This window comes from Flavobacterium artemisiae, from assembly GCF_042678225.1.
GTDB lineage: Bacteria > Bacteroidota > Bacteroidia > Flavobacteriales > Flavobacteriaceae > Flavobacterium > Flavobacterium artemisiae.
In genome coordinates, this window is record NZ_JBHUDZ010000018.1 from 1043522 (window position 1) to 1101192 (window position 57671).

The window sequence follows — 57671 nt, forward strand, 5'->3', positions numbered from 1 at the left end:
AGTTTTTTCGCAAAGATTCACAGAGAATTGCGCAAAGATTCGCAAAGATATTTTAATCTCGCAAAGTTTTTATATTCTTGGCGTCTTAGCGACTTTGCGAGATTTATCAGTTTAGGCTTAAATTATCTTATATAACTTATATGGTTTAAAAACAATTACAATACAAGTTCCTCAAACAATCTCTGAATCGTTTTTTCTAAATCCTGACATAAACCCGGATGGGGCCTTGAAGTTTGTATACCAGAACTTCTAATTGCCGTTAACCATCTAAAACGTTCTGGAATTTCGAACGCAGCTATTGGACCGCCGTCTTTGGCTCCTTTGGCAATTTTTTCTAATGAAGTTAAGTTACATTCTAATTGTTCGATGTCAAAATCGGCAGAAAGTGCTTGGATTCTTTCTTTATTTAAATGAAAAAGAACCTTTATAAATTTGGCTTTTTTGCAAAACAAAATGATTCCGATATTCAGGAATTCTTCGCGCTCTACCCTTGGCACAACACGAATCACAGCATATTCGTATAAGTGATTATCTTGCATTTTGAGCCTGATTTACAAAAATTTCTGAATTGGCTAATCTCGTCTTTAAAAACTGCAAATAAACATTTCGCAAGCCTTCTGGTGTTTCGTCTGCATCTTCCCATTGCAACCAGTCCAACGGAATTGTATTTACAATTTCTTCTAAAATTTCTGGTGTTAGAATCGCTTTAAATTCGGCATCGACTTCTTGTAAAAGTGAAGCCTGAGGCAGTAAAACGTGATCTTTGATCAACGCAAACGGACTCTTCGCATGTTGCTCCCAATTGTTCCAGGAATGATGAAAATACAAACACGCTCCGTGATCGATCAGCCATAATTCTTTATGCCAAATAAGCATATTGGTATTCCTGAAAGTTCGGTCAACATTGGTAATATAAGCATCCAGCCAGACAATCTGAGAAGCTAATTTAGCATCAACAGTCGTCACAACTGGATCAAAAGTAATGGCACCCGATAAAAAGTGAAGCGCCAAATTTAATCCCTGACTTCCCTGCAATAAATCTTGAATTTCCTCATCGGCTTCGGTTCTTCCAAAAGCTTCGTCAAGGTTGGCGAAAACTAATTCTGGTAACTGTAGTTTTAAGGCTTTTGCAATTTGTCCGCCTACTAATTCGGCTATTAAGGCTTTTACGCCGTGTCCGGCACCTCTAAATTTTAAGACATATTTAAAATCGTCATCGGCTTCTGCTAAGGCTGGCAACGAACCGCCTTCGCGCAGTGGGGTTATATAACGGGTAACGTTTACCGTTCTGAGATCGAAGTTTTTCATACTACAAACTTAATGATTTTAACCGCAAAGTACGCTAAGGTTTGCGCTAGAGGCGCAATTTTTAAACCATATAAGTTATCTAAGAAAATTTAAGCCTAAACTGATAAATCTCGCAAAGTCGCTAAGACGCAAAGTTTAATATTCACATTTTTGTCATTTCGACGTAAGGAGAAATCTCCGCAAGTAGCTCCGCAAAGTGTATCGCCAATCTTTGTAGAGCTACTTGTGGAGATCCTTCATGTCCTGGGATGACAAACGATATGTAGAAATTATCTAATTGACAAATTTTCTAATTTTCTAATTTTCTAATTCAAGAAAAGCTTTACCAAGATATTTAATAATAGTCGAAGCCGTAAAAGATTCGTAGCCTGTTTTGGGTAAAGCTAAATCTGCGGTTAATCCGTGAAGATAAACTCCTAGTTTTGATGCATATTTGGGTTCGTAGCCTTGGGCTAAAAGACTTGTGAGGATTCCGGTTAAGACATCGCCGCTTCCTGCTGTGGCTAGCGCGGCGTTTCCGGTTGTGTTTTCGTAAACTGAAGTTCTGTTTATAATGAATGTCGGTGCGCCTTTCATGACGACAATGACTTTATATTTTTCTGAGAAAGCGATTGTTTTTTGAAATTTCTCGGATTCTGAATTCCATTTGCCAATTAAGCGTTCTAGTTCTTTTGGATGCGGTGTCAGGATTGTGTCTTCGGGAACTAATTCTAACCATGAAATGTTTTCTGAAATAATGTTTAACGCATCGGCATCTAAAACTAATGGCGCTTTGTTTACTCTCAGGAATTCAAATAAAGCTTTTTGTGTCGCCAGTTCCTTTCCTATTCCAGGACCAAATCCGATGGCTTGCGGTATTAAAGGCAGATGAACATTAGTAATAAAATTGGTGTTTTCATCAGTTACGGTCATTACTTCGGGAATGGAGATTTGAAGAATTTGATAACCACATTTTGGAATAAAAGTCGTTACAAGTCCGCATCCTGATTTTAGGCAGGATTTTGAAGCTAAAACCGCCGCTCCTATTTTGCCGTAACTTCCGGCAATAATTATGGCGTGGCCTTGCGTACCTTTGTGTGCTTTGGAGTCTACAGGTTGGTATAGTTTTAGAATTTCTTCTTTATTGATTAAATACGGTGATTTCATCTGGCTTCTTTAATTGCTGCGGTTAATTTTTAAACACATAGAATCATAGCTTTTCTTTGCGTGCAAAGGCGTTTCACTTGTTTAAATAAACATAGCTGTTTGTCGAAGAAATATGATTTTATATAAAATTACATAAAAATTTGAAATCACGATTCTTCTTTTGAAAGCGAATTTCCTAGCCCAGATTGAAGTGGAAAGCCCGGAGTAAAAAAAACAAAAGTTTCTTGTTCTAAAAAAGCGACCAACGGAAGCTCTTTTTGGAACATTAGAAACTTTGCTTTTTTTATGAGGACTTGCAACGAAAAGCTGGAATAGCTCCTAATTATTGCGAAATTTATAATTTAAGGCATTCTAATTAGATATTTTTTGAATAGATTTGCAAAACAATTTTATAAAACAACACAATGAAAAATACTGCGCTTACGCACATACATGAGGGTTTAGGAGCGAAAATGCTTCCTTTTGCTGGTTATAATATGCCTATTACATACGAGGGGGTTAATGCTGAACATGAAACGGTTCGTAATGGTGTGGGTGTTTTTGACGTTTCGCATATGGGTGAATTTTTGTTAACAGGTCCAAATGCTTTGGCTTTGATTCAAAAAGTGACTTCTAATGATGCTTCAACTTTGACAATTGGAAGAGCGCAATATTCTTGTCTTCCAAACAACGAAGGCGGAATCGTTGATGATTTGATTATTTATAAAATGAAAGAAGAGCAGTATTTACTAGTTGTAAATGCTTCTAATATTGAAAAAGACTGGAACTGGATTTCGTCTCACAATGATTTGGGTGTTGAAATGAAGAATATTTCTGAGGACTATTCTCTTTTGGCAATTCAGGGACCAAAAGCGGTTGAAGCGATGCAGTCTTTAACTTCTGTAGATTTGTCTGCGATTACTTATTATCATTTTGAGGTAGGTGATTTTGCCGGTATCGAGCATGTAATTATTTCTGCTACTGGTTATACTGGTTCTGGCGGATTTGAAATTTACTGTAAAAACAACGAATTAGAACAAATCTGGAATAAGGTTTTTGAAGCTGGAGCTTCTTACGGAATTAAGCCGATTGGTCTTGCTGCACGTGATACTTTACGTCTTGAAATGGGTTTCTGCCTTTACGGAAACGATATTAATGATACTACTTCTCCTCTTGAAGCTGGTTTAGGATGGATTACGAAATTTACTAAAGATTTTACTAATTCTGAAAGCTTGAAAAAGCAAAAAGAAGCAGGTGTAACTAGAAAACTGGTTGCTTTTGAAATGCAGGAACGTGCGGTGCCAAGACACGATTACGAAATTGTAGACGCTGACGGAAATGTTATCGGAATTGTAACTTCTGGAACCATGTCGCCTTCTATGAATAAAGGTATTGGTTTAGGATATGTTACAGTGGCGAACAGCGCTGTTGACAGTGATATCTTCATCAGAATTAGAAAAAATGATGTTCCTGCAAAAGTGGTTAAATTACCGTTTTACAAGAAATAATCATTTTTAAAATTATAATCGAAATGCGTTGCAGTTGCAACGCATTTTTTTTAGCCACTAATTTCACGAATTACACTAATTTTTTTGTCGCAGATTACAAAGATTAAAAATAAAATTCGCGCTAATTCGTGAAATTCGTGGCAAAAAGGAATATTAAAAAATGTTTACACTGTCGATATTTTGAAGGGATTCGTCTTTTTGTAAAAAAATTAGTGTAACTTTAGTCTGAACGTTGATTTTTCCACCTATGAAAAAGATTTCACTACTCCTATTTTTGCTTTGTTCTACTATTTCTTTTAGTCAAAGCAGTGCCGAAACTTGTGAGATTTTGAACAAAATTAATGCACTTATTCAAAGCGAACATCTTCGACCAAAACCTGTTGATGATAGCTTGTCTGTCTTTGTGTTTGATAATCTGATTAACGAATTAGATCCTTCTCGTAATATATTTTTTAAAACTGAATATAATGAAATGGCTCAAAAATACCGTTTCAAACTAGACGATTTGATCCTTAAAAATGATTGTAGTTTTTTAACTGATATTAAAGAAAAATATCGAAATGGTTTGATTAGAACTAAAGCTGTTTTAGAGAAAATTCAAACTCTTCCGTTTGATTATACTCAAAAAGATACGATTCGTTTTTACAAAAAATCTTTTGCTTTTTATCTTAAAAAAGAAGATCTGGAAAGAGTCTGGACCAAAAAACTTCGCTATCAGGTTTTAGATGAAGTTGCCGATACAAGTGACAATCTGGATTCTTTAAAAACCAATTTTAAATCAATCGAATTACCGGCTAAAAAAACTATTGTTTCTAATGAAATTTGCAGAATCAGTACACTTTTAGAAAGTAAAACGAAGCTTGAAGAAAAAGTTTACAATTTCTTTTGCACCTATTTTGATCCGCATACGGCTTATTTTAGTGATGATTCTAAAACAAGCTTTGTCGCTTCTTTGTCAAAAGAACATTTGTCTCTTGGAATGACTGTGAATCTAAATGATAAAAACGAAATCATTATTGATGAGGTTGATCCGAACGGGCCAGCGTATCAGACTGGTCAGATTAAAAAAGGCGACCAGATTCTTTCTATTTCCAATCAAAAAGAAACATTACAGGTTTCTTGTGCTTCATTAGAATCTATTTCGAGCATGATTTTGTCTGAAGCTAACAAACATATCACGCTTACGCTAAAGCGAAATACAGGCAAAAGCTTTGATGTTTTTATTGAAAAACAAGTAATGAAAGACGAAGAAAATTCGGTTTTTAGTTTCATTATCGGAAAAGACAGTAAAATAGGTTATATCAAGATTCCGAGTTTTTATGCCGATCTTGACGGAAACAGTCGCAAAGGATGCGCGGACGATGTAGCTCGCGAAGTAATAAAACTAGAACGCGACAACATAAAAGGTTTGGTTATTGACTTGATTGACAACGGCGGCGGATCGATGGAGGAAGCGATTAAAATGGCCGGAATGTTTGTAGATTACGGTCCGATTTCGATTGTGGTTGATAACAAACACGAAAAATCGGTGATTAATGATCCGTTTAGAGGCGTTATTTACCGTGGTCCGATTGTTGTTTTAGTGAATAGCAATACGGCTTCGGCAAGTGAATTTTTTGCTTCGATTATGCAGGATTATAACCGCGCTTTGTTATTAGGAAGCAATACGCTGGGCAAAGCAACCATGCAGACCATTCTTTCGCTTGACGAAGAAAAAAACACCGATTTCCTTAAAATTACAATCAACAAATTTTATCGTGTTACAGGCAAAAGCCACCAGTATATAGGCGTTAGACCAGATGTAGTACTACCAGAATTTTATGAAGATATTTACCAGAAAGAAAGTGATTTTCCGACTGCGATTAAAAATGACAGTCTTACTCCTTTCTTAAAATACAGAACGTATGTAAAGAGAAGTGTTATTGATAAAATTGCCAAAAACAGCTCGGCGCGACTTGCAGATAATTATTTCTTTAATAACATTAAAAAAATCAATCAAAAAATTGATCAAATTATCAATACTCCAAAAGCAGAGATTCCGATGACTTTGGATGCGGTTTTCAAACAAAAGAAATCGCTAAACTCACTTTGGACAGAAATTAATACTTTTAACGACGAAAATAATCCGCTTGATGTTTACAATTCTTCTGTAAATCAGTTTTTACTGGGAACTTATCCAACTGAAAAAACGATCAATCAAAGTCAAATGGACAATCTTAGGACAAATCCTTATCTGAATGAAGCGGTTAATATTATTAATGAATTTAATGGAGGGAGTAAGTAAGAGGGTTTGTTTCAGGTTTCAGGTTTCAGGTTTAACCGCAAAGTGCGCAAAGATTCACGCAAAGCACACAAAGAAATTCAACTTAAGTTTAAAAAATGTAAAAGTTCGCAAAGCTATAGAGATAAAGCTTTGCGAACTTTGCACTTATAAATTTAACCTTAGATAAAAAACTTTGCGGACTTTGCGGTTAAACTCACTATAAGCCAACTTGAAACTTGAAACCTGAAACAAAATAAACTAAAAAAACAATCTAATTTGTTTTTGTAAAAAAGAGGAATAACCGTATTTTTGCATCACAAAACTAAAAATTAGAAATGGGAAGAGCATTCGAATTTAGAAAAGGAAGAAAAATGAAACGCTGGTCAGCAATGGCCAAAACATTTACCAGAATTGGTAAAGATATCGTAATGGCTGTTAAAGAAGGCGGGCCAAACCCAGATGCCAATTCTAGATTGAGAGCTGTTATACAGAATGCGAAAGCGGCCAACATGCCTAAAGATAATGTGGAGCGCGCGATTAAAAATGCAAGTAATAAAGACACTGCTAACTATAAAGAAATTCTTTTTGAAGGATACGCTCCTCACGGAATTGCAATCTTGATTGAAACGGCTTCTGATAACAATAACAGAACGGTAGCAAATATTAGAAGTTATTTTAACAAATGTAACGGAACTATGGGAACGCAAGGTTCTGTAGAGTTTATGTTTGATCATACTTGCAACTTTAGAATTGCAAATAACGGACTTGACGCTGAGGAACTGGAATTAGAATTAATTGATTTTGGTGCTGAAGAGGTTTTTGAAGACGAAGACGGAATCTTAATCTACGCTCCTTTTGGAAGTTTTGGTGCTTTGCAAAAAGAACTTGAAAACAGAGGTCTTGAAATTTTATCTTCTGGTTTTGAACGTATTCCTCAAATCACAAAAGAATTGACTGAAGCTCAAATCGCTGATGTTGAAAAATTGATCGAAAAAATCGAAGAAGATGATGACGTAATGAACGTTTATCATACAATGAAAGAAGAATAGTCTTTCTTTAATAATATTTTAAAAGCTCTGGATTTTTCTGGAGCTTTTTTTATTTTAAAGAACTTTCGCTTAATTCAAATAAAAAATTATATTTGCCTCTATCAGAAATAAACTAATTTAAATCTTTCATTTATGCAATCGTCAAAATTTATGAAATTTGCTGTGATAGCACTTGTCATCTTATTTATTGTGATCAGTGTTATTAGCTAAAAAATACAGCCACAAGTCTCCTAATACTAGGAGGCTTTTTTGTTTTGGAAAGCTTTCCGTTCAATTCAATTAAAAATTAGATCTATTTATAAATAGAATGACAATTAAATCTTCTAAATGAAACTAATAGAAAACTTTTACTGCATACAATCGGTCAATTTTGAGAGCGATGTCGAGGGAATCAGTTCAATAAAAACAGAATTGATAAGGCCTTCGATAAAAATCTTAGATGTAGAATATTCCGAGAAAAAGATTTATTCGAAAAGATTAGTTTCCAAGTTATCCACAGCTTCTGATGAATATTTTACGCTAGATGAATTATTATTCTTATCTAAAACATACGGATTCGAAATTGAAGAGAATGTATACTCTAAAGGAGACTATCACAGCGTTTTAAAAATCCATAAACTGTATGATATTCCTGGTGATATCACTTTAATTGAGTTAGACGGAAATGAATATTTAATGATCGGATTTCGTCGATGGCAATTTGATTTTCAACCAAGAGGGGCTGGAGAAGATATGTTAGGAGAAGACATTACATACATTTTTGGCATTTGGGAGTGTCCACTATTAACAGATGAAATAGTGGCGAAAATAAAGAATGAAAGATGAGAACGGGCATCATAGTCATGAATCTATAATTCGCAGCTTTCAGAGTTGGTATAATGAAGACAAGGATAATATAAAATATTTGATGCAGGTATTTTATTCACTTCCTAAATTTTACAAATATGATGAAGACTTGCAATATCCTTTTGTCAGAAAAATTATCTATGCCATTGGCGCGCGCAGCCAGAGCCTTATAATTTTGATGCATTAGAAGTTATTTCACAATCAGAAGACGAGGAAATAAAAGCGTTAGCGTCGCATCAAATCGAAAAAAGAAAAAATCTTGGCAGATGGGAATCTGATAGCAAAAACCTCTTAATCCATAAAGTAAAACACATTTTAATTCTTCTTTCAAAGGCATTTGAAAAGATATGAGAAGCAACTTCATTTTCTCCTAAAAAGATAAATTATGAACTATAAGTTTGAAAAATATAATTATTTCGATGAAAGAGATAATACCAACAAATCAACATCTTTAATATTTATTGAAAATGAAGATAAGTATGGGGTGTACTTTTCTACGGAAATTAAAAATTTAAATATTAACTATTTAAACGATATAGTTAATTCTCTAGAACAAATCTTACAGGGAGAATTACAATACTATGAATTTGGATATGAAGCTTATAGTATTGAATGCAAAAATGATATTTCATCTATAATAGATATTTATAACAATTATGAATCTATTACAGAAATTTCAACACAAGAAATCTATGAATTTATTCGAGATTGGAGAAATCATTTAATTACTAATCCAGATACATAATTGATCTCAAAAAAAGTAATAAGCGTAATTAGCTAAAAAAGAAAAGCCTTCATAATGAAGGCTTTTCTTTTAATTTATGTCTAACTGAATTTACTTCTTTTTGTTTGTTACTTTCAATAAATAAGTTCCTTCTGGTAAATCCGCAATATCAGAAGCACTATTAATATTTACTTTTCGTCCCTGCGAAAAAACCTCAACCATTTTAGGATCATTGTTTTCTGATGCTGGAGCAGGACTTGGACTCGGAGCTTGAGTTTTGGCAGGAACAACTGCTTTTGAAGGTGCTGCTGCTGTTTTTGCTGTATTTGTAGTTTGAACTGACTGCGCTGGCGCCGAAGCTGGCTTAGAACTATTATAAGATTCTAAAACTTGTTCGTCTGTCATGGCAACAGTGTATAATTTTAAATCATCAATATCGGCATTAATAGACGTTGCAACATTCATTTTTCCGATCGTCAAAATATAACCTTTAGTAAGACGCGGAATTCCTTCTGCAGATTTCAATAATTCGCCGTTACGATATATTTTTGATATATTTCCATCATATGTAATGCTATAAAAATACCAAACTTCTTTAGCAAGAGGTACCGAAACCGTAGTATTATTTGCTGTTTCCCAACCAATAAGACTTAAATCTGACGCTCCGCCCGCTAAAGCTTGCTGTGATAATCCAAAGTATTGTGAACTTACCGCTGTACCATAACTCCAAATATGATGAGGTGCTGTAACAGCATTAAATTTTACCCAAATCGATATTGTTCTAGGTTTGTTTCCTTGCGGAAGATCGCCTACTACGGCTTGATAAGCTTTATTGGCAAGTCTAAGAGCTCCTTTGGGTGCTCCCGTTCTGTCATTTACATATGTTGGCGTTCCTAAAAATGAAATGGTATTATCGGCACTATTCAAGTTTCCGTTGAAATTAAATTCTTGAACGGGATTTTGAGCATAAATATTTAAAAAATTGATAAATAGTAAAGTGAGTAATACTTTCTTCATAGATAGAAACTTTAAATCGGCAAATATTATTGGTTATAATCGAAACAGCATTAAAAACTACTATGACTGATATGCTCTCTAATCATGAGTTATTTTTATTACTATTTTCTGAAATTTTGTTAAAACTATAATTTTAATTCAACACAACCAAACACTTCCTACAAGAAAATATATTATTCTCACATAAATTAATAATATTAACATCTCAAAAATATAAATATCAATTATTTATAGAAGACTTTTTAAAATTACCTATAAAACGATTGCTATCTTATTCTTCTCCTCTACTCTATTTTTGCTATTTTACAAAGATGTGTCATTGAAATATTATATTTTTAGAACTTTAAAACTGATTTTCAAAAAACAAATTCAATATGAAGATTAAAGGCAGCTGGTGTTTCGATTTAAATGACAATAGAGAAAATAATATTTTACTGTTAAAAGAAATACTGTCTATTTTATTTGAAGATGAAATTCTTATACCCGAATTTATTGTAAACGAAAAGTCTGCTGATATTAAATTAAGATCAAATAATTTTGAAGGCATCTTTGAGGAATTAATAGCAGCTTCAGATTATATAAGCGAGCGCATATACGGCCGCACGATTATTTACAATAACCTGAACAAAATGGAATATAACAGGATTATCGAAATTGAATATCGCCTATACGATGGTTTACTTTTCAGCATGTCAACATATAGCGATATATGGCTGCCAATGGTTTCTGATACAGAGAGTCACACCTTTAATTGGAATCTAGAAAATTACAATTGCAACTATTTCAGACTGAATGCTATTTTGCAAAAAATTGACAGAATCGTAAATTGGTCGTATACTACTAAATTTGAAAAAGATAATATGCCTTACGGACTACTTCAGGCTGGGTATCATTTATTTCTTTCTCCAGAAGTTATTACAAGAGAATTTCATAAAAATCCTAACCCTGATTTTGATTTGACGAAATATTTAGAAGAAATTAATTCTACTATTTCTCTAATAGATTCAGGCATTTAAAAGTAATTACAATATGAAAACTTTAAGATACAAAATCAAACCAACTATTTATTTTGAAGATCAAAAACTATGGATTTTTAATAATGAAATTCTTGATATGCCTTTTTCTATAATTGAGAATGGTATTTTAAGCTGTAAGCAAGTAATAAACGGCGAACACGAAAAGCTATCTTGGGGTTTAGAAACCGCCGAATTATTAGTACATAAAGAAACAAGCATTTTAGAATATCATGGTAAATTTGTCACAGAAATACCACCCAAAGAGTTTTGTGAGATACTTGAAATATATAGAGACAAATTAAAGGAATATGAAAATGAAAAAAGCTAAAAATTTGTCTTTCGATCATAAAAATAATAGAAAACCGAAAACCTTAAACCAAATTCAGCAAGTCAATCAATCCTAAATTGTATTAAAAAAATTGAGAAAACTAACCTTATATCCAAGAATGGGCGACTCAAACATGAGGCACATAGAAAATATTATTGGCACTAAATTACCAGAAGATTTTAAAGATTTTCTAAAAACTAATGGAGGATTAAGCCACTATGAAAGATATTTTATAGCTATTGATAAAACAATGTGGGAAGTTAATCGTTATTTAGCTTATCAAGATTTATTTAAACTTACTGAAGAGTTTCTTGAAAGTTACAAGCGTAAACTTGTTCCTTTCGCTTTTGATATGGGAGGATGGCATTTTTGTTTGTGCCTGGATGAAGGATCTGACTACGGCTCAATCGTCATAAACAGATGGAGCGATTATTTACCTGAAGAACAATTTATAAAAATAACAGAAAGCTTCGAAGATTTCATCAATGGATTAAAAACCGAAGAAGAATTAAATTAGATACACTAAAATCATAAAAAAACCTCCTGATCTCAGAAGGTTTTGTTCACTATTCCAAAAAAAATTAATTGCTGTTAAACAACTTAAAACTAAATAACATTTAAAGAAACCCAAATCTTTATTTTTATCTTACTTAGAAGTTATTTTTTTAGCGGGAGAATTGGTAATCTTCAAAAGATAAGTTCCTTCAGGAAGATCATTTATACTCATCGCATTATTTCCTACCACTTTTTGTCCCTGTGAATACACCTCAACGGTTTTTGTTCCATTTACATCACTAGTTGTAATTATAGAATTGGACGCTGGTTTTGAAACTGCTTTTCCTTTTACAACAGCCGTTTTCGACGTTTTGGCATCTGCAGCAGATGATGCGACAACAGAAACTATAGGTTTAGAACTTTCGTAAAGATCACTTACTTGCTCTGCTGTCAAGGCAACATCGTAGATTTTTAGATCGTCTACGTCGGCATTGATTCCAATTGTGGTATTAATTTCGCCCAGCCTAAAGATATTTCCTTTTGTGGCACGAGTCATTCCTTCGAGATATTTTAATAATTTACCGTCACGGTATATTTTAGAAGTTACGCCTTCATAAGTTATAGTGTAATTATACCAAACATATTTTTGCAACGGAACTGGCACAATAACGTCATTAGAAGCGCCCCAAGCAGCTAAACTTAAGTCTGAGTTAGAAGAAGACGTTCCTTGCTGTAATAAACCGCAATATTGTGCATTATAAGCATTTCCGTAACCCCAGATATAATTTGCGGCAGCGATATCATTAAATTTTACCCAGATACTAATAGTTCTTGCTCCTTTGCCTTGTGGCAGATTATCCACTACGGCTTCTAAAGCCTTATTATTTAATCTTTGGGCTCCTTTTACAGTTCCAGATCTGTCGGCAACAAAATTCTCTGTTCCCATAAACGAGATTGTGTTTGCTGTATTATTTAAAGTACCATCAAAATTAAATTCCTGAATCGGTATTTGCGCATTGACATTAAAATAACTTACAAACAACAAGGTTAGTAGTGATTTTTTCATAATAGTAGAATTTAGGAGATTAAAAAACATTGTGTCATTTTAACACTGCTACACTAGATTATTATGCATTTGAGCAAAAATATTTCCGACAACTTACCTAAATACTCGTTAAAATCATCATTTTTAATGATTTTAAATCCAAAACACTTTTGAATTAGTTTTACTTATTTTATTAAAATCATAAACTTAATTCAAACAAACTAATTATTTCTTACGTATAAATACGGGATAAGCAAGAATTTTAGATTTTAGATTTTAGATTTTAGATTTTAGATTTTAGATTTTAGATTTTAGATTTTAGATTTTAGATTTTAGATTTTAGATTTACCAAAAATCGCTTCGCTCTTTTTGGTTTATTTATTGCATAAAAAAAACTCCATTTACAAATTGCAAATGGAGTTGTTATTTTGAAAGTAATTTATATTACTTTACGAATTCAATTTTTTGAGCTTCTTCTTCGTTAACGCTGTCAAAGAAACCTTGTTCATTCATCCAGTCATCGCTGAATACTTTACTCATGTAACGTGAACCGTGGTCTGGGAAGATGGCAATGATGTTACTGTCTTTTGTAAACTCTCCTTCTTCTGCGTATTGTTTAATAGCCTGCATTACTGCTCCAGAAGTATATCCAACAAATAAACCTTCTTTACGAGTGATTTCTCTTGCTGAGTGCGCACTCTCTTCGTCGGTTACCTTCATGAATTTATCAATAATATCGAAATCGGTTGCCGATGGAATCAAGTTTTTACCTAAACCTTCTATACGGTATGGGTAAATTTCTTTGCTGTCAAACTCTTTTGTTTCGTGGTATTTTTTCAATACAGAACCAAAAGCATCAACTCCAAGAATTCTAATATTAGGATTTTTTTCTTTTAAGAATTTTGCAGTTCCAGAGATAGTTCCTCCTGTTCCGCTGCAAGCGATTAAGTGGGTAATTTGTCCTTTTGTTTGTTCCCAAATTTCTGGACCTGTAGTGTTGTAATGAGCATCAATATTTAATTGGTTGAAATATTGATTAATGTAAACTGATCCTTTTGTTTCTTCGTGTAAACGTTTTGCTACATTATAGTATGATCTTTCATCATCTGCAGAAACGTGAGCCGGACAGACATATACTTTAGCTCCTAAACTTCGCAGCATGTCAATTTTATCTTTCGATGATTTTGAACTTACTGCTAAAATACAATTGTAACCTTTAATAATGCTTACCATTGCTAAACTAAATCCTGTATTACCAGATGTTGTTTCGATAATGGTATCTCCCGGAGACAAAATTCCTCTTTTCTCGGCCTCTTCAATAATATACAATGCTATTCTATCTTTTGAGGAATGACCTGGGTTGAAAGCTTCTACCTTTGCGTAGAAATTTCCTTCTAACTCTTCGGTGATTTTATTTAGTTTAATAAGCGGGGTGTTACCTATTAACTCTAAAACATTATTATAAGCGGTTATTTCTTCTTTCATAAAAAAATAGTTAATCAAAGGTCTTTTCAAATTAACCTTGATAGGTTGCAAATTTAACAAAAAATTTCTAATTAGCTTTTAATTTTTTCTAAATCTAATAAAAAACTAAATTCTTTTGCTAAGTCTTTCAAAGCCTCAAAACGTCCTGAAGCCCCGCCGTGTCCAGCATCCATGTTAGTATCCAAAAACAAAAGTTTGTCATTTGTCTTTAAATCTCTCAATTTTGCTACCCACTTGGCTGGCTCCCAATATTGTACCTGCGAATCGTGCAATCCGGTAGATACATACATATTAGGATATTTTTGCGCTTTTACATTATCGTAAGGTGAATACGATAACATATAATCGTAATATTTTTTATTATTTGGGTTCCCCCACTCGTCGTACTCTCCAGTTGTAAGCGGAATACTGTCATCCAGCATCGTGGTAATTACGTCTACAAAAGGCACCTGAGCGATAACGCCATTATACAATTCAGGAGCTTCATTTACGATAACTCCCATTAAAAGACCTCCAGCTGATCCTCCTTCTGCATATAAATGTTCTGCAGAAGTATACTTTTGGTCTATTACAAATTTAGAGCAATCAATGAAATCTGTAAAGGTATTTTTCTTTTTTAACAGTTTTCCATCCTCATACCATTGTCTTCCCAAATCCTCTCCTCCTCTAATATGCGCAATAGCATAAACAAAACCGCGATCAAGAAGTGACAAACGTGTTGATGAAAAATAAGTATCCATCGTGATTCCGTAAGAACCGTATGCATAAAGCAACAACGGATTTTTACCGTTTTTCTCTAATCCCTTTTTGTAAATCAACGAAATCGGCACTTTTACACCATCTCTGGCAGTTGCCCAAACACGTTCTTCTACGTAATTTCCTTTATCAAATTTTCCGCCCAAAACCTCTTGTTCTTTTAAGATTTCTTTGGTTTTAGTCTTCATATTAAAATCAATTACAGACGAAGGTGTTGCAAGAGATTGATAACTGTAACGAAGAATATCAGTGTCAAAATCGACATTTGTTGTAGTGTATGCATTATACGTTTCACTGCCAAACGGTAGATAATAATCGGGCTCTCCGTTCCAAGGCATGATACGGATATGATTTAAGCCGTTTGAGCGTTCTTCAACAACTAAAAAGTTTTTAAAAATCTCTATATCTTCCAACAAAACATCTTCTCTGTGCGGAATAAGATCTACCCAGTTTTTCTTACCTGTTTTGTTCTCAGGCGTTTTCATTAATTTGAAATTGGTCGCTTTGTCTTTATTTGTCAAGATATAAAACGAATCTTCGTAATGCGAAATACTATATTCTAGTCCACGTACGCGCGGTTGAAAAACTTCAAATTCACCATCTGGATTATTAGAATTCAAAATTCTATATTCTGTTGTTAAGGTACTTCCAGAACCAATTACAATGTATTTTTTTGATTTTTCTTTACTGATCGAAACATTAAAAGTATCATCAGTTTCATTATAAATCAAAACATCTTTTTTAGAATCAGTATTCAATTTATGTTTGAAAACTTTGTCAGCTCTTAACGTTTTTTCATCTTGTCTAACATAAAAAATCGTGTTGTTATCATTTGCCCAAACTGAAGCGCCTGTTACATTTTCGATTTTATCTGCTAAGATTTCACCTGTTTCTAAATTTTTGATCTGAATGGTATAGATTCTTCTTCCCATTAGATCCAATCCGAAACTTGCAAATTTATTATCTGGGCTGATGCTTAAACCGCCTAATTTAAAATAAGCGTGTCCTTTTGCCATTTCGTTACAGTTGAACAAAATTTCTTCATCGGCTGCAAGACTTCCTTTTTTTCTAGCAAAAATTGGATAATCCTGACCCGTTTCAAAACGTGTAATGTAGAAATAGCCATTGTAGAAATAAGGAACAGAAGAATCGTCTTCTTTAATTCTTGCTTTCATTTCTTCATACAGCTCATTTTTCAAATCTTTGGTATGAGCTGTCATACTCTCATAATAAGAGTTCTCTTGATTTAAGTAGTCAATTACTTCGGCATTTTCACGATCGTTCAACCAAAAATAGTTGTCGATTCTAGTCTCTTTATGCTTTTTTAGTGTTTTTGGAATTACTTTGGCCTTTGGAGCCTGTATATCGTTTTGCATTGATTGAGCATTAATTTTTAAATACGAAGTGGCAAAAATACTATAAACCGAACAGAACAAAATTAATTTTTTCATAAAATATTCTATTGAATTCACACAGCAATATACTAATTTTGTCTCAAATAATTTAAAAAATCAACAAAAATGGATTTAATGGGAATGATGGGCAAACTTAAAGAAACCCAGCAAAAAATTGAAGATACAAAAAAGCGCTTAGATACTGTTTTGATTGATGAACAAAGCGCTGACGGATTATTGAAAATTACTATTACTGCAAACAGAAAAATAAAATCGGTTTCTATTGACGATTCTTTATTAGAAGACAAAGAGCAATTAGAAGATTACTTAGTTGTAACTCTTAATAAAGCAATTGAAAAAGCAACAAACATAAACGAAAGAGAATTAGATGCTGTTGCAAAGATGGATATGCCAATGATTCCAGGAATGGATAATCTTTTTAAATAAGATTCTAAGCTACAAAGAGACAAAGTTACAAAGAGACAAAGGTTACAATATATGTAAATCTTTGTCTCTTTTCTTTTTAATACCTCTGCAGCTTTGCCCCTTTACTCCTTTGACCCTCTGCCTAAAATTTCGAAAGCGTATCAATCACATACGTATGCATTACTTCTTTGTAATCTAAATGTGTTACGATTCTGAGTTTGTTATGTCCTAACGAACTTATTAGTATATTTTTCTGTTTTAGTTTTTCGATTAACAATTGGTCGCTGTAGCCTTCCGCCAATGAAAAAATCAAAATATTGGTTTCTACTGGTTCAATAGAGGCGATCCATGGTTTCATACTCAATACTTTAGCAATTTCTTTTGCTCTGCGGTGATCTTCTGCCAGTCTTTCAATATTATGAGCCAAGGCGTACAATCCTGCTGCTGCCAAATATCCCACTTGACGCATTCCTCCACCTAATATCTTCCTGATTCTCAACGCCCTGTGAATATCAGCTTTACTTCCGAGTAGTACAGAACCGATTGGTGCCCCTAATCCTTTTGACAAACAAACCGATATAGTGTCGAAAATAGCTCCAAATTCTTTCGGATTTTGTCTTTTTGCTACTAGTGCATTCCAGATTCTGGCGCCATCTAAATGAAATTTCAAATTATGAGCGTCACAAACTTTTTTTATTTCTTTTAAATCTTCTAATTCGTAACAAGCACCGCCTCCTTTATTGGTTGTATTTTCCACACAAACCAAACTTGTTAACGGACTATGATAAAATTCAGGATCATTTATTGCAGCTTTAACCTGAGCTGCCGTTATCATACCGCGATTTCCATCTATTAAACAGCATGAAACACCGCTGTTAAACGAAACTCCTCCTCCTTCATAATGATAAACATGTGCATATTTATCAGCAATAAGTTGTTCGCCTGGTTGTGTATGAAGTTTTATCGCAGTTTGATTTGCCATAGTTCCAGACGGAAAAAAAAGCCCGGCTTCCATACCAAAAAACTCAGCCGTTCTGTTTTCTAATTCAATCACCGTTGGGTCTTGTTTGTATACATCGTCGCCAACGTGGGCGTTAAACATATACTGCAGCATTTCATAAGTAGGCTTGGTTATGGTATCGCTGATTAAATTTATTTCCATATTCTAAAAACTATATCTTATTTTTGTAAAACAAAATTACGTATAACTGCTATTAATTTTCAGCAAGTTTGACTAAATTTTAACTTGCAGATTTCTATAGACCAAATTAACGTAATAATTGTAAAAAACATATAAAAACCTATTAATTAATTTATGACAACAGCCGAACAAGTAAAAGGTATTGTGGAGCGCCTTGGTGCGTTGAGGAGGTATCTTTGACGTTGATGCAAAGCTAATCGAAATTGCAAACGAAGAAGAAAAAACTTTTGCGCCAGATTTTTGGAACAATCCAAAAGAGGCAGAACTTATTGTAAAAAATCTTCGAAACAAGAAAAAATGGATTGAAGATTATGACAAAGCTGTATCTCTAACAGAAGAATTACAGCTCGCTCATGATTTTTATAAAGAAGGAGAACTTTCTGTTGATGAATTGGATGAACAATACAATGCCGCACAATCGCACATTGAAAACATCGAATTTAAAAACATGCTTTCTGACGAAGGTGACAGTTTAAGTGCCGTAGTTCAGATTACTGCTGGGGCCGGCGGAACTGAAAGCTGTGACTGGGCTGGAATGCTGATGCGTATGTACATGATGTGGGGCGAAAGTTATGGTTATAAAATCAAAGAACTTAACTTTCAGGAAGGTGATGTTGCCGGAATTAAAACCGTAACTTTAGAATTCGAAGGAGATTATTCTTTTGGATATTTAAAGGGAGAAAATGGTGTACACCGTTTGGTTCGTATTTCACCTTTTGACAGCAATGCAAAACGTCATACTTCATTCGTTTCTGTTTACGTTTATCCGTTGGTTGATGACAGTATCGAAATTGACATTAATCCTGCTGATATCGAGATTACAACTTCTCGTTCGAGTGGTGCGGGTGGACAGAACGTAAACAAGGTAGAGACGAAAGTTCAGTTAGTTCACAAACCAACTGGAATCCAAATTCAGTGTTCTGAGACACGTTCGCAGCAAGATAACAGACAACGTGCTATGCAAATGCTTCGTTCTCAATTATATGAAATTGAGTTGAAAAAACAACAAGCACAGCGTGCTGACATCGAAGCTGGAAAAATGAAAATCGAGTGGGGTTCACAGATTCGTAATTATGTAATGCAGCCTTATAAATTGGTAAAAGATGTACGTACAGGCTATGAAACCAGTGATGTTGACGGCGTTATGAACGGAAATATTGACGCTTTCTTAAAAGCCTATCTAATGATGATGGGGCAAAAAGAAGAAGAATAAATGAACAAATACATCAAAGGCTGCCTAACATTTACAGCAATTATAGTTCTATTATTGACACTAATGATTGGGTGGTTCTTATGGTCGTCAAATAGTCGTATAAAACAAGCTGAAATTGACGGAATTGCATTCTCAAAAGAATGTGATTCTGTCAATATTATTACCGAACAACCTGAAATTCAATTTGCAAAATTCAAAAAGAATGAGCTTACCTTCTTAAAATTTCAAATACTGCGAAACGGGAAGTTTATACATGATACGGTAATAAAAAACGGAAAATTCAATCCCGATAATTTACGTATTAATATTCCCTACAAAACTTTTTTTAAAACTGATACCATTGTAGTTACCACAAAAAATCGATTACAATATTACATTTCCGGCTACCACCATTATGCATATTTACATTACGGAATGTTTGGTTATCTCGGAAGTCATGACTGTAGGTTTTCTGATCAATCTATTATTAATAATGACCAATATTCTAATAATGTATTAATAAGGGAGAAAGGCTGGCTGAATCCGGAAATTTCAAAACATATCAAAAAAATCAGTATATTAGATAGTGCCGAATATTATGGTTTTGCTAAAAATTGCAAAATAAAAATCGAAGATGCTGAGCGTATTTTAAAAGAAAAAAGAAAAAATCAGGTTTTTAGAACTACCACAATTAATGGCATTGAAGCTGGTCCAAAAGATAGTTACTATTTATTTGGCGAAGAAACCGAATCAGGAACACGACCAAATGATGTTGTTCCGAGGAATTTAAAATATTATGTAGTTAAAATAAATTGTGCAACTGGAGAATATAAGCGTTATCAAAATTATCCTTTTGACAATTAAACCTTTTCATATTTTACTAAAAAACAGAAGTTATGATAAAATGGGCAGATGTAATTCATTTTACAAATAAAGGAAATCCGACTCCAGATAAAAGAGTGGAGAAAACAGAAGAAGAATGGAAACAAATTCTAACACCAGAAGAGTTTCAGGTAGCACGTTTAAAAGGTACTGAAAGATCTTTCAGTTCAGAAATGTGCAGTTTATTTGAACCTGGAATTTACGAGTGTAAATGTTGCGGCACATTGTTGTTTGATGCTACCGAAAAATTTGAATCTGGAACGGGATGGCCGTCTTTTACACAGCCCGTAAAAGAAAATGCGATTGGATATTACGCCGACAAATCACACGGAATGATTCGTGTTGAGGTAGTCTGCAATACCTGCGACGCGCATTTAGGACATATTTTTCCTGATGGCCCGCCTCCAAGTGGTCTTCGCTATTGCATTAATGCATTATCATTAAATAAAGTAAAAGAATAAAAAATAAGCGTTGCTATTTTTCATAAGCGATTCCTCTATGAGCGAATCGCTTTTTTTTGAAATAAAATCAAGTTATAAGTTTCTGTTAACCAACAGGTTTAGCTCTCAAAAAATAAAATTTATAGGTTTTTACATATTAATGAAAAGTTGACATATTAGAAAAGAATCAAAAAATTAATAGGTAAGATGTTAATTTTGTAATATTTAAATTATTATTTTACACATATCTCAAAAAAAATAAAAAATAGTATTAGGTAATTAAAATCTAATTCATTTTATTTGGCAAAAATTAACCCCTAAATCTATTTTATTAATTAATGAGATCCTATTCAATTCACGAAATTAACGAAGTAATAAATGGCGTAATTTACGGCGCAACTTCCCAGAATATAACTGCAACTGAGCAACTTGAAAAAGCTACGACTTCAGAAATTTCATTTATAGGAAACAAAAAATATGAAAAATACTGGTCAGCTTCTAATGCTTCTGTCGCTGTTGTTAACGAAGACATTTCTATAGAACCTGGTGAAAACCGTGCTTTTATTAAAGTTAAAAATGCCGATTTAGCAATGTCGCAAATACTTGCTCTTTTTGCACCTCCAGCCCCTTTATTTCGTAATGAAATCCACAAAACGGCTACTGTTGACGAAACTGCTATTATCGGCGATGGAGTTAAAATTGGTGCTGGTTGTTATGTAGGTCCAAAAGTAGAAATTGGTGCTGGTACAATATTGTATCCAAATGTTACTATTTTGGATGAATGCACAATCGGCAGAAACACTACAATTTGGTCGGGTGCCGTGATACGTGAGCGTTGTCATATTGGAAACGATTGCATCATTCATCCTAATGCAACTATTGGTGCTGATGGTTTCGGATTTAGACCTTGTAATGAAAAAGGATTGGTTAAAATTCCACAAATCGGAAATGTAGTTATCGGCAATTGTGTTGAAATTGGCGCGAATACGTGTGTAGATCGCGGAAAATTCAGCTCGACAGTTCTTGGAGACGGTTGCAAAATAGATAATTTAGTTCAAATCGGACATAATAGTAAATTGGGTAAATTTTGTATTATGGCCGGAAACAGTGGTCTTGCTGGTTCTGTAACTTTAGGAAACGGGGTTATAATTGGTGGAAGCGCTTCTATAAAAGATCATACTACTATCGGTGACGGCGCAACTATTGGAGCAGGTTCTGGTGTTACTGGAGATGTTCCTGCAGGAAAAACAATGTTAGGGTATCCAGCGGTTGAAGCTCGTGACGCTCTTAAACAATGGGCAATTTTAAAGAGAATGGTTTGTAGTTCTAAAAAATAACTAGATTCTTAGATTCTTAGATTCTTAGATTCTTAGATTCTTAGATTCTTAGATTCTTAGATTCTTAGATTCTTAGATTCTTAGATTCTTAGATTCTTAGATTCTTAGATTCTTAGATTCTTAGATTCTTAAAAAAAATCAGAAGCAGAGCTTCTGATTTTTTTTTATAATGCTTCGCATTCAAAGCCTATAACTTTCATTAAAAAAATTACTTTTTCGACAATATCATCTTTGCAGTCAAATCGCAGAATATTATCACAATCTTCCAGATCAAAATTCCACTTTGAATTTGGGAATAACATATTCAGCTTTGGAATAACTTTCTTTACTTTCGAAATGCTGTCTATATTTGTTTTAAATACAAAAACCATAATTCACAATAATATTAGTTATCAATTTTACTTAAAATTTTAGAGTCGATATAAAAAGTTCCGAATGGAATAACACAGGCTAAAAGTACTTTCCATGTAGTATCTTTAAATTTCCAATTCTGCTCTACTCCTACGCTTAAAGTATTGAATACAAAAAGAAGAAATAAAGCGCCGTGAATGGTTCCAACTGGTCTTGTTAAAAATGGCATTTCAAAAATATACTTCATTGGCATTGCTATAAATAATAAAATTAAAAGTGATGTTCCTTCTAAAAATCCTATAATGCGTAAACGTCCGGTATTGGTTTGCAGTAAATTTTTCATAATTATCTAAAGTAAGGTCTGTTTGCAAGAGGTGAAAATGGCCAAGGAATAGCAATAAAAATGGTAATTAAGGCTATTGAAAACCAAAAGAGAATGGTTTTAAATTTTTGTTCATCAGAAGATCTTCTCTTTGCTAATGCCGATCCAATTGTAATGAAAACAATTGCGGTAAGCATTAAAACGATATGAATAAGACCAAAGAAAAAGACCTCCTTATTTTGAATGCCTTCTTTTACATTTTTCCAGAAATATTTCACAATCGGACTTTGTACATAAACCAGAATTCCAAAAATAAGCTGAATATGTGAAATTGTTGCCGTCCAATGTCGAACGAGATTGTCTTTCTTAGTAAAAGAAAGATTTGAAGAATATCCTTTGTAAGCATTATAAATCGAATAGATTAAGCTTACTAACACAAGCCATCGCATAAAAGAATGGCCAATTAAAATAGATTGATGCATTGTTTTTTGATTAAAGACAATGCAAATATATTCAAAAACATACTAATTAGTATGTTTTTAAAATTCTTTTTATTTTAAACTACTCAAGTACTTTTTAAACTCCTCTAAATAAACAACATAAACTGATTTATCATTTTCAATTTTTCCAAAATTACGAATACCCCAATAGCCCGATAAGATAAAAAAAGCCACTTGTTCGCCCACAACATCTTTTCGAATAAGTCCTTGCTCCTTCCCTTTTTCTATTGCTTTAATAATTGCCGATTTCCATAAATTGATGAGTTCAGACAATGCTTCGCTAAATTTAGTATTCCACGGTGTCATTTCCTGAGTCAGATTTCCAACCGGACAACCATATTTTACTTGCAGAAAAGGATCTTCTAATAATAAATACGAAATCATATTATAAAAATCTTCAATCGGATTTTGAGTATTTTCAGTCGGTTTAATAAAATGTTCCGTCATTGTAGGTTTCAAAATCTCTTCAATTATTGCGATTCCCATTTCATCTTTCGTTTTAAAATGGTAATAAAAAGCTCCTTTCGTCACTTTTGTGGTAGCGATAATTTCATCAATACTTGTGGTTTGATATCCTTTTGTATAAATCAATTCAAACGCTTTTTGAAGAATAGTAAGTCGTGTATTAGCAGCTTTAGACATAAAAAATACTAGTTAGTATAAAAAACAAATTAAAGAAATTAATTTGGATTACTGCTTTTTAAAGTTACGCCCGAAAACTTCTTTATAATGCTAAACTACTTCCATTTATTTCAATGGATTTTGTAAATTAGCCAACACTATATTATAAAATCAATACTTTATCATGGATTTAAACTTCAATAAAAACGAAGATCACAATAAATTACTGCTTTCAGAATTAAAACAAAAATTTGCCAAAGTAAAATTGGGCGGCGGCGAAAAGAGAATCGAAAAGCTGCACTCAGAAGGCAAAATGACAGCTCGAGAAAGAATTGCTTATTTATTGGATGAAAATTCTAAAAGTATTGAAATTGGCGGTTTTGCCGGCGAAGGTATGTACGCAGAACATGGCGGATGTCCTTCAGGAGGCGTCGTTGTAAAAATTGGATATATCAAAGGCAAGCAATGTATTGTGGTTGCCAATGATGCGACTGTAAAAGCAGGTGCCTGGTTTCCTATTACAGGAAAGAAAAACCTTCGCGCACAGGAAATCGCTATGGAAAACAGACTTCCAATTATTTATCTTGTTGACAGCGCAGGAGTTTACCTGCCAATGCAAGATGAAATTTTTCCAGACAAAGAACATTTCGGAAGAATCTTTAGAAACAACGCTCAAATGAGCAGTATGGGAATCACTCAAATTGCTGCCGTTATGGGAAGCTGTGTCGCTGGAGGTGCTTATCTGCCAATTATGAGCGACGAAGCGTTAATCGTTGACAAAACAGGAAGTATTTTCCTTGCAGGAAGTTATTTGGTTAAAGCCGCAATCGGAGAAACTATTGATAACGAAACTTTGGGCGGCGCTACTACGCATTGCGAAATTTCGGGCGTTACAGATTATAAAGCCAAAGATGATAAAGATGCTTTAGATAAAATTAAAAATATTGTGGATAAAATTGGGGATTTTGATAAAGCAGGTTTCAGCCGAATTAAAGCGGAAAAACCGGCTTTAGAACCAAATGATATTTACGGAATTCTGCCAAAAGCAAGAACAGAACAATATGATATGATGGAAATCATCAATCGTTTGGTCGATAATTCAGAATTTGAAGCTTACAAAGACGGATATGGACAATCACTTATTACAGGTTATGCCAGAATAGATGGCTGGGCAGTCGGTATTATTGCTAATCAGCGAAAAGTGGTAAAAACCAAAAAAGGCGAAATGCAGTTTGGAGGCGTTATTTATTCAGACAGTGCAGATAAAGCAACTCGTTTTATTGCCAATTGTAATCAGAAGAAAATTCCTTTGGTATTTCTTCAAGATGTTACAGGTTTTATGGTGGGTTCGAAATCCGAACATGGTGGGATTATTAAAGACGGTGCTAAAATGGTAAATGCAGTGAGTAATTCTGTTGTACCTAAATTTACTGTTATAGTTGGAAATTCTTATGGAGCAGGAAATTACGCTATGTGCGGTAAAGCTTATGATCCTCGCTTAATTTTTGCGTGGCCAAGTGCAGAACTTGCCGTTATGGGCGGCACGCAAGCAGCAAAAGTCTTAGCGCAAATTGAAGCTTCTTCGCTTAAAGCGAAAGGAGAAATTGTTGATGAAGAAAAAGAAACCGAATTATTCAATAAAATAAAAGCACGCTACGACGAGCAGACTTCTCCCTATTATGCAGCATCCAGACTTTGGACAGATGCAATTATTGATCCGCTTGAAACCAGAAATTGGATTTCGATGGGAATCGAAGCTGCAAACCATGCTCCTATTCAAAAACAATTTAATTTAGGTGTAATTCAAGTATAGTATTTTTGAATTCTCAAAAACGTAATAACAAAAAAGTAAAAAACTTATTTTCAAGCTGTTAAAAATAAATATATCACTAAAAGTTAGTAACTTAGTGCTATAATTTTAATCACACAGCGTCATGGAAAATGTAAAAAGTTTGAATAAATGGGCAAATTCGCACACTTATTTACCAGTTGATTTAGTACGTATTATTTTGGGTGGATTTTTATTTATGAAAGGTGTCTCGTTTGTCACCAATGTACAATACCTGCATGATTTAATTTCTCCTATTGATCAGTTCGGCGGCGGTATGTTTATGCTGCATTACATTGCTCCTGCTCATATGATCGGCGGGATCATGATTATATTCGGCCTGCTCACGCGCTGGGCGATTGCTGCACAGTTACCTATTTTATTTGGTGCTGTACTAATTAATTTTATGGGCAAAATGCATTCAGAAAGTTTAATATTAGCAATCGTAGTTTTATTAATCTGCATTTTCTTCCTTTTCTACGGAAGTGGCAAACACTCTGCAGATTACTACTTTAAAATGCAGCAATAATTTATATAAATCCTCAACTTATCTCAAAATAAGTTGAGGTTCATTTTAGAGTGTTAATTAATTCTTTAAAATTTCTTTTATTGTGTTTTATGACTTAATTTCGCCGACATGAAATGGATTCATAAAACTGTTATTTTAATCGCATTCTTAATTGCGGGATTGTTTGCTAATCAGGCAGACAACTCTTCTATGCATATTATTGAAGCGCAAAAAACAGATTCCAATTTCACAAAACATGTTGCCGATTCTGATGCCTTTATTCAGCCTCAAGGAAACTATCAGTTTGCGGCCAACATCAAAACAAATCCTTTGGGAATAATAAAATGTTTCGACACTTTATTACCGCTAATCCCACAACATCAAACTGTTACAACCACTACAGCATATACTAAACTATTTACTACTCAAAGTAAAAAAGTTTTAGTAATACTCTATGCTTTCCATTTTTTCTGGTAAATAAATTTTTGATTTTTTATAATTGAGGTGCTTCTTCAATTTAATTAAACTGTTTTCTTTTTGAAGACTGTTTTCTATTTCAATTATTTATTTCATTCGAAACAATATGGAAACTACAACAACAATTATGGGAATTGTTATTGCACTTATTGTCGCAATCCCAGTATATTTCTCTGCACGATCGAGCGCTGCGAGTAAAACAAGAATTTTAAATATTAAGAAAAGATTCAATCCGACACATCCGGAAGATTTTGATTTAACTGAATCTATCAATAATAAGACCTTGACAATCGATCAGAAAAACAAAAAATTTATTCTGATGAATTTCAATCCAAATCAGCAAGAATCGATTTATGTTGATTTAAATACAATTGCTTCTTGCAAGCTGGTTCCAACGACCGATTCTCAATCTGATACAATTATCAAAATTGATTATGAGTTTATCGAAAAAGAAACATCTAAAAAAATAATAATTCCATTCTATGATTTTGATGATGACCGCATCAAACAAATAAGCGTTTACCAAGATCATATGTTTGCAAAAAAATGGCTTACAATCATCCAAGATTCTATTTCACGTTAGTTATTTAATTCACGAAAGAGGCTCAATTTTTGAGTCTCTTTTTTTTTCTGTATATGATATTTGTCATTTTATGTCGATTATCGAAGTTTTAATTTTGATGCAAACTAAATCCGTCTTTATGAAAATTTCTTTGACTCAAAAATACAATGTCCCAGGTCCAAGATATACTAGTTATCCGACAGTTCCGTATTGGAATGAAGTAGATTTTACAACTGAAAAATGGATCACTTCATTACAAAAATCATTCTCTGAAAGCAATTCGAAAAACGGAATCAGTTTATACATTCACCTGCCTTTCTGCGAAAGTATGTGTACTTTTTGCGGCTGCAACAAACGTATTACAAAAAATCATTCTGTCGAAGAGACTTATATTAAAGCGCTTTTAAAAGAATGGAGTTTATATTGCAAATTACTTCCTGAGAAACCCGTCATTAAAGAAATACATCTGGGAGGCGGCACTCCAACATTTTTTTCTACAAAAAATCTTGAATCTTTAATTAACGGAATTTTCAGTTATGCTGTAATAGCCAAAGATCATGAATTTAGCTTTGAAGGACATCCAAACAACACAACTTACGAACAACTTAAAAAATTATACGATTTAGGCTTTCGCCGAGTAAGCTTTGGTGTTCAAGATTATGCGCCAAAAGTTCAGAAAGCCATTAATCGAATTCAGTCTTTCCATAATGTTGCCAAAGTAACTTTTTGGGCAAAAGAAATTGGCTACACTTCAATCGGCCATGATATTATATTCGGTCTGCCGTTTCAAACTATTGAAGATGTAATAGATACAGTCGAAAAAACAAATTCTTTAAAACCAGACAGATTAGCTTTTTACAGTTATGCCCACGTTCCGTGGATTAAAGGAAATGGACAACGCGGTTTTAATGATGAAAATTTACCAAAAGATGCTGAAAAAAGAAGATTATACGAAACTGGAAAACAGTTGCTTTCTCAAAATGGTTATAACGAAATTGGAATGGATCATTTTGCATTAACTGCTGATAGTTTATACAAAGCAGCGCACAATGGCAATTTACATCGAAATTTTATGGGGTACAGTGCTTCCAAAACTCAAGTTATGATTGGTTTGGGAGTTTCTTCAATAAGCGACAGCTGGTATAGTTTTGCTCAAAATACTAAAAATCTTGAAGATTATTATCAGCTTTTAGAATGGGATAAACTTCCTGTTGTAAAAGGTCATATTCTGAATGATGAAGATTTAATCATCCGCAAACATATTTTAAATCTAACTTGCGAACTACAAACTTCCTGGAATGAAAATTCGCTCTATTTTAAAGAACTTCCAACTGTTTTAGAAGATTTAAAAGAAATAGAAAATGACAAATTAATTGTTGTTGAAGAAGGAAAAATTATGATTACAGAAGCAGGAAGACCTTTTGTTCGTAATATCTGTATGGCTTTTGATTTACATCTAAAAAGAAAGTCACCGGAAACAAATCTGTTCTCGATGACTGTCTAACAATAGTGAGTTAGTTTAGTGTATTTTTTAATGACAGTTTGGGGTTTGCTGTATAAATAAGCTCATATTTGGAGGCGAGATATAGGGAATTCCTAATCCCAAGCCTCTCAAAATAAACAAAACTCCGATTACAACTGCAACATAAGGAATTGCCTTTTGGATCTTATTTCTAAAAGGCAATTTTAATAATGAATTAATATAAACCACAATCGTCATTAAAGGCATTGTACCAAGTCCGAATAAGAGCATATAAAGCACTCCATAACCTGCACTCTGCATGGCAATTGCTCCGAACAAAGCGACATAAACCATTCCGCAAGGCAAGAAACCGTTTAAGAGACCGATTGTAAAAAGAGATTTATAACTTCTATTTTTAAATTGAGCACCAAGATTTGATTTGACTTTTGAAATGATTTTATAAATTGGTTTTGAAAAATTGTAGCTTGCGAATTTTTTCTCTGGAATCAAAACTACAATAATCATAATAATTCCGATAATAATTGACATTTTCTGCTGTAATCCTGCAAGAAAAAAACCTCTTCCTAATAGTCCAAAAATTAAGCCGATAGAAGCGTATGCTGTTAATCGGCCTAAATGATAAGTAATAATCTGTGTAACTCTTTTTGCTTCGTTATTTCTGTCTACAGGAAGCATCATAGCAATTGGACCGCACATGCCAACACAGTGCAGACTGCTTATTAAACCTAATATTAAAGCAGAATAAAGCATTTTTTTGTTAGTTTACGTAAATAACTTCTTTAGATAAATATTTTATCCCATTGTACTGCCATTCCATATTGACATCCCATCTTCCTTTTACTAATTTATTATGAGGAATAAATAAAGATGAATTTTGAAGCACAATCTGTGTATTAAAATCAAATTTTTTATTTGATGGACGATATAAAAGCACATTTCCAGTTACTTTGTCTTCTTGAAAGTTTGAAGGAAAAACGATTTTAACGCCGTTCTCAATGTATTTAATAGAAGGTTTATGCTGTAAATCGTGTGCATTTTGAATGCGTGCCATTTCTTCTTGAAAGTGAGTATCATGTTTATAATACTCTTCAACAACCAAGTCATTGTCATATTTAGAATTTGACTGAACTTCAAAAACAAAATATAAAATAAAGGTCATAAATAACCCAAATGCAATGACAATTCCTGTACCCCAATTGATTTTCATAGTAGTAAATTTTTAATTAAAGCTTCGTGGCCCTAAGAAGTTTGTAGTCGTATGGTCTATAAGTTCTTTTCCGTTATAAACCCCTATTTTTACTTTAGTTTTATCACTTATCAAAAGTGCTTCATCTATTTCTATAAATAAAGTTCCCTGCGAAATACTTTCCTTCGCCACTTTAAAATGAGGTTTACCCACATTTCTAATATTTCCTTTTTGATCAATCAATTCAAAATGAATATCCTGATAATCTTTCATTGTCTTATTGACAATTTTATAAGTATATATGTTACTGATTTTATCTCCTTTATGCTGAAACAATTGTCCAGGGAGACGCAGAATAACAGCTTCTACATTTGTTCGTAAAAACAACATTCCGACAAAGACAGTTAACAATATGCATAGAACTGCTGTGTAACCTTTCATTCTTGCAGTAAACTTGAAAGGCTCTTTTTTAGCAATTTCATCTTCAGAAGCATATCGAATTAAGCCTTTTGGCAATCCAACGCTTTCCATAATATGATCGCATTCATCTATACAAGCGGTACAATTGGTACATTCTAACTGAGTTCCGTTTCTAATGTCAATTCCCATCGGACATACATGCACGCATTGCATACAGTCTATACAATCTCCTTTTCCAGTTAAAGCTCTATCTTCTTTTTTATTGAATTTAGCGCGACCTTCTTCTTTTTCTCCACGAACAAAATCGTACGCAACATTAATAGATTTATTATCTAAAAGAACACCTTGTAAACGTCCGTACGGACAAGCAATAATACAAACCTGTTCTCTAAACCAAACAAAAACAAAATAGAAAACACTAGTAAAGATCAGCAGTGCGATAAAGTTGCTTGCTTGTTTGATTGGTCCTTGTTCAACCATTAAAAACAGCTGATCACTTCCAACCAAATAAGCTAAAAATACATTGGCAATAGCAAAAGAAATTACAAAAAAGATAAACCATTTAATTAATCTTTTTCTAATTTTTTCAGCATTCCATTCTTGTCTTGCCAAACGCTGTTGTGCTCCCCTGTCTCCATCGATCCAATATTCAATTCGACGAAAAACCAATTCTAGAAAGATCGTCTGCGGACAAATCCATCCACAAAAAATTCTTCCAAAAACAACTGTAAACAGCAGAATAAAAACAATTCCGACCAGCATTGAGACTACAAATAAGTAAAAATCCTGCGGCCAGAAAGGAAATCCAAAAATATTAAAACGACGCTCCACAACGTTGAACATCATAAATTGGTTTCCGTTGATTTTAATAAAAGGATTGGCAACTAGAATTGCTAAAAGAACGTAACTGACAATTTTTCTATAATCATAAAATTTACCAGACGGTTTTTTAGGAAATATAAATTTTCTCTTACCGCCTTCATCAATGGTTCCGATGGTATCTCTAAATGCTTCGTCTGGTAAATTTGACATGATCTTTTTATTATTTTTTAACTTGTGTGGTATCTGTTGGTTTCACAGCTGCGGTTTCTGCTTTAGGAGCGCTGTCGTCTACCCAAATTTCTCCTTCTGGCTCTTTTGGATCTTTAGGATTACTTCCTTGCAGAGACAAAATATAACTTGCCACTTTCTGGATTTCTTTTGGTTTTAAAGTACCTTTCCAAGCGATCATTCCTTTTCCGTCACGACCCCCATTGGTAATGGTATGAAATAGGTTTTTAATTCCTCCACCTAAAATCCATCTGTTGTCTGTTAAGTTTGGTCCGATTTGTCCTCCGGCATCAGCTCTGTGGCAGGCAATACAATTTGTTGTAAAAATTTCTTTACCTGCTGCTAAATCAGCTCCATCTGTAAGTAATACTACAGTTTTCTCGTCCATTAAGTCTGGAGCGGTTTTCAAATATTCTTCAACATCAATTTTTGCTTGAGCCATTTCTTTTTTAAGCTCCATTTCTTGATCATCGGCACCTAGAACATCATAACGAACTACATAAATAACTCCGAAAATAATACAGATGTAGAATAAATATACCCACCAAGGCGGTAGATTATTATCAAGCTCTTTAATTCCGTCATAATCATGATCCATTAAAAGCTCACTTTCTTTTTCTATTGGCGAAGTTTTAGTCAACTTCTGCATTAGGTTTTTGTACCAAGTGCTTTCACTAAAACTTAAACTATCTTCATATTCTTTTTTTGCTTTTTCTTCTGGTGTCATCAATTGGTTCATGACACGATTAACAGCGCTTAATGTAATTTCAATAGCGATTAACACGAAGAGAAAAACAAATAAGAAAACCGAAATCATTGGATATTTTACAAAGGCCGGTCTGTCTCCAGAGTCAACAAAGAACTCCATCAATCCAAAAGCGATGAAGAAAATCAGCGGGACTCTAACATATACTGGGAAAAATTTTTTCATTTTTTTTATTCTTTTGAAGTTAAACTAAGTCCTTCATCTAAAGGTATTTCGCTCATTTCTCTAATCTTGTCTTTTTTATAAGAAAACACCCAAAAGCCTAAGCCTACAAAAAATAAGAAGAATATTAGCAGGGAAATTATCGGGTAAATTTCTATGCCCGATATTGTTTCCATATTGTGTTTTATTTGTTCGAACATGACGCCACTATTTTGAAGTTTCTTTTACTTTAATATCTGTACCAAGTCTTTGAATGTAAGCAATCAGAGCAACGATTTCTCGCTCATTCATCGGAACAAATTTTTCGCCGCTTGCAGCTGCTTTTTTCTTGCTTGCTTCATAACTTTTCACAAAATCAGGATCATTTTCAAGACTTTTCTCTATGGCAACTGCTTGTGTTCTTAATGTTTTCTGCGCATTTGCAATGTCAGCATCTGTGTAAGGAACTCCAAGCGTAACCATAGTCTTCATTTTCTTTTCAATTAATGACGTATCCATTGGTTTATTATCGAACAACCATTTATAACCCGGCATAATTGATCCTGCAGAAATACTTTGTGGATTCCAGAAGTGATTAAAGTGCCAATTGTCATTATATTTACCTCCAACTCTTAATAAATCTGGACCTGTACGTTTTGATCCCCATAAGAATGGATGATCGTAAACAAATTCTCCTGCTTTTGATTGTGGTCCGTAACGTTCTACTTCACTTCTAAATGGACGTACAGATTGTGAGTGACATCCAACACATCCTTCACGAATGTATAAATCACGTCCTTCAAGTTCTAAAGGTGTATATGGTTTTACACTGCTGATTGTTGGAATATTTGATTTTACCATAATAGTTGGTACAATCTGAATAATTCCTCCAATTAAAATTGCAATCGTAGCTAAAATGGTTAACTGAATTGGTTTTCTTTCTAACCAAGAGTGGAATTTCTCTCCTCTTACTCTACTACTGCTGATAGTTTGTAAAGCTGGAGCCTGAGCTAATTCATCTTCAACAGGTTCACCTACTTTTATCGTCATGATAATGTTATACACTAATGTCAACATACCTACTAAATACAATGAACCACCGATAGCTCTCATCCAATATAATGGCATAATTGCAGTAACTGTTTCAAGGAAATTTCCATAGGTCAAAGTTCCATCTGGATTAAACTGTTTCCACATTGATGCTTGTTGAAAACCAGCTACGTACATTGGTAATGCGTACAAGATAATTCCTAAAGTACCAATCCAGAAGTGGAAATTTGCCAATTTCGTTGAAAACAAAGTCGTTTTTGTCATTCTTGGAATCAACCAATAAATAATAGCAAATGACATAAAACCATTCCAAGCTAAAGCCCCAACGTGTACGTGTGCTACGATCCAGTCTGTATAGTGCGCGATAGCATTTACATTTTTAAGAGAAAGCATTGGTCCTTCAAAAGTTGCCATACCGTAACCTGTAATGGCTACTACAAAGAATTTTAAAACTGGTTCTTCACGAACTTTATCCCATGCGCCTCTTAAAGTTAAAAGTCCATTAATCATACCTCCCCAAGATGGAGCAATCAACATTACAGAAAATGCAACTCCTAAATTCTGAGCCCAGTTTGGTAACGCAGAATATAATAAGTGGTGCGGTCCAGCCCAGATATATATAAATATCAAAGACCAAAAGTGTATAATAGATAATCTATAAGAATAAACAGGTCTGTTTGCAATTTTAGGAACGAAATAATACATTAAACCTAAAAATGGAGTCGTAAGGAAGAATGCCACCGCATTGTGCCCGTACCACCATTGTACTAGAGCATCCTGAACACCTGCATAAACAGAGTAACTTTTAAGTCCTGATACAGGAATTTCGATATTATTAAAAATATGCAGTACAGCTACCGTTACAAATGTTGCTAGGTAAAACCAAATTGCAACATATAAATGGCGCTCTCTTCTGCGAAGCATAGTACCAATCATATTGATCCCCATAACAACCCAGATCAAAGCAATTGCAATGTCAATTGGCCACTCTAGCTCTGCATATTCTTTAGAAGAAGTATAACCTAACGGAAGCGTAATTGCTGCTGCCACAATGATAAGCTGCCAGCCCCAGAAATGTAGATTACTTAAAAAATCACTAAACATTCTGGCTTTTAGCAATCTTTGCAGCGAATAGTACATTCCGGCAAAAAAAGCGTTACCCACAAAGGCAAAAATTACTGCATTGGTGTGCAACGGTCTTAAACGGCCGTAACTAAGCCACGAAATCCCATCTGTCATGTTGGGAAAAAGGTACATTACCGCAAGGGTAAGTCCCACTAACATACCCACAACTCCAAAGAGGATTGTGGCGTAAATGAATTTTTTTACAATTTTGTTGTCGTAATAAAACTGTTCCATTTCCATAATTATACTTGTTTTTCTTCGTTTGGTAAATTATTATTTTGGGGACTAATTTTGGTCTCGTCGTCAAAGAGAATTCTGACTGACGGCGTATAATCATCATCATACTGCCCAGATTTGACAGCAACGATAAAGGCAATGAAGAAGCAGATTGCCACGAAAATACTCACTGAAATTAATAGATAAATAACACTCATACCTTAAATTTTTGTTAAACAAAATTATTCGGTTACGGGCAGATAAAATATGATATTTATCATGGTGTGTAGAAGAATGTTAAAATTAAAAAAAATAATTTTACGACCAATTAAAGTCATTATAAATTTCTGTTACTGAAATAGTTAGACATTAAAGTAACAAAACTTACAATCGTAATTGTGCTCAATGGCATTATAATCGCAGCGACTAAAGGAAGCAGGTTTCCGGTAACTCCAAAAGCCAGTCCGACAACGTTATAAAGCAGCGATAAACCAAAGCTCATTTTGATAATAAAAATGGCTTTGTGAGAGAGTTTTAAGAAGTAATTGAGACGCGAAAATTCACTTGCATCTAATATTGCATCGCAGGCTGGCGAAAAGACATTTACGTTTTCTGATATAGAAATTCCAACATTACTTTGCGCCAAAGCTCCCGCATCATTCAATCCATCACCGACCATCATAACATTCTGGCCTTTTTCCTGAAGTTTTTTAATATATTCCAGTTTTTGTCCTGGCTTTTGATTGAAAATCAATTCGGTATCTTTTGGAAGAATCGATTCTAAATTCGCTCTTTCTCCGTCATTATCGCCCGAAAGTACTTTTATTTGATACTCTTTACTTAAGTTTGAAAAAAGTTCTTCTAAGCCGTCTCTATATTGATTTTGGAAAACATATTTACCAATGTAAATTTCATTTATCTTAATATGTAAAGCTGTTTTTTGAATTTCAGAATCTTCCGTTTTTACATTATTCACAAATTGACTAGAGCCAATTTTAATTTCCTGTTCCTCAATAATAGCCAAAATTCCTTTTCCGGTAATTTCCTGAAATTCATCAAAAACAATTCGTTTTGTTTCAGGCAGAAAATCATATAACATACGACTTAAAGGGTGATTTGATGCTCGAAGAACATTTTTAATCAACATAAGAGTTTCGTCTGAAAGTGGATTTCCTTCAAAGGTTATATTTGATTTTTTATTGGTTGTTATAGTTCCTGTTTTATCAAAAACAATCGTATCTACTTTAGCCAATTGCTCAATAACTACGGCATTTTTAAGATAAAATTTCTTTTTACCTAAGATCCTTAAAATATTTCCAAAAGTGAATGGAGCCGTAAGTGCTAACGCGCAAGGACACGCCACAATTAAAACCGCTGTGAAAACATTAAATGCTGTGTTAGCATCAATAAAAATCCAATAACCAAAACCTCCTAAGGCTATCAACAATAAAATTGGCGTAAAATAACGACTAATAGCATCGGTAATCGTTTTATGCTTTTGATCTACTTTTTTCTGGAAAATTTCGTTGCTCCACAATTGCGTCAAATAACTCTGAGAAACAGAATGTAAAACTTCCATTTCTATCACTTTACCAATTTGTTTTCCGCCGGCAAATACTTTATCGCCCGATTTTTTGGTAATTGGAACAGCTTCTCCAGTAACAAAACTATAGTCAATTTCTGCACTTTCGCTGATTAAAATTCCATCAACAGGAATAAGTTCTTGGTTGCGAATTAATAATCTGTCGCCCTCTAAAACATCATAAATAGCCACATTTTCTTCTGAAGCATCTTTATTTATTTTGGTAACAGCAATTGGAAAATAAGATTTAAAATCTCTTTCAAAACTTAAAAAACTATACGTTTTGGTTTGAAACATTTTACCCAAAAGCATAAAGAAAACCAAACTCGCCAAACTGTCAAAAAAGCCTGGACCGTGATCCATAAGCATATCGTAAGTACTGCGGATAAACATAACGATAATTCCTAAAGCAATAGGAATATCAATATTCAGCATTTTGGTTTTAATACTGTGATAGGCAGAAACATAATAGCCACTTGCTGAATATAAGAAACTTGGTAATGCTAACACAAAAATCAATAGTCTGAAAAAAGGTTTATAACTATCCAACCAAAATTCTTTCATTTCAAAATATTCTGGAAATGACAACAGCATGATATTTCCAAAACAGAAAAATGCTACACCCAATTTGTAAGTTAAACTTCTATCAACTTTAGCCTTAGCAGCGCCGTAATTTTCTAAACTGATATAAGGTTCATATCCAATCGAACTTAATAGGTATACTATTTCTTTCAAAGAAACAACATCAGAATTGAATGTAATTCTAACTTTCTTTTCATGGAAATTAACTTGCGAAATACTGATTCCAGCCTGCAGACGGTTTAAGTTTTCTAAAATCCAGATACAAGAGCTGCAATGAATGTGAGGAATATTTAAAGATACAATTGCTGTGTTTCCTTCATGAAATTCTACTATTTTTGAAAGAATACTATCGTTATCTAAAAAATCATATTTTCCAGCAATATTCTGTGGAGTGGCTCCTGGCGATTTTTCGAAATCATAATAGGAGGTTAAATTGTTGCTGCTAAAAATTTCATACACGGTTTTACAGCCGGCACAGCAAAACTTTTTTTCATCAAAATCGATTTCTTCATTTTTCTCTATGGTTAAACCACAATGAAAACAACTTTGGCCACTCATAAACTTGTTTTTTTAAACTGCAAATTTCAGATTAACAAGCAGTTTTTAAGATGATAATTATCATGTTTTTATGAATTCGAATTCTAAATTAAGAAAATAAAATAGACCAATTATTACTTTCTCCTTTTTCCTAATAATTTAAGAAATAATAATACCTAAAACCCCCAATTTTGCTTAATTTTGCTGCAAACAATTATTGTCATGAATAAATGTGATCAATGTATAGTACGCCAGTTAAGCTCACTAAAAGCCCTTAATAAAGAAGAAGTTATAAAACTTGCCAACAGTAAAACCAGCTACAAAATCAAAAAAGGAGAGGCTATTTTTGAGGAAGGAGAGGTTACTAATGGTGTTTTCTGCGTTAAGGATGGTGTTGGAAAACTCTCAAAATTAAGTGCAAACGGTAAAGACCAAATCGTAAAATTGGTAAAATCCGGCGAACTTCTTGGCCAGCGTTCTATGATTAGTAATGAACCTGCAAACTTAACTGCAAAAGCGATAGCGGATATGGAAGTTTGTTTTATTCCTAAATCTGAAATCATTAATTTCTTCAATAGTAATAATCAGTTTTCTTTGAATATGATGCAGTCTGTCTGCGAAGATTTAAAAGAATCGGAAAATGAAAAAATTGCCTTAGTTCAAAAAACAGTTAAGCAAAGACTTGCCGAAACACTGCTTCATCTTCATGACGAGTTTGGTGAGGACACAGATAAAACCCTTAAAGTTCAGTTGACTCGTGAGGAATTGGCTGGAATTATCGGTACTGCAACAGAAAGCTGTATCCGTTTATTATCTGATTTTAACAAACTGGAATTGATTGAATTAGTAGGTAAAAAAATCAAACTTAAAGATGTACGTGCTTTAAAAAAATTAGCTGATAATTAAAGTTTTTTTGCTTCGTTCCAAAACACATCCATTTCTGACAATGTCATATCCATTAGTGGTTTTCCTAATTCGTTTGCTTTGCTTTCTAAATACTGAAATCGTTTGATGAACTTTTTATTAGTTCGTTCTAAAGCATCTTCTGGATTTACATTTAAAAATCGGGCGTAATTAATCATTGAGAATAAAACGTCTCCAAATTCATCTTCGATTTTATCCTGATCTCCCGTTTTTATTTCTTCTTGTAATTCTTGGAGTTCTTCTTGTACTTTATCCCAGACTTGGTGCGGTTCTTCCCAATCAAATCCAACTCCTTTTACTTTATCTTGAATTCTGCTTGCTTTAACCAAAGCCGGAAGACTTCTTGGAACACCCTCTAAAACCGATTTTTTACCTTCTTTCAGCTTTAGTTTTTCCCAATTCTGTTTTACTTCTTCTTCATTTTCCACTTTTACGTCTCCATAAATATGAGGATGGCGATGAATGAGTTTTTCGCAGATTTCATTACAAACATCAGCAATATCAAAATCATTGGTTTCGCTTCCTATTTTGGCGTAAAAAACAATGTGTAAAAGCAAATCTCCAAGTTCTTTTTTCACTTCATTTAAATCATTATCCAAAATTGCGTCACCTAATTCGTAGGTTTCTTCAATTGTCAAATGTCTTAAAGTTTGCAAAGTCTGCTTTTTATCCCACGGACACTGTTCACGAAGTTCGTCCATAATGATTAATAATCTTTCAAAAGCCTTAAGTTGATTTTCTTTGCTCATCTTTGAAGTTTAATGGTTTTAATGAAGTGTAAAATTAAAAAATCCTGTCAAGAATATCTTAACAGGATTATTATATTTTAAAGAATGTTATACTATTCTTCTTTTTTAGCTTTTGCTTTTTTAGCTGCTGGTGCTTTTTTAGGCTTTTCTTCAGCAACTGGAGCTTCTTCTTTAGTTTCTTCAACATCAGGAGCTAAATCTGTAACTAAACCTTTTGCTTGAAGTGTGTTATACCAGTTTAATACTTTTTTAATATCTGAAGGATAAACTCTTTCTTCATCGTAATTTGGCAGAATTTCTTTAAAATAAGCCGTTAAAGTAGCGTTATCTTCTTTATGAGAAATTGCTTGTCCTTTGTTTTCTTTAACGCCAATTTGCTGCATTACTTCAGTCAATGGTTTTTCTCCTTCGTAAGTGTAAATAGAAATTTCAGATAATAAGCTTACGTTACTTTTTAAATTTACAGTAATTTTCTTTCCATCAATTAATGACTCTGCCACAAAACCTGTACGAGTTTGAACTTTTAACTCATATAAACCTGGTTTACCTGAAATGGCTAAAATTTTCGTTAAATTCATTTTTATTAAAATTAGTATTAAGAATTTGATTTATTTTATTGTTTCTAAATTTATTTAGAAATCTTATCTCCCTTTTTTGGCACCAAAAAATTTCATTCTATATTCCTGAAACGTTTTCCCTTCAGTGATATTTTTCAATTTCTTTTGAATTAAACGTTTTTTAAGAGAAGATATTTTATCCGTAAAAAGAACTCCTTCGATATGATCGTATTCGTGTTGAATAACTCTCGCAATTAAACCGTCAAAAACCTCCGTTTTCATTACAAAATCTTCTTCGCAGTATTCTATCGTAACCGTTGGCTTTCTGTAAACATCTTCGCGAACGTCTGGAATACTCAAACAGCCTTCATTAAAACTCCACTCCTCACCCTCTTCTTTAACGATTTTAGCATTGATAAAAGTCTTTTTAAATCCTTTTAAATCTTTTTGTTCTTCTGATGGAAGATCATCGTCATCACTAAAAGGAGTTGTATCAATAACAAACAAACGAATCGGCAGACCTACCTGCGGTGCAGCAAGTCCAACTCCGTACGCATTATACATAGTCTCGTACATATTTGCGATCGTTTCTTTTAGGTTTGGATATTCTGGCGTAATTGCTTCTCCTACTTTTCTTAAAACAGGATCACCGTATCCTACAATTGGTAAAATCATTTGTTTTTATTTATATTTTATGTCCTGCAAAAACAGAATTAAAGTTCTGATATTTCAGCTGGCAAAAATAGTAAAAAATAGTCAATGAATAATTCTAAAGCCATTTTATATCATATTTTTTCCAAGCTGTTAAAAATCTCAGCGATAATTATGCCAAAATCACTCGTACAATTCTTACCTTTGTTAGCAAACCTCTCTGTATGATTGATCGCATTTCAAAATTTACAAACAGCACTTCTTTTCTAAATGCCTCTAAAGTAACTATTGCTTCTGTTGTTCCTGTTTTAATTTTAAATTTTCTAGGTCATTTCGAAATCGGTTTTACCATTGCACTTGGGGCATTTTATACGTATCCCAGCGATATTCCGAGTTCGTTAATTCATAAAGTAAAAGGCCTTATTGCCGCTTCTTTTATCGTTTCTGGCGTTAATCTTTTGGTCAATCTTGCTTATCCTTATCCGATACTCTTTTATCCTTTTCTAGGTTTTTTATTATTTCTGTGTTCGATGATTTCGGTCTACGGACAACGTGCAACATTAATTTCATTTTCTGCTTTATTATCAATTTCACTTTCATTTGGGCATTTGCACGAAGGATTCGAAGCTTTTCAATATTCTGGATTTATTTTTATTGGAGGAATATTATATTTAATCGTCTCTCTTGTTTTTCATTTTGTACAGCCGTATAAATATGTAGAATTACAAATTGCAGAAGGAATTAAGCTTACCGCTAAATACTTAAAATTAAGAGGCGATTTATGGAGCCCGGAAGCGAATCGTCAAGCAATCATAGAAAAACAATTGGCCGTTCAGGTTGATTTAAATTTAATTCACGAAGATCTACGCAAGATGCTGATCGGAAACCAGAATACTTCTGGAACCACCAGTCAAAACCGAAAAATGCTTCTTGTTTTTATAACTTTAGTGGAAATTCAAGAACTTGCTCTTTATACTTCTTTTGATCATAGTAAACTTCATGAAAAATTCGCCAAGCATCCAGAGGTTTTAAGAACCTATCAAAATGTGGCCTACAAACTGGCTTCGACTTTAAAAAAGCTTTCAAAAAATGTACATAATATTAGTGTATATGTTGATAAGCATGATTTAAAAAACGAGCTTGATGCTCTTGAATTTGCCATTTTTGATTACGAAAAAACACTTGGTAAAGAAGAAGCTGCCGAAGGTGTTTTGATGTTAACCAATATGCTGAAATATGCTAAAAATCAAGTTGGTAAAATCAAAATTATACAACGTGCTTTTTCTCTTGCAATGCAGTCTTATAAATTAAAAGACAAAGACAAGGAACTCGAAAAATTCCTGACGCCTCAATATTACCCTTTACGCACATTAACTGAAAATTTAAGCTATTCTTCTTCTATATTTAGACACTCACTCCGATTAACAATTACTATTTTAGTCGGACTATTTTTGGGTGAAATTCTCAAATTACAAAACGTCTATTGGATTTTGTTAACCATCGTTGTAATTATGCGTCCTGGTTATGGTTTAACGAAAGAACGGTCTTATAATCGTATGCTGGGAACTATTTTTGGAGGAGTTCTCGCTTTTGGAATTGTATTGGTTATTCAAAATCATGTTGCATTGAGTATTTTCTCAATTATATGTATGCTGCTAGGGATTTCATTTACACAAATTAATTACAAAATAAGCGCAACGTTTGTAACCATGTATGTCGTATTTATTTACGGAATTCTAACGCCAAATATCAACGAAGTTATTCAGTTTAGAATTTTGGATACACTTACCGGCGCGACTTTGGCTTTTATTGCCAATCAATTTTTATGGCCTGCCTGGGAGTTTATAAACACGCCGATTCACATAGAAAATTCGATTCGCGCTAATCGAAATTATCTTAAGGAAATTGCTGATTTTTATAATAAAAAAGGAGAAGTTCCAACTGCATATCGATTAGCCAGAAAAAATGCCTTTGTTGAAATTGGAAACTTAATGACTTCTTTTCAGAGAATGATGCAGGAACCAAAATCTAAACAAAAAACGATGCCTTTGGTTAATAAACTTGTTGTTTTAAATCATTCGTTACTGTCTGCTTTGGCATCGCTTTCAACTTATATTCAATCGCATCAAACTACTTCTGCATCAGAATCATTTAATTATATTATTAAAACCATTTTATCGAATCTTGATCATTCGATTTCAATTTTACGAAATGAAGTTATTCTAGAAGATACTTTTTTTGATAAAGAAGATGTGACTTTACAGTTTGAAGAATTAAAACGTAAAAACTTTACACGTCTTGCTGAAGACGATGAATTGGACAAAGAAACGCGTCAAGCGAAAATGCAGGAAGCATCAATGGTTATAGAACAATTAATCTGGATGAGTAATCTTGCCGAAAAAATCCTAAAAAACACAACCGATCTAAAAGCAACAAATCCAGATTAATTCATCTGGATTTGTTTTTTATTCTAATGAAGAAGTTTTATTTTATTTTTAAAACTTCTGCTGTATGTTTTCTTAATTCTGCTAAGAACTCTGGCTTATCGTTTAAAGTCTGCCCGTAAGACGGAATCATATTTTTCAACTTAGCCTCCCACTCCGGAGTTCTAATTTGATTTGTAAAACATCTGCTTATTAAATCCACCATAATTGCCACAGCTGTAGAAGCGCCCGGAGAAGCTCCTAATAAAACGGCAAGAGTTCCGTCATGTGTATTAATTACTTCAGTTCCGAATTCTAAAACACCGCCTTCTTTTTCATCTTTTTTGATTACTTGAACACGTTGTCCAGCTTTTTCTAATTTCCAATCTTTAGAACGAGCTGTAGGCAAATATTCGCGTAAAGCTTTCATTCTATCTTTTGGCGATTGACGCACTTGTTCTATCAAATATTTTGTCAACGGAATATTGTGATATCCAGCAGCCAGCATCGGAATCAAGTTGTTTGATTTAATAGACAAAGGCAAATCTAAATACGATCCGTTTTTTAAGAAACGAGTTGAAAACCCTGCAAATGGCCCAAAAAGTAATGCTTTTTCGCCATCAATTACACGAGTATCAATATGAGGAACAGACATTGGAGGCGCTCCAACGCTTGCTTTTCCGTAAACCTTTGCTTGGTGTTTTGCAATTACTTCTGGATTGGTACATTTCAGCCATTGTCCGCTTACTGGGAAACCGCCATAACCATTTCCTTCTGGAACGTTTGCTTTTTCTAACAAAGGCAAAGAACCGCCGCCAGCACCAATAAATACAAATTTAGTGTAAGCTTTACGAGTAGTTCCTGTCGATAAATCTTTGATTTTTATTCTCCACGATTTATCTTCACGCTGTCTCAGTTTTTTGACTTCGTGATTAAAATATAAAGTAACGCCTTCAAGTTTTTCAAGATAATTAAACATACTTCTGGTTAAAGCACCAAAATTTACATCGGTACCAATTTCCATATGCGTAGCCGCTAAATTTTCATCAGCATTACGACCTTCCATAACCAATGGCATCCATTTTTGAAGCTGTTCAAAATCGGTGCTGAAAGTCATTTCAGAAAAAATAGGATTGCTTTGAAGTGCTTCAAACCTTTTTCTTAAATATTCAACGTTTTTATCTCCCCAAACAAAACTCATGTGAGGAACGCTTTTAATAAAATTCTCAGGAGAAGGTACTTTATTCTGCTGTACTAAGTAAGACCAAAACTGGCGTGAAACCTCAAAAGATTCAGCAATACTTATTGCTTTTTTAGGATCTATACTGCCGTCTGCCTTTTCGGGAGTGTAATTTAATTCGCAAAATGCAGAGTGCCCTGTCCCTGCATTATTCCAAGCATCAGAGCTTTCTGCAGCGGCAACATCTAGTCTTTCGTAAATTTCAATTTTTATATCTGGTTGTAATTCTTTCAAAATTACCCCAAGAGTGGCACTCATTATTCCAGCGCCAATGAGTACTACATCACTATTTGAACGTATGGTTTCGTCAGGCATAACAGTATTTTAATTTAAAATGCAAAGGTACTTTTTTAATTGCAAAAAAAAACTAATTTTTGAATGATAAAAGTTAGGATTTTCTAAAAACCATTAAATTATAAGCAATAATTACGGCAAACTGCATTATTTTTTTGAAGAAAGATAATCTTGAAGCATAATTGTCGCCGAAATTTCGTCTATCAAACCTTTATTTTGACGTTGCTTTTTATTCAGTCCGCTGTCGAGCATAGTCTGAAAAGCCATTTTTGAAGTAAAACGTTCGTCTACACGAATGACTTTCATCTCTGGAAATATATTCGAAAAGTGTTTAACAAAACCATTAATAATTGAAGCGCTTTCAGATGGATCTCCATTCATTTGTTTAGGTTCTCCAATTAAAACAGCTTCTACTTTTTCTTTTGCGAAGTAATCTTTAAGAAAATCTGTTAAAGTATGAGTCGGGATTGTAGTAAGTCCCGAAGCTATAATCTGCATTTCGTCAGTAACGGCAATTCCCGTACGTTTTTGTCCGTAATCTATAGAGAGGATTCTTGGCATTTTTATTTTTCTACAAAGATAAGATTGAATTTTAAAACTCTACAGAGTTTCATGGTGTTTTATCGTTTCTATAATTCTGTAAATTTAAACACAAAGATCAACTATTTCTATTTCAGTTTTTAAAGTTTTAACAAGTCATAAAAAAAGATCCGCTTTGAAAATTCAAAACGGATCGATTCATATCCAAATATTTAAACCTAAAAAAATACACTTTAATTATCGGCCGAATAACCTTCCGAAAAAACCTCTGTGCTCCTCTTCTTCATCCTCTGTCGCTACATAATTTGCAAATTTTGATTGTGATTTTTCATGCTCAAAAATCAATTCCTTAATATATTCAACATAGCTTCTTTTTTTCTCTTCTAGAAAACCTATTAAATACTTTTCGCTGAATTCTACTCCGCTTGCCGCTTCAATCTGTAGTAATTTTTTATAAAGCGGTTCAATATGCATTGCAATAACTTCTTGCGGTACAGATTGCCTTCTTGCAAAATAATTTACAATAACATCATTTTCGTCTCTTGCAATATCAAAATCAGTAATTACCCAATAGTATCTTCCTGATTTTGCAAGATTCTTAACAATGGCATGAAAGTTTTTTCCGTTTTTAAGATTCTCCCACAACACCTTGAAAATAACTTTCGGCATGTCTGGATGTCGTATAATATTGTGAGGCTGTCCCATTAATTCATAATCTTCGTAGCCGCATACGTCTACAAAAACTTCGTTTGCGTATTCGATAATACCAAAAGAATTGGTTTTACTCATAATAACTTGTGTTTTATCCCAAGTTACTTCTTTGTCAATTATGACTCTTTTCTGAAGCTGATTTTCTTGATCCATTTTTTTACTGCTTAAAGGTTATTTTGTATGGTTTTCTAATTTTTACACTGCGAAATTAGAGAGAAGAAAAAGCACAAAATCTGATTTTTGTCATATTTTGACATAAAAAAAACTTCTAGAGTTAATTATGTTATTAATTATATCTAAACTTTCTTTGATTTTACAAATAAGAAACAAAAAGTTAAATATGTAACATTTTCAAGTGGTTTTGATTTTTCAGCATTTCTACAAATACCTTATCTTTGCCAAAAATTTAAACATATGAATTCGTTACAGACTATAATCGAACAAGCTTGGGAAAACAGAGCTTTATTACAAGAATCAACTACTACAGATGCTATTAGAGAAGTAATCGAATTGGTTGACGCAGGAAAACTTCGTACTGCCGAACCAGTTGGAGACAAATGGCAAGTAAACGAATGGGTTAAGAAAGCTGTAGTAATGTATTTTCCAATTCAAAAAATGGAAACATGGGAATCTGGTATTTTTGAATATCACGATAAAATGCTTCTTAAAAGAGGTTATGCTGAAAAAGGAATTCGTGTAGTACCAAACGCTGTTGCTCGTTATGGAGCTTACATTTCTAGCGGTGTTATTTTAATGCCAAGTTATGTAAACATTGGTGCTTATGTTGATGAAGGTACAATGGTAGATACTTGGGCAACTGTTGGAAGCTGTGCTCAAATTGGTAAAAATGTACACTTAAGCGGTGGTGTTGGAATTGGTGGTGTTTTAGAGCCTCTTCAAGCTTCTCCAGTAATTATCGAAGACGGTGCTTTTATCGGATCTCGTTGTATTGTTGTTGAAGGTGTTCACGTTGGTAAAGAAGCTGTTCTTGGGGCTAACGTATGTTTGACTGCTTCTACAAAAATTATTGATGTTACAGGCGACGAACCTGTTGAAATGAAAGGTTTTGTTCCAGCTCGTTCTGTAGTAATCCCAGGAAGCTACACTAAGAAATTTGCTGCAGGAGAATACCAAGTTCCTTGTGCTTTAATCATTGGAACTCGTAAACCTTCTACAGATTTAAAAACTTCATTAAATAATGCTCTTCGTGAATACGATGTTGCTGTATAATATTTTCTAGTTGTAGAAATTTTCAATTTTATTAAATCCAAGTTTCAATACCAGTATTGGAATTTGGATTTTTTTTATCCCCTATTTTTGCTTTTGGATTTTAATTACCTCACACCTGTCTTATTCTAATATAAATTAGTCTTTTACGAGGTATTTATCATTTCTCAAACCTTAATCTTTGGCCGTTTTAAAATCAAAAAAAATGTCAAAGGAAAATCCAAAGCTTTCCGTCATAATACTCACATACAACGAAGAAGATTATATCGAGGATGCGATAAAATCAGTTTCTTTTGCAGATCAAATTATTATTCTAGATTCCTACAGTACTGACGCCACAGTTGAAATTGCAAACAAATTAGGCGCACAAATTCAATTTAGAAAATTCGATAATTTTTGCAATCAAAGAAATCATGCCGTCAAAAATGCTGCTGGCGATTGGATTCTATTCTTAGATGCAGACGAAAGAGTTTCGAAAAAACTTCAAGACGAAATCCTAAACACGATTAAAGAAAGCAAATTGGATTCTTATAAAATATGGTTCCCGCATTTCTTTATGAATCGCTTTTTATTTCATTACACGGATAAAGTTATTCGCTTAGTTAAAAATAATGATGTTGTTTTTGAAAATGAAGTGCATGAAAAAATGATCACTAAATCGAAGCCTGGTGTATTAAAAAATCACATGATTCATTACACGTACAAAGGTCTATTTCATTTTATAAGTAAAAAAGACAAATACTCTTGGTTTCAGGCCAAAATGTCTTTTGAAAAAGGCAAAAAAGCAAGTTTGTTTTTACTTTTCTTCAAGCCTTTTTATCGTTTTTTTCACACCTACATCATAAAGAGAGTCTATCTGGATGGCGTTCCCGGTTTTGCCGCGGCGTCAATAGATGCATATGGCGTATTCTCTCGATATGCGAAAATGATTCTAATCGAAAAAAACTTAAAATAATTTAAGCTTTCCTAATTTTATTTTAAGTCTAAAAACCATTAAACTGTCTTTTCCTTCAATTTCTATTCTTTTTATTTCAAAACGGTTTTTAAACGGAAAAGTGTTACGACGATTGCCTATTCTTAAACCAAATTTTATTTTATTATGACTTAATATTCTTTTAAAATCATTTTTCTGAGAATCATTTTTAGGATAATTCCCAAAAGGATATGCTAAGACAGGATAAATTTTCAGGTTACTTTGTTTAATGACTTCTTCGCATTTGGCAAAGTCATTTTCAATTTCACTTGCGTTTAAGGATTCGTATTTTTTATGTGCATAAGAATGATAACCTAACTCAATCTTTTCAGCATTCAAAAGTTTTAGTTGGTCGATAGACATTATTTTTTGCTGCAAATCTACAGGAGTATTATTCCAAAGATCAGTTTTTCCTACATAGAAAAAAGGAATAAAAAAACTTGCTTTCAAATTGAATTTTTCTAACAAAGGAACAACATGAATAAACTGATTTTCGGTCACATCATCAAAAGTCAAAACTATACTTTTTTTGGGTATTTTTTTCATCAAATCCAATTCAGAAAAATGAAAAGTTTGATAATTATTATCTTTCAAAAACTGAAACTGCTGCTCTAATTTTTTAACCGAAATGGTCCATTTATTACTTTCCATTTCTGTGTTGCAGACATTATGATACATTAAAATAGGCAGACTTCGCATTGTTCTGAAAGTGATAAATTATAGTACTATTTTTACAAAACAGCAAAAATAAATGAATTCAGACAAATCAAAACAAAAAATTAGTGTTTTAACATTTTGCCACAATCAAGAAAAAAACATAGAAAACCATCTCAAACAATTATCATTTGCTGATGAAATTATTGTAATTGACCAAAACAGTACAGATCGCTCTGTTGACATTGCTGCAAAAAACGGTGCATTTGTATTGAAACTTGAAAACAACGCAAAAATTGCACAGGAAAAACTGGCTGTATTTAAAGCCAAAAATGACTGGATATTGCTGACAGATTGTACTTATCAATTTTCTAACCTGCTTACTGATGAAATTTTAGACAAGATTTCTTCTGCAAATAATCGTACACAATTTTATACAAAAGAGACACTTTTCTTTTTTGGAAAAAAAATAAAATATGGGGATATCTATACTAAAAAAAAGCTTTTGATTTTCAATAAAGAAAGATACAACGATTCTAATAACTCCAGCCTTTGTGATCAAGATGATACATCAAAAACTTCAATAGTTCTAAAAAATAGAATTGACTCTTATGCTTATAACAGCTTCGATGAGTACAATACAAACTTAGGTTTTCTTCGTAAAACGGAGGCACAGGTTTTATTTAATAAAAAGATTAAACCCAATTTCTATCATTTTCTTTTCAAGCCATTTTTTGTCTTTGTTAATCAATACTTTATAAAACTAGGTTTTATAGATGGCAAAGAAGGCTGTATTCTAGCAAGCATAAATGCGTTTTCTATTTTAAAACGTTATTTGATTCTTTGGCTGCTGTATCGCGATATGGATTGATAATCTTCATTTCACTAACTAAAATCTAAACCTAAAAATGAAAATCTTAATTATTCAACAAAAAAGAATTGGTGATGTATTAACCAGCACAATTCTCTGCAATACTTTAAAGCAAAATTATCCTGACGCAACAATAGATTTTATGTGTTATGCGGATTGTATTGATGTGCTGGCAGGAAATCCAAATATTGATTCTGTGATTACGCTGACACCAGAAATAAAAAAATCAACTCTTGATTTCTTAAAATTTATCTTTAAAATCAGATCACGCAAATACACTATTTTGATTGATGTTTACGGAAAACTAGAAACAAATCTTATTTCGATTTTTTCTGGCGCCTATTACAAGATTTCATATCACAAATGGTACTCTTCTTTATTTTATAATCATAACTTAAAAAGACATCAGGATAACGAAACAACAGAGAATGGTCATGCCATAGACAATCGCTTACTGCTCTTAAAACCCATACTAAAAAGCTTTAATAAAACAGATTGCAAGCCTAAATTATATGTTAGTTCTGCGGAAAATAATTATGCTTCTTCATTATTCAAAAAACATAATTTGTCGGATGAAAACAAAATCATAATGATTAGTCTTTTGGGAAGCGAAAAAGCAAAAACATATCCGTTAGAATATATGGCAAAAGTTATTGAATTTGTTGCTGCTGAAAGAGATGTAAAAATACTTTTTAATTATTTCCCTAATCAGATTAAAGAAGCCAGAACGATTTTTGATTTATGTTCTGAAACTACAAAGACGAAAATAGCTTTTGATCTTCTTGGTCATGATCTCAGATCCTTTATTGCTATTATGAATAAATGCGACGTAATTATTGGAAATGACGGCGGCGCAGTAAATATCGCAAAAGCACTAGATAAACCATCATTTACCATTTTTTCCCCGCACGTTCGAAAAAATGACTGGGCGGTTTTTGAAAATGGCTTAACAAATATTGCCGTACATCTAAAAGATTATAAACCCGAATTATTTAATCTAAAATCAAGTAAAGAAATTAAGCACGATTTTCTTTCTCTTTATCAAGCTCTTAATCCAGAATTATTTAAAGAGCAGCTTTTGTTTTTTTTGAATCAGAACCTAAAAAAATAAATATTATTTTGAAAATTTTCTATTATAAGCTTTTAAACTGCCCGTAATTCTTGCTTTGATCCAGACTTAATTATCATTTCATTAAATGATTGGATTTTAGTTTTTTTTTGCTTCAATTTGCATACTCTTTGTAAAATACCACCTTATAGATGAAGATACTTGTAATTCAGCAAAAAATGATTGGGGACGTCTTGGTCAGCAGCATTATATGCAACAACCTGCGCACCGCTTATCCTGATGCACAAATAGACTATTTGGTTTATGCTTCTACAACTCCAGTTTTAGAAGGAAATTCGAGTATCGATAATATTATTCTTTTTGAAGAAAAACATCGAAAGAGTAAAATCGAGCTTGCAAAACTTGTTTTACAGATTCGAAATGAGAAATACGATGTATTAATAGATGCGTATTCAAAATTAGAAAGCTGGATTATTTCTTTTTTCAGTAATGCTGAGAGAAAAATTTCATATCAAAAAACTGGTAGAAATTTTATTTACACCGATTCTGTCCCTTTTGAACCTTTTCCCAAAACCAATTTAGGATTGGCCATTGAAAGAAGACTTTCTTTGTTAGAGCCTTTAAATTTGGAAATCGAAATAGATCCTGTTCCTCACTTATTTGTTTCAGAAAAAGAAAACCTGGACGCAAAAGCTTTGTTTGAAAAGTTCAACGTTCGTAAAGATCGAAAAACGGTCATGATAAGTCTTTTGGGAAGCGAAAAACTTAAAACGTATCCTTTAGAATTCATGTCTAAAGTAGTTGATTATATTGCTGATACAGCAGACGTAAATATACTTTTTAACTATTTTCCGAAACAGATAGAAGATGCTAAAACGGTTTTTAATAACTGTAAAGCTTCTACACAAGAGAAAATTTACTTTGATCTTTTGGGTGGCGATCTGCGCTCTTTTATTGGATTGGTCAATCAGTGCGATCTTATAATTGGTAATGATGGCGGCGCAATAAATATGGCAAAAGCATTAAACAAGCCTTCGTTTATAATTTTTTCGCCTTGGATTGAAAAGAAAATCTGGGCTACTTTTGAAGACGGAGTTCATCATCTTTCTGTTCATTTAAAAGATTATCGTCCAGCACTTTTCGAAAATAAAACCGAAAAAATGCTTAAAAAAGAATCTTTGCCCTTATATCAAAAGTTCCAGCCAGATTTTTTTAAAGATCAAATCGAATCATTTCTTAATCAAAATCTGAGCTAAAAAAATGATTTTGCCTGAGAAACAACTTTTATCGGCTTTAGTAATCACCTTTAACGAGGAAAAAAATATTGAAACGGTTCTTAATGATCTCGCTTTCGCTGATGAAATTATTGTAGTCGATTCTTTTAGCACTGATAAAACTTTTGAAATTGCATCCCAATTTGAAAATGTCAAAGTCGTACAGCGAACTTTTGATAATTTTGCATTCCAGCGAAATTATGCGTTAAGTCTCGCCGTACATCCGTGGATTCTTTTTATTGATGCTGATGAAAGATTAACTCCCGAACTTAAAAATGAAATTAAAGTTGTTATTAGTCAAAAAAACAACATTTCAGCCTTTTTTATGAGACGCAATTTTATGTTCGAAAACAAAAATTTGCGCTATAGCGGGTGGCAGACTGACAAAATTATAAGGCTGTTTAAAAAAAATAATGCTGTTTATAACAAAGAAAAAATTGTTCACGAAAAGCTTATTATAAAAGGAGAAACAAGAACGCTAAAAAACAAATTAATTCATCATTCGTATTCTAATTTTGAAGATTATAAACAAAAAATGGTGTTTTATGGAGAATTAAAAGCGCAGGAAGAACTAATTAAAAATACCAAACCAAATTTCTTTCACTTTTACATTCGACCGACATATAAGTTTGTACATCAGTATTTTTTTCGCTTGGGATTTTTAGACGGAAGAAAAGGAATTATTATTTGTTATCTGAATGCTTTAAGTGTGGCTGTTCGCTTTCAAAAACTCAAACAAATTAGAAAAGGAAATTAAGATTTCCAGAATTTCAATTTCTTTTTAAGTCGTTTCTTTCTTGCAAACTCTGCTTGAAAATCTGCTGTTGCCTGCCACATTTTATCAAAAATTACAGTTTCTGATTTTTCAGTATAAAACTTAGCGTATTCATTACTCATAACTGCTACCATCTCTTTTTGTGGTGTCAATCGGCTGAAATTATTCATACGTTGCTCAAAACTCATATTTTCATGAAAATTCATTCGGTTTAAATCAACCAAAAAGAAATCATATTGATTATTTTCTGTTTTCTTAATCAATGTGTTTCCTGGTGAATGATCTAAGAATTCTACTCCTTGTTCGTGAAGTTCAAAAGTAAATTTGGTAAATTGTCTAAGAATATTTTCGTGATCTTGATAATCTGGAATTTCAACCAATTCTCTATAAGTCAAATCGGCAGCTAAATGTTCGCTGACATAATAACTGTCTTTTAATCCAATTAAATTAAAGTTTTCTAAAAAAGCAATTGGTTCAGGTGTACCAATATTTTTTTCAAGCAAAATGGTTGCGTACTCAAACGAACGTCTGGCTTTTGATTTTCTAAAGTAACGATACGCTACTTTATTAATAATATTAGGGATTTTGAATGATTTGATGTTAATTGTCTGCCCGTTCAAATCAAACAATTTGATTTTATTTCGATCTCCGTTACCAAAAAGTTCTCCTGAGGAATTAAAGGATTTTATCTTATCAAGAATCGATTCAATACTGTTTTGAAAAACTGGATTTACTTTAAAATTCATTATTAACGTTTTTATAAAGAACAAAAATACGTATACGATTTAACACTTCAAATTATTATTGTATTTTCGTAAAAAAATCCCCCTGGAATGCCACAAAAGAAAACTGTTTTTTTAGAAACCCATAATATTAATAATAGAGCTACTGGTTTAGGAACGTTTAATTATGAACTTATTAAAGGGTTAGAACAACTTTCTTTTGAAAATTTAGAACTTCATCTTAATTCTGGTGATCCCGATTTACTTAAAAGTGAATTTGGAGATAAATTTATTTATCATAAATACTGGACAATAAATAGATATAAAATCTTTAGATCTTTTAACAAGTTTGATTTATGGCATTCTGTAAATCAAAACTCCAAGTTAGAACCTAGAAAAACTACCAATTATCTATTAACAATTCATGATGTAAATTTTGTCGAGGAAATATCAAAAGATATGAATCACAAAAGAAATCAACTGTTTATTGAGAAATTAAAAAGAGCAACAGCGATCACTTATATTTCTGAATTTGCGAAAAAGCAAACACATGATTATTTTGATGTTCCAAAAATTCCTGAATATATTATACACAACGGAAACCCAATATCTACTGTTTTAGACACTTCAGATTTCACTACGAATATTCCGCTTGACAAACCTTTCTTTTATACGATTGGAGATTTTATCGAAAGAAAAAACTTTGCTGCCATCGTAAATATGATGAAGCATATAAAAGACTATAATCTAATTATTTCTGGTAATGATACCAAAACATATGGTGCTGTTATAAAAAAATTAATTGAAGACAATGGTCTTAAAAATCAGGTTTTTTTAACTGGCAGAGTGAGTGATAAAGCGAAACAATTTTACATGAAAAATTGTACTGCTTTTCTTTTTCCTTCTATTCGCGAAGGATTTGGTTTGCCTCCAATAGAAGCAATGAGCTTTGGTAAACCTGTATTTTTATCAGACAAAACTTCACTTCCTGAAATTGGCGGCGATGCAGCAAATTACTGGACTCATTTTGATCCGGAATACATGAAAGATGTGGTTTTTGAAGGACTTCACAATCATGAAAGTAATAAATTCGAAAATGAAATGCTTATAAAACAAAGAGCTGCAACTTTCGATTGGAAAATTGCAGCTGCAGCATATTTAAAAGTTTATAACGATATTTTGTTTTAATCTTATTTAAATAAAAACTTAAACCATTGTCCAAAGTTTTTTGAGTTTAAATAAGCCTTTGAGATTCTCAAAACCTTAGAATTTATTACAAATTCTTTGATTTGTTTTATATCTGTACTCGGAAAATAGTTTAACTTTTTCCATCTCTCCGGTTCGATATAATAAAAATCTCGTAACTGTTTGTAATTCGTCTCGTTTACTTTCAGCCATTTGTCAATAAACTCAGCATTAACTTGTCGTTTATGTCCCCAATTTTCTAGTTTAAAACGCAGTTCCTCTTCGCTTCTTGATAAAGATTCGTGAAGTACAATATTATTGGTATAAATTACACGTGAGCTGGTTCTTCTCGCAAGATTATAATCAGGATAATTGGTTGCAAATATTGCCTTCATAGGCATATCTACATACAAAATTCCTTTTTCTGTGTATTTGTACAAAATAATCCAGAAAGCGGCAATCTGTATTTTATTTTTTTCGGGATTATCAAGAAAATCATCGTATTTTCTTAAGTCTGAAATAAATTTTTCGAAGTCTAGAAAATATTCATCACTGTCCACTTGAATAAGCCAATTGCCTATTCCCATTTTTAACGAAAGTAAATGGCGCTCACGAGTATCATTTTCTATTTCTGTAAGCGTTGGAATGTAGAAATTATCCCTGTAAATTTCAATTTTGTTTTCTGTATCAAATTCCTTTAACCAGTCAAAAAAAGTCAAATCCACTTCAAACTTATTTCCAGACCAAGTAGTAAAATTTTCATCAATAGCTATGAAAATTCTATCAGCACCTGCATAAACGGGCGGAATGGATAATTTTAATTTCTCATAATCATGAGAAAACAAAAAACCTACGTGGATTTTTTTCATGTATTTTTAGTGAATAACCTAAAATTATTTTGTTCTAATTTTAGGTAAAAATAGTAATAATAAATTAATAAAGGCCTTTAATAATTTCCAAGAAATTTTAAACTTTTTGATATGCTCAAATTGTAAAAAACGCTTGGAATTTATTACATCAACAAACTGATAATCGTCTATAAATGCTGGAAAATACTTTGCAAAACTAAGTCTTTTTTCTTCCTCATATATTGATCTGAATTTAGGATTCGACGAAATTCCTGTAAAGTCATAAACCGCAATTGTTTTTCTAAGATATTTATAGGAAACATTTTTATAACAGATCGCATATATAAAAAATTCCCAATCAGAAGCAATTTTATAGTTTTCATCATAATAGAAGATAGTATCAAAAAGAGATCTTCTTATAAATGTCGATTGATGATTAATAGAACTAGTATAAAAAAAAGAAAAACTCAATTTCTCTGGATAGGTTTTTAGTCTTTTAGATCCATTATTATCTTTATAATTATCACCATAATAAATATCAAATTCTGGTGTCAGATCAGAAGCGATGTTTTCTAATACAGAATTATCATAAAAACAATCTCCTCCGTTCATAAAAATTAGGAACTCACCAGAAGAACGTTTTATTCCTTTATTCATTGCATTAAAGACACCTGTATCTTTTTCGCTGACCCAATAATTAATTTTATCGTGATATTGTTCTATTAACTCCTTACTTCCGTCAGTGCTTCCGCCATCAATTACAATAAATTCAAAATCACGGTATGATTGATTAGTAACACTTTCGAGCGTTTTGCTTAATCCTTTTTTGTCATTAAAATTTATAGTTATAACAGATATCTTAGTCATAAATTTTTATTTATTGTATTTTTTCCAGAATTTGAGCTTTCTCCACATATTTTTTCTTTTTCTTTTTTTGACCTTAAACTCTCTGTTTAAAGTAAAAAAATCAGCAGTTTTATTAGGTAAAACAGCTAATGGATGTGATATTTCTAATAGTCTTTCTGTTTTAAGATTTGAAAAAATATCGTTTACATCGTTGGTATGTGTAGCATTTGCCCCAAAACCAATATTACTTATTAAATTTGAATTTGGAATAATCGACAAACTATTATTAAAGAAATTTGTAATAGACCATTGGTAATCCCAAGTATCAATTTTGTTATCCCGTAATTCATAGAAAATTTTTCTCCAGCATTGTACAACAATCGTATTGCTGAATATATTTTTAAAAGCTTCTTCTACATCTTCATCTTTATATTTAAAAAGCTCTACATCATAATCTTTCCAAGCTCTTCTCCAAGAAGCCCATCCCCAGACGTGGCTTAAATTAGAAAAATAATAACTCTCATTTCCTCGTTTTTGTCCCATTTGCAGATTCGTACCTCCGATATGCCTAATTCTAGTATCATAACGATATTTTTCTAACATAGTATCGCAGAAAACAAAAAAATCAGAAGCAGGCAGACAATCATCTTCTAGAATAATTCCTTCTTCTTCATTTTCAAAAAACCAATCAATAGCAGACGAAACCGCATATTTACAACCAAGATTTTGATCTCTAAATAGTGTTTTAACTTCGCAGTCCCAATCTATTTTTTTAATAATATCTCGAGTTTCATTACAAAGTGCTGCTTCATTGTCTTTATTCTTTCTTGGTCCATCTGCCGCAACATATAATTTTGATGGACGGCTTTTCTTTATTTCTTCAAAAACATGCTTCGTTACATCAGGACGATTAAAGATTAAAAATAAAATGGGTGATTTTGTCTTGTAATTGTTCATTTCTAAAAAATTATTTTTTTGAGGCCGCTTTTTTATAAACATCCAAACATTGCTCTGCAGCATTTTGCCAAGTAAATTTCTTTACTTGTTCGAAGCCTTTTACAATAAATTCATTTCGTAAAGTGTCATTTTCTAAAAGCTCTTCTATTTTTCTTTTCAGATCTTCCTTATCATCCATTTTAAAATAAACTCCTGCATTTTCAGCTACTTCAGGAAACGAACTATGATTACCCAAAACTACAGGACAACCGCTGGCCATCGATTCTAAAACAGGTATTCCGAAACCTTCATAAAGAGACGGAAATACAAAACATTTTGCTTTTTTGTAAAACTGTCCTAATTCACTTTCTTCAAAATCTTTTTGAATAATCTGATTTTCTAATTCTAAACTTTTTAAAAGTTCTTTTTCTTCTTTAGTAAATCCGCCGCCACCGGCACACACTAAGTACAAATTTGGATCTTTTTTCAAAAGCTCTTTAGCAGATTCCAGCAAAAAATTGAAGTTTTTGTAATTTGCTCTAGAACCTACATATAAAATATAATGGGCAGGAAGATCTATACTTTTATTTTCAGTCGTTTTAATTGATGTTCCGTGATAAATAACATCTATTTTAGAAGCATCAATATGAGGGTAAAGTTTCAAAATATCTTTTTTTGTATTTTGAGAGACCGCAATTATCCTTGTGGCTTTTTCAATCAATAATAATTTATTGGCTTTAACTTTTTCTCCATCAGAAAAATATTGTGGTAAAAGCTCATGAATCATATCATAAACTGTTAATACGAAAGGCTTTTCATTTATAAAATCTAAAAAATAAGGATCATAATAGGTTGGAATGAATACATCAAAATTATACTCCGAAGCTATTTTTTTTGTTTCTGAAAAATTTAGCTTTTGGCTTTTTTTTCGAATACTGATTCCGAAGCTTGATAATAATCCTAACCAAAAAGTTTTCTGTTTTTGTTTTTTATTGAATAAAGAACTCTCCTTGTAATAGATGTTTTTTGTAAAAAACCATGGGGTTTCAACTTCTACT

Annotated in this window: 59 protein-coding genes (1 of these 59 cut by a window edge); 27 read left to right on the plus strand and 32 right to left on the minus strand. The window is 32.8% G+C overall.

Annotated features, from left to right (window positions below; all coding sequences use genetic code 11):
• Positions 1–155: 155 nt before the first annotated feature.
• The 3 genes from ACFSC2_RS24400 to ACFSC2_RS24410 form a co-directional block, all read right to left on the minus strand.
• Entirely contained in the window at positions 156–539 is a 384-nt protein-coding gene (locus ACFSC2_RS24400; protein ID WP_379813716.1) for a DUF3037 domain-containing protein, read from the minus strand.
• Positions 529–1308, minus strand: a complete 780-nt coding sequence (locus ACFSC2_RS24405) for a HipA family kinase (RefSeq protein ID WP_379813717.1) — start codon at positions 1306–1308, stop codon at positions 529–531. The genes ACFSC2_RS24400 and ACFSC2_RS24405 overlap by 11 nt, the downstream gene beginning before the upstream one ends.
• Positions 1309–1605: 297 nt before the next feature.
• On the minus strand, positions 1606–2454 hold the full coding sequence (locus ACFSC2_RS24410; RefSeq protein ID WP_379813718.1) for an NAD(P)H-hydrate dehydratase: 849 nt from the start codon (positions 2452–2454) through the stop codon (positions 1606–1608).
• A gap of 404 nt (positions 2455–2858) precedes the next feature.
• On the opposite strand from ACFSC2_RS24410, the gene gcvT reads away from it, so the two are divergent.
• The 5 genes from gcvT (at position 2859) to ACFSC2_RS24435 (ending at position 8844) form a co-directional block, all read left to right on the plus strand.
• On the plus strand, positions 2859–3941 hold the full coding sequence (gcvT, locus tag ACFSC2_RS24415; RefSeq protein WP_379813719.1) for a glycine cleavage system aminomethyltransferase GcvT: 1083 nt from the start codon (positions 2859–2861) through the stop codon (positions 3939–3941).
• 247 nt (positions 3942–4188) lie between these two features.
• Positions 4189–6225 (plus strand): S41 family peptidase, encoded by a 2037-nt coding sequence (locus ACFSC2_RS24420; RefSeq protein WP_379813720.1) that lies wholly within the window; start codon positions 4189–4191, stop codon positions 6223–6225.
• A 314-nt stretch (positions 6226–6539) separates the two neighbouring features.
• Complete coding sequence (locus ACFSC2_RS24425; RefSeq protein WP_026729302.1) at positions 6540–7253, plus strand: YebC/PmpR family DNA-binding transcriptional regulator; 714 nt, start codon at positions 6540–6542, stop codon at positions 7251–7253.
• Between the two features lie 327 nt (positions 7254–7580).
• A complete protein-coding gene (locus ACFSC2_RS24430; RefSeq protein WP_379813722.1) occupies positions 7581–8078 on the plus strand; it encodes a hypothetical protein in 498 nt (165 codons plus the stop codon).
• 406 nt (positions 8079–8484) lie between these two features.
• Positions 8485–8844, plus strand: a complete 360-nt coding sequence (locus ACFSC2_RS24435) for a hypothetical protein (protein WP_379813723.1) — start codon at positions 8485–8487, stop codon at positions 8842–8844.
• A gap of 90 nt (positions 8845–8934) precedes the next feature.
• Here the strand turns inward: ACFSC2_RS24435 and ACFSC2_RS24440 are convergent, their stop codons facing one another.
• A complete protein-coding gene (locus ACFSC2_RS24440) occupies positions 8935–9840 on the minus strand; it encodes a LamG domain-containing protein (protein ID WP_379813724.1) in 906 nt (301 codons plus the stop codon).
• A 374-nt stretch (positions 9841–10214) separates the two neighbouring features.
• On the opposite strand from ACFSC2_RS24440, the gene ACFSC2_RS24445 reads away from it, so the two are divergent.
• The 3 genes from ACFSC2_RS24445 to ACFSC2_RS24455 all read left to right on the plus strand — a co-directional run bounded on the left by ACFSC2_RS24445 (position 10215) and on the right by ACFSC2_RS24455 (position 11701).
• Positions 10215–10856 (plus strand): hypothetical protein, encoded by a 642-nt coding sequence (locus ACFSC2_RS24445; protein ID WP_379813725.1) that lies wholly within the window; start codon positions 10215–10217, stop codon positions 10854–10856.
• 13 nt (positions 10857–10869) lie between these two features.
• Positions 10870–11184 (plus strand): hypothetical protein, encoded by a 315-nt coding sequence (locus ACFSC2_RS24450; RefSeq protein WP_379813726.1) that lies wholly within the window; start codon positions 10870–10872, stop codon positions 11182–11184.
• 91 nt (positions 11185–11275) lie between these two features.
• Entirely contained in the window at positions 11276–11701 is a 426-nt protein-coding gene (locus tag ACFSC2_RS24455) for an SMI1/KNR4 family protein (protein WP_379813727.1), read from the plus strand.
• A 129-nt stretch (positions 11702–11830) separates the two neighbouring features.
• Here the strand turns inward: ACFSC2_RS24455 and ACFSC2_RS24460 are convergent, their stop codons facing one another.
• From ACFSC2_RS24460 to ACFSC2_RS24470, 3 genes are all read right to left on the minus strand, one after another.
• Entirely contained in the window at positions 11831–12745 is a 915-nt protein-coding gene (locus ACFSC2_RS24460; RefSeq protein ID WP_379813728.1) for a LamG-like jellyroll fold domain-containing protein, read from the minus strand.
• Positions 12746–13168: 423 nt separating this feature from the next.
• Complete coding sequence (locus tag ACFSC2_RS24465) at positions 13169–14209, minus strand: PLP-dependent cysteine synthase family protein (RefSeq protein WP_109194804.1); 1041 nt, start codon at positions 14207–14209, stop codon at positions 13169–13171.
• 71 nt (positions 14210–14280) lie between these two features.
• A complete protein-coding gene (locus ACFSC2_RS24470) occupies positions 14281–16416 on the minus strand; it encodes a S9 family peptidase (RefSeq protein WP_379813729.1) in 2136 nt (711 codons plus the stop codon).
• Positions 16417–16485: 69 nt separating this feature from the next.
• On the opposite strand from ACFSC2_RS24470, the gene ACFSC2_RS24475 reads away from it, so the two are divergent.
• Entirely contained in the window at positions 16486–16806 is a 321-nt protein-coding gene (locus tag ACFSC2_RS24475; protein ID WP_379813730.1) for a YbaB/EbfC family nucleoid-associated protein, read from the plus strand.
• 121 nt (positions 16807–16927) lie between these two features.
• On the opposite strand, the gene ACFSC2_RS24480 is transcribed toward ACFSC2_RS24475, so the two are convergent.
• Positions 16928–17947: a threonine aldolase family protein gene (locus tag ACFSC2_RS24480; RefSeq protein WP_379813731.1), complete on the minus strand. Its 1020-nt coding sequence runs from the start codon at positions 17945–17947 to the stop codon at positions 16928–16930.
• A gap of 153 nt (positions 17948–18100) precedes the next feature.
• On the opposite strand from ACFSC2_RS24480, the gene prfB reads away from it, so the two are divergent.
• The 4 genes from prfB (at position 18101) to lpxD (ending at position 21837) form a co-directional block, all read left to right on the plus strand.
• Positions 18101–19199, plus strand: a protein-coding gene (gene prfB / locus ACFSC2_RS24485) for a peptide chain release factor 2 (protein WP_379813732.1) whose coding sequence is annotated in 2 segments (ribosomal slippage) — positions 18101–18163 and positions 18165–19199 — 1098 coding nt in all. Because the reading frame shifts where the segments join, the coding sequence is not laid out codon by codon here.
• Entirely contained in the window at positions 19200–20042 is an 843-nt protein-coding gene (locus ACFSC2_RS24490; RefSeq protein ID WP_379813733.1) for a hypothetical protein, read from the plus strand.
• Positions 20043–20074: 32 nt separating this feature from the next.
• Positions 20075–20521: a peptide-methionine (R)-S-oxide reductase MsrB gene (gene msrB / locus ACFSC2_RS24495; RefSeq protein ID WP_379813734.1), complete on the plus strand. Its 447-nt coding sequence runs from the start codon at positions 20075–20077 to the stop codon at positions 20519–20521.
• Positions 20522–20838: 317 nt separating this feature from the next.
• Positions 20839–21837, plus strand: a complete 999-nt coding sequence (lpxD, locus tag ACFSC2_RS24500; RefSeq protein WP_379813735.1) for a UDP-3-O-(3-hydroxymyristoyl)glucosamine N-acyltransferase — start codon at positions 20839–20841, stop codon at positions 21835–21837.
• 164 nt (positions 21838–22001) lie between these two features.
• Here the strand turns inward: lpxD and ACFSC2_RS24505 are convergent, their stop codons facing one another.
• The 4 genes from ACFSC2_RS24505 to ACFSC2_RS24520 all read right to left on the minus strand — a co-directional run bounded on the left by ACFSC2_RS24505 (position 22002) and on the right by ACFSC2_RS24520 (position 23652).
• The gene (locus ACFSC2_RS24505) at positions 22002–22208 is read right to left on the minus strand and encodes a hypothetical protein (protein ID WP_379813736.1); all 207 of its coding nucleotides are present in this window, start codon (positions 22206–22208) and stop codon (positions 22002–22004) included.
• A gap of 14 nt (positions 22209–22222) precedes the next feature.
• The gene (locus tag ACFSC2_RS24510; RefSeq protein ID WP_379813737.1) at positions 22223–22531 is read right to left on the minus strand and encodes a DUF3817 domain-containing protein; all 309 of its coding nucleotides are present in this window, start codon (positions 22529–22531) and stop codon (positions 22223–22225) included.
• Positions 22532–22533: 2 nt separating this feature from the next.
• A complete protein-coding gene (locus ACFSC2_RS24515) occupies positions 22534–22992 on the minus strand; it encodes a hypothetical protein (protein WP_379813738.1) in 459 nt (152 codons plus the stop codon).
• A gap of 69 nt (positions 22993–23061) precedes the next feature.
• Entirely contained in the window at positions 23062–23652 is a 591-nt protein-coding gene (locus tag ACFSC2_RS24520; protein WP_379813739.1) for a TetR/AcrR family transcriptional regulator, read from the minus strand.
• A gap of 163 nt (positions 23653–23815) precedes the next feature.
• On the opposite strand from ACFSC2_RS24520, the gene ACFSC2_RS24525 reads away from it, so the two are divergent.
• The 5 genes from ACFSC2_RS24525 (at position 23816) to hemN (ending at position 28510) form a co-directional block, all read left to right on the plus strand.
• The gene (locus tag ACFSC2_RS24525) at positions 23816–25444 is read left to right on the plus strand and encodes an acyl-CoA carboxylase subunit beta (protein WP_379813740.1); all 1629 of its coding nucleotides are present in this window, start codon (positions 23816–23818) and stop codon (positions 25442–25444) included.
• A 121-nt stretch (positions 25445–25565) separates the two neighbouring features.
• The gene (locus tag ACFSC2_RS24530; RefSeq protein WP_379813741.1) at positions 25566–25988 is read left to right on the plus strand and encodes a DoxX family protein; all 423 of its coding nucleotides are present in this window, start codon (positions 25566–25568) and stop codon (positions 25986–25988) included.
• Between the two features lie 108 nt (positions 25989–26096).
• Positions 26097–26444, plus strand: coding sequence for a hypothetical protein (locus tag ACFSC2_RS24535; RefSeq protein WP_379813742.1), 348 nt, complete (start codon positions 26097–26099; stop codon positions 26442–26444).
• Between the two features lie 106 nt (positions 26445–26550).
• A complete protein-coding gene (locus ACFSC2_RS24540) occupies positions 26551–27027 on the plus strand; it encodes a hypothetical protein (protein ID WP_379813743.1) in 477 nt (158 codons plus the stop codon).
• Positions 27028–27145: 118 nt separating this feature from the next.
• Entirely contained in the window at positions 27146–28510 is a 1365-nt protein-coding gene (gene hemN, locus ACFSC2_RS24545) for an oxygen-independent coproporphyrinogen III oxidase (RefSeq protein ID WP_379813744.1), read from the plus strand.
• A gap of 27 nt (positions 28511–28537) precedes the next feature.
• Here the strand turns inward: hemN and ACFSC2_RS24550 are convergent, their stop codons facing one another.
• The 8 genes from ACFSC2_RS24550 to ACFSC2_RS24585 form a co-directional block, all read right to left on the minus strand.
• Positions 28538–29239, minus strand: coding sequence for a sulfite exporter TauE/SafE family protein (locus ACFSC2_RS24550; protein WP_379813745.1), 702 nt, complete (start codon positions 29237–29239; stop codon positions 28538–28540).
• A gap of 7 nt (positions 29240–29246) precedes the next feature.
• The gene (locus ACFSC2_RS24555) at positions 29247–29696 is read right to left on the minus strand and encodes a FixH family protein (protein WP_379813746.1); all 450 of its coding nucleotides are present in this window, start codon (positions 29694–29696) and stop codon (positions 29247–29249) included.
• A gap of 12 nt (positions 29697–29708) precedes the next feature.
• Positions 29709–31127, minus strand: coding sequence for a cytochrome c oxidase accessory protein CcoG (gene ccoG, locus ACFSC2_RS24560; protein ID WP_379813747.1), 1419 nt, complete (start codon positions 31125–31127; stop codon positions 29709–29711).
• 10 nt (positions 31128–31137) lie between these two features.
• Positions 31138–32076: a cbb3-type cytochrome c oxidase N-terminal domain-containing protein gene (locus ACFSC2_RS24565; RefSeq protein ID WP_379813748.1), complete on the minus strand. Its 939-nt coding sequence runs from the start codon at positions 32074–32076 to the stop codon at positions 31138–31140.
• A 5-nt stretch (positions 32077–32081) separates the two neighbouring features.
• On the minus strand, positions 32082–32273 hold the full coding sequence (locus ACFSC2_RS24570) for a CcoQ/FixQ family Cbb3-type cytochrome c oxidase assembly chaperone (protein WP_379813749.1): 192 nt from the start codon (positions 32271–32273) through the stop codon (positions 32082–32084).
• A gap of 7 nt (positions 32274–32280) precedes the next feature.
• On the minus strand, positions 32281–34467 hold the full coding sequence (gene ccoN / locus ACFSC2_RS24575; RefSeq protein ID WP_379813750.1) for a cytochrome-c oxidase, cbb3-type subunit I: 2187 nt from the start codon (positions 34465–34467) through the stop codon (positions 32281–32283).
• A 2-nt stretch (positions 34468–34469) separates the two neighbouring features.
• A complete protein-coding gene (gene ccoS / locus ACFSC2_RS24580) occupies positions 34470–34661 on the minus strand; it encodes a cbb3-type cytochrome oxidase assembly protein CcoS (protein ID WP_379813751.1) in 192 nt (63 codons plus the stop codon).
• Between the two features lie 119 nt (positions 34662–34780).
• Complete coding sequence (locus ACFSC2_RS24585) at positions 34781–37165, minus strand: heavy metal translocating P-type ATPase (protein ID WP_379813752.1); 2385 nt, start codon at positions 37163–37165, stop codon at positions 34781–34783.
• A 201-nt stretch (positions 37166–37366) separates the two neighbouring features.
• Here ACFSC2_RS24585 and ACFSC2_RS24590 point away from each other — a divergent pair, with 201 nt between their 5' ends.
• Complete coding sequence (locus tag ACFSC2_RS24590; protein ID WP_379813753.1) at positions 37367–38050, plus strand: Crp/Fnr family transcriptional regulator; 684 nt, start codon at positions 37367–37369, stop codon at positions 38048–38050.
• On the opposite strand, the gene mazG is transcribed toward ACFSC2_RS24590, so the two are convergent.
• From mazG to def, 3 genes are all read right to left on the minus strand, one after another.
• Positions 38047–38817 (minus strand): nucleoside triphosphate pyrophosphohydrolase, encoded by a 771-nt coding sequence (gene mazG / locus ACFSC2_RS24595; RefSeq protein ID WP_379813754.1) that lies wholly within the window; start codon positions 38815–38817, stop codon positions 38047–38049. The two genes, ACFSC2_RS24590 and mazG, sit on opposite strands and share 4 nt — an antisense overlap.
• A 92-nt stretch (positions 38818–38909) precedes the next feature.
• Positions 38910–39395 (minus strand): DUF5606 family protein, encoded by a 486-nt coding sequence (locus ACFSC2_RS24600; protein WP_379813755.1) that lies wholly within the window; start codon positions 39393–39395, stop codon positions 38910–38912.
• Between the two features lie 63 nt (positions 39396–39458).
• Complete coding sequence (gene def, locus ACFSC2_RS24605) at positions 39459–40049, minus strand: peptide deformylase (RefSeq protein WP_379813756.1); 591 nt, start codon at positions 40047–40049, stop codon at positions 39459–39461.
• A 200-nt stretch (positions 40050–40249) separates the two neighbouring features.
• Between def and ACFSC2_RS24610 the strand changes: the two genes are divergently transcribed.
• Positions 40250–42472, plus strand: a complete 2223-nt coding sequence (locus ACFSC2_RS24610) for an FUSC family protein (protein ID WP_379813757.1) — start codon at positions 40250–40252, stop codon at positions 42470–42472.
• 37 nt (positions 42473–42509) lie between these two features.
• Here the strand turns inward: ACFSC2_RS24610 and ACFSC2_RS24615 are convergent, their stop codons facing one another.
• From ACFSC2_RS24615 to ACFSC2_RS24625, 3 genes are all read right to left on the minus strand, one after another.
• Entirely contained in the window at positions 42510–44003 is a 1494-nt protein-coding gene (locus tag ACFSC2_RS24615; protein ID WP_379813758.1) for a malate:quinone oxidoreductase, read from the minus strand.
• 126 nt (positions 44004–44129) lie between these two features.
• Entirely contained in the window at positions 44130–44543 is a 414-nt protein-coding gene (ruvX, locus tag ACFSC2_RS24620; protein ID WP_379813759.1) for a Holliday junction resolvase RuvX, read from the minus strand.
• A gap of 216 nt (positions 44544–44759) precedes the next feature.
• Positions 44760–45386, minus strand: a complete 627-nt coding sequence (locus tag ACFSC2_RS24625; protein WP_379813760.1) for a PAS domain-containing protein — start codon at positions 45384–45386, stop codon at positions 44760–44762.
• Positions 45387–45647: 261 nt separating this feature from the next.
• Here ACFSC2_RS24625 and ACFSC2_RS24630 point away from each other — a divergent pair, with 261 nt between their 5' ends.
• Positions 45648–46463, plus strand: coding sequence for a 2,3,4,5-tetrahydropyridine-2,6-dicarboxylate N-succinyltransferase (locus ACFSC2_RS24630; protein WP_379813761.1), 816 nt, complete (start codon positions 45648–45650; stop codon positions 46461–46463).
• 202 nt (positions 46464–46665) lie between these two features.
• Positions 46666–47415: a glycosyltransferase family 2 protein gene (locus tag ACFSC2_RS24635; protein WP_379813762.1), complete on the plus strand. Its 750-nt coding sequence runs from the start codon at positions 46666–46668 to the stop codon at positions 47413–47415.
• Here ACFSC2_RS24635 and ACFSC2_RS24640 read toward each other — a convergent pair.
• The gene (locus tag ACFSC2_RS24640) at positions 47407–48084 is read right to left on the minus strand and encodes a polysaccharide deacetylase family protein (RefSeq protein WP_379813764.1); all 678 of its coding nucleotides are present in this window, start codon (positions 48082–48084) and stop codon (positions 47407–47409) included. The genes ACFSC2_RS24635 and ACFSC2_RS24640 overlap by 9 nt on opposite strands.
• Positions 48085–48184: 100 nt before the next feature.
• Here ACFSC2_RS24640 and ACFSC2_RS24645 point away from each other — a divergent pair, with 100 nt between their 5' ends.
• From ACFSC2_RS24645 to ACFSC2_RS24660, 4 genes are all read left to right on the plus strand, one after another.
• Entirely contained in the window at positions 48185–48958 is a 774-nt protein-coding gene (locus tag ACFSC2_RS24645) for a glycosyltransferase (RefSeq protein WP_379813765.1), read from the plus strand.
• A 37-nt stretch (positions 48959–48995) separates the two neighbouring features.
• The gene (locus ACFSC2_RS24650; RefSeq protein WP_379813766.1) at positions 48996–50069 is read left to right on the plus strand and encodes a glycosyltransferase family 9 protein; all 1074 of its coding nucleotides are present in this window, start codon (positions 48996–48998) and stop codon (positions 50067–50069) included.
• 149 nt (positions 50070–50218) lie between these two features.
• Positions 50219–51283, plus strand: coding sequence for a glycosyltransferase family 9 protein (locus ACFSC2_RS24655; protein ID WP_379813767.1), 1065 nt, complete (start codon positions 50219–50221; stop codon positions 51281–51283).
• 4 nt (positions 51284–51287) lie between these two features.
• Entirely contained in the window at positions 51288–52058 is a 771-nt protein-coding gene (locus ACFSC2_RS24660) for a glycosyltransferase family 2 protein (RefSeq protein ID WP_379813768.1), read from the plus strand.
• Here the strand turns inward: ACFSC2_RS24660 and ACFSC2_RS24665 are convergent.
• Positions 52055–52822, minus strand: a complete 768-nt coding sequence (locus tag ACFSC2_RS24665) for a Kdo domain containing protein (RefSeq protein ID WP_379813769.1) — start codon at positions 52820–52822, stop codon at positions 52055–52057. The genes ACFSC2_RS24660 and ACFSC2_RS24665 overlap by 4 nt on opposite strands.
• Positions 52823–52909: 87 nt before the next feature.
• Here ACFSC2_RS24665 and ACFSC2_RS24670 point away from each other — a divergent pair, with 87 nt between their 5' ends.
• Positions 52910–53986 (plus strand): glycosyltransferase family 4 protein, encoded by a 1077-nt coding sequence (locus ACFSC2_RS24670; RefSeq protein WP_379813770.1) that lies wholly within the window; start codon positions 52910–52912, stop codon positions 53984–53986.
• A 2-nt stretch (positions 53987–53988) separates the two neighbouring features.
• Here the strand turns inward: ACFSC2_RS24670 and ACFSC2_RS24675 are convergent, their stop codons facing one another.
• The 4 genes in view from ACFSC2_RS24675 to ACFSC2_RS24690 are tightly spaced (at most 24 nt apart) and all read right to left on the minus strand, a layout consistent with a single transcriptional unit that may run on beyond the window.
• Complete coding sequence (locus ACFSC2_RS24675; protein WP_379813771.1) at positions 53989–54852, minus strand: hypothetical protein; 864 nt, start codon at positions 54850–54852, stop codon at positions 53989–53991.
• A 24-nt stretch (positions 54853–54876) separates the two neighbouring features.
• Positions 54877–55698, minus strand: a complete 822-nt coding sequence (locus tag ACFSC2_RS24680; RefSeq protein ID WP_379813772.1) for a glycosyltransferase family 2 protein — start codon at positions 55696–55698, stop codon at positions 54877–54879.
• Between the two features lie 6 nt (positions 55699–55704).
• Positions 55705–56634, minus strand: coding sequence for a nucleotide-diphospho-sugar transferase (locus ACFSC2_RS24685; protein WP_379813774.1), 930 nt, complete (start codon positions 56632–56634; stop codon positions 55705–55707).
• A gap of 10 nt (positions 56635–56644) precedes the next feature.
• On the minus strand, positions 56645–57671 hold the 3' portion of the coding sequence (locus tag ACFSC2_RS24690; protein ID WP_379813775.1) for a glycosyltransferase family 4 protein. Its footprint extends 101 nt past the window's final position; 1027 of the gene's 1128 nt are visible here — the last part of the coding sequence; its start codon lies beyond the right edge, outside the window; the stop codon is at positions 56645–56647.

Excerpts from the sequence above, each read along its gene's own strand:
- ACFSC2_RS24400 (WP_379813716.1), bottom strand. The coding sequence starts at position 539 with ATGCAAGATAATCACTTATACGAATATGCTGTGATTCGTGTTGTGCCA.
- ACFSC2_RS24405 (WP_379813717.1), bottom strand. The coding sequence starts at position 1,308 with ATGAAAAACTTCGATCTCAGAACGGTAAACGTTACCCGTTATATAACC.
- ACFSC2_RS24410 (WP_379813718.1), bottom strand. The coding sequence starts at position 2,454 with ATGAAATCACCGTATTTAATCAATAAAGAAGAAATTCTAAAACTATAC.
- gcvT (WP_379813719.1), top strand. The coding sequence starts at position 2,859 with ATGAAAAATACTGCGCTTACGCACATACATGAGGGTTTAGGAGCGAAA.
- ACFSC2_RS24420 (WP_379813720.1), top strand. The coding sequence starts at position 4,189 with ATGAAAAAGATTTCACTACTCCTATTTTTGCTTTGTTCTACTATTTCT.
- ACFSC2_RS24425 (WP_026729302.1), top strand. The coding sequence starts at position 6,540 with ATGGGAAGAGCATTCGAATTTAGAAAAGGAAGAAAAATGAAACGCTGG.
- ACFSC2_RS24430 (WP_379813722.1), top strand. The coding sequence starts at position 7,581 with ATGAAACTAATAGAAAACTTTTACTGCATACAATCGGTCAATTTTGAG.
- ACFSC2_RS24435 (WP_379813723.1), top strand. The coding sequence starts at position 8,485 with ATGAACTATAAGTTTGAAAAATATAATTATTTCGATGAAAGAGATAAT.
- ACFSC2_RS24440 (WP_379813724.1), bottom strand. The coding sequence starts at position 9,840 with ATGAAGAAAGTATTACTCACTTTACTATTTATCAATTTTTTAAATATT.
- ACFSC2_RS24445 (WP_379813725.1), top strand. The coding sequence starts at position 10,215 with ATGAAGATTAAAGGCAGCTGGTGTTTCGATTTAAATGACAATAGAGAA.
- ACFSC2_RS24450 (WP_379813726.1), top strand. The coding sequence starts at position 10,870 with ATGAAAACTTTAAGATACAAAATCAAACCAACTATTTATTTTGAAGAT.
- ACFSC2_RS24460 (WP_379813728.1), bottom strand. The coding sequence starts at position 12,745 with ATGAAAAAATCACTACTAACCTTGTTGTTTGTAAGTTATTTTAATGTC.
- ACFSC2_RS24465 (WP_109194804.1), bottom strand. The coding sequence starts at position 14,209 with ATGAAAGAAGAAATAACCGCTTATAATAATGTTTTAGAGTTAATAGGT.
- ACFSC2_RS24470 (WP_379813729.1), bottom strand. The coding sequence starts at position 16,416 with ATGAAAAAATTAATTTTGTTCTGTTCGGTTTATAGTATTTTTGCCACT.
- ACFSC2_RS24475 (WP_379813730.1), top strand. The coding sequence starts at position 16,486 with ATGGATTTAATGGGAATGATGGGCAAACTTAAAGAAACCCAGCAAAAA.
- ACFSC2_RS24480 (WP_379813731.1), bottom strand. The coding sequence starts at position 17,947 with ATGGAAATAAATTTAATCAGCGATACCATAACCAAGCCTACTTATGAA.
- ACFSC2_RS24490 (WP_379813733.1), top strand. The coding sequence starts at position 19,200 with ATGAACAAATACATCAAAGGCTGCCTAACATTTACAGCAATTATAGTT.
- msrB (WP_379813734.1), top strand. The coding sequence starts at position 20,075 with ATGATAAAATGGGCAGATGTAATTCATTTTACAAATAAAGGAAATCCG.
- lpxD (WP_379813735.1), top strand. The coding sequence starts at position 20,839 with ATGAGATCCTATTCAATTCACGAAATTAACGAAGTAATAAATGGCGTA.
- ACFSC2_RS24505 (WP_379813736.1), bottom strand. The coding sequence starts at position 22,208 with ATGGTTTTTGTATTTAAAACAAATATAGACAGCATTTCGAAAGTAAAG.
- ACFSC2_RS24510 (WP_379813737.1), bottom strand. The coding sequence starts at position 22,531 with ATGAAAAATTTACTGCAAACCAATACCGGACGTTTACGCATTATAGGA.
- ACFSC2_RS24515 (WP_379813738.1), bottom strand. The coding sequence starts at position 22,992 with ATGCATCAATCTATTTTAATTGGCCATTCTTTTATGCGATGGCTTGTG.
- ACFSC2_RS24520 (WP_379813739.1), bottom strand. The coding sequence starts at position 23,652 with ATGTCTAAAGCTGCTAATACACGACTTACTATTCTTCAAAAAGCGTTT.
- ACFSC2_RS24525 (WP_379813740.1), top strand. The coding sequence starts at position 23,816 with ATGGATTTAAACTTCAATAAAAACGAAGATCACAATAAATTACTGCTT.
- ACFSC2_RS24530 (WP_379813741.1), top strand. The coding sequence starts at position 25,566 with ATGGAAAATGTAAAAAGTTTGAATAAATGGGCAAATTCGCACACTTAT.
- ACFSC2_RS24535 (WP_379813742.1), top strand. The coding sequence starts at position 26,097 with ATGAAATGGATTCATAAAACTGTTATTTTAATCGCATTCTTAATTGCG.
- ACFSC2_RS24540 (WP_379813743.1), top strand. The coding sequence starts at position 26,551 with ATGGAAACTACAACAACAATTATGGGAATTGTTATTGCACTTATTGTC.
- hemN (WP_379813744.1), top strand. The coding sequence starts at position 27,146 with ATGAAAATTTCTTTGACTCAAAAATACAATGTCCCAGGTCCAAGATAT.
- ACFSC2_RS24550 (WP_379813745.1), bottom strand. The coding sequence starts at position 29,239 with ATGCTTTATTCTGCTTTAATATTAGGTTTAATAAGCAGTCTGCACTGT.
- ACFSC2_RS24555 (WP_379813746.1), bottom strand. The coding sequence starts at position 29,696 with ATGAAAATCAATTGGGGTACAGGAATTGTCATTGCATTTGGGTTATTT.
- ccoG (WP_379813747.1), bottom strand. The coding sequence starts at position 31,127 with ATGTCAAATTTACCAGACGAAGCATTTAGAGATACCATCGGAACCATT.
- ACFSC2_RS24565 (WP_379813748.1), bottom strand. The coding sequence starts at position 32,076 with ATGAAAAAATTTTTCCCAGTATATGTTAGAGTCCCGCTGATTTTCTTC.
- ACFSC2_RS24570 (WP_379813749.1), bottom strand. The coding sequence starts at position 32,273 with ATGTTCGAACAAATAAAACACAATATGGAAACAATATCGGGCATAGAA.
- ccoN (WP_379813750.1), bottom strand. The coding sequence starts at position 34,467 with ATGGAAATGGAACAGTTTTATTACGACAACAAAATTGTAAAAAAATTC.
- ccoS (WP_379813751.1), bottom strand. The coding sequence starts at position 34,661 with ATGAGTGTTATTTATCTATTAATTTCAGTGAGTATTTTCGTGGCAATC.
- ACFSC2_RS24585 (WP_379813752.1), bottom strand. The coding sequence starts at position 37,165 with ATGAGTGGCCAAAGTTGTTTTCATTGTGGTTTAACCATAGAGAAAAAT.
- ACFSC2_RS24590 (WP_379813753.1), top strand. The coding sequence starts at position 37,367 with ATGAATAAATGTGATCAATGTATAGTACGCCAGTTAAGCTCACTAAAA.
- mazG (WP_379813754.1), bottom strand. The coding sequence starts at position 38,817 with ATGAGCAAAGAAAATCAACTTAAGGCTTTTGAAAGATTATTAATCATT.
- ACFSC2_RS24600 (WP_379813755.1), bottom strand. The coding sequence starts at position 39,395 with ATGAATTTAACGAAAATTTTAGCCATTTCAGGTAAACCAGGTTTATAT.
- def (WP_379813756.1), bottom strand. The coding sequence starts at position 40,049 with ATGATTTTACCAATTGTAGGATACGGTGATCCTGTTTTAAGAAAAGTA.
- ACFSC2_RS24610 (WP_379813757.1), top strand. The coding sequence starts at position 40,250 with ATGATTGATCGCATTTCAAAATTTACAAACAGCACTTCTTTTCTAAAT.
- ACFSC2_RS24615 (WP_379813758.1), bottom strand. The coding sequence starts at position 44,003 with ATGCCTGACGAAACCATACGTTCAAATAGTGATGTAGTACTCATTGGC.
- ruvX (WP_379813759.1), bottom strand. The coding sequence starts at position 44,543 with ATGCCAAGAATCCTCTCTATAGATTACGGACAAAAACGTACGGGAATT.
- ACFSC2_RS24625 (WP_379813760.1), bottom strand. The coding sequence starts at position 45,386 with ATGGATCAAGAAAATCAGCTTCAGAAAAGAGTCATAATTGACAAAGAA.
- ACFSC2_RS24630 (WP_379813761.1), top strand. The coding sequence starts at position 45,648 with ATGAATTCGTTACAGACTATAATCGAACAAGCTTGGGAAAACAGAGCT.
- ACFSC2_RS24635 (WP_379813762.1), top strand. The coding sequence starts at position 46,666 with ATGTCAAAGGAAAATCCAAAGCTTTCCGTCATAATACTCACATACAAC.
- ACFSC2_RS24640 (WP_379813764.1), bottom strand. The coding sequence starts at position 48,084 with ATGGAAAGTAATAAATGGACCATTTCGGTTAAAAAATTAGAGCAGCAG.
- ACFSC2_RS24645 (WP_379813765.1), top strand. The coding sequence starts at position 48,185 with ATGAATTCAGACAAATCAAAACAAAAAATTAGTGTTTTAACATTTTGC.
- ACFSC2_RS24650 (WP_379813766.1), top strand. The coding sequence starts at position 48,996 with ATGAAAATCTTAATTATTCAACAAAAAAGAATTGGTGATGTATTAACC.
- ACFSC2_RS24655 (WP_379813767.1), top strand. The coding sequence starts at position 50,219 with ATGAAGATACTTGTAATTCAGCAAAAAATGATTGGGGACGTCTTGGTC.
- ACFSC2_RS24660 (WP_379813768.1), top strand. The coding sequence starts at position 51,288 with ATGATTTTGCCTGAGAAACAACTTTTATCGGCTTTAGTAATCACCTTT.
- ACFSC2_RS24665 (WP_379813769.1), bottom strand. The coding sequence starts at position 52,822 with ATGAATTTTAAAGTAAATCCAGTTTTTCAAAACAGTATTGAATCGATT.
- ACFSC2_RS24670 (WP_379813770.1), top strand. The coding sequence starts at position 52,910 with ATGCCACAAAAGAAAACTGTTTTTTTAGAAACCCATAATATTAATAAT.
- ACFSC2_RS24675 (WP_379813771.1), bottom strand. The coding sequence starts at position 54,852 with ATGAAAAAAATCCACGTAGGTTTTTTGTTTTCTCATGATTATGAGAAA.
- ACFSC2_RS24680 (WP_379813772.1), bottom strand. The coding sequence starts at position 55,698 with ATGACTAAGATATCTGTTATAACTATAAATTTTAATGACAAAAAAGGA.
- ACFSC2_RS24685 (WP_379813774.1), bottom strand. The coding sequence starts at position 56,634 with ATGAACAATTACAAGACAAAATCACCCATTTTATTTTTAATCTTTAAT.